Raw genomic sequence first — 56,818 nt, 5'->3', positions numbered from 1 at the left:
TCCGCATTCCCGCTGTTGTCCTCGTCGTTGGTCATGGATGCCTCCGGCCGATAGGGGGGTAGACCGCGGAGCGCAGTGCCTCCACCATCACAGATCACCTGACGTCGGTAGTCGATCCTACTCGGCCGCGAACGCAGCTCGACGACGACGCGAGCGCGAGTCGAATTATGCTTCCGCAATCATGGATTCACAAGAGCGACAATGCAATAACTTCGGGCAATCCTGGGCGTGTCCGCGGCCGACTGCGTAGAGTCGCCCCCGATGATGGCCGAGCGGGACAGGAGCAGCCATGGCTTCGGTAGACGAGGCGACTCGGCTCCCGGGTGTGGATCCGAACACCCCCAGCATCGCGCGCGTTTACGACTACGCCCTCGGTGGCGCGGACTGGTTCGACGTGGACCGCAGGGCCTACGAGCACCTGAAGAAGGTCGTCCCGCACCAGGATGCCGTCGGTACGGCCAACCGGCGCTGGCTCGAGCGCGTGGTGCGGTATGCCACCGAAACGGCGGGCATCGACCAGATCCTCGATCTGGGTAGCGGCCTGCCCACCCACAGGAACACCCACGACGTCGCACAGGAACTCGGTGCCGAGGTCGTCGTTGTCTACGTGGACAACGACCCGATGTGCGTCGCCCGGGGCCGAGAACTACTCGAGGCGAACGAGCACACACACTTCCTGGATCTCGACCTCACCCGGCCTGCCGAGGTGATGGACGATCCCGACCTCAACGGTCATCTGGATCTGAGCAAGCCCGTATTGCTCATGCAGTGCGGAACACTGCATCACATCGATGACGACCGGGATCCCGCGGCGATCATGCACGAATACGTCGAGCGCCTCGCGCCGGGCTCATACGCGATGGTCAGTCACTTCTTCGACCCGGCCGGCGAGAACGAGCACATGCACGCCCTGGCCCGGCAAGCCGAGCAAGCCTTGCTCGACGAGGGCCTCGGCACCGGACGGTGGCGCACCCGCGCGGAGATCGAGGCATTCTTCGACGGCCTGGAGTTGGTCGCGCCGGGAGTGGTGGAATTGCACGACTGGTGGCCGAGCGGCCCCGCTCTGCGCACACCCTGGCCGGACGAGCGTCTCATCGTCGGAGGAGTCGGCCGCAAATCCTGATCCGTACCAAGAAGGGAGCTCGATATGGCGTCGTACGACACGCGGGTCACCGACGAGGGCGTCCGGGCCACATTGTCCGGCATCCTCGCCTGCACCAGTATCGATCTCGCGACCTCCAAGGACGGCATCAACTGGTCCTCGACCGCGTTTTTCGCGGAGCTGGACGAAGATCCCTTCCGCCTCACCCTCGTGCTCGAATCCGGCGGCAAGACGCTCGATAGCCTACGAACAAATCCGAACATCGGCGTCAAGGTCGTCCCAGCGGGATTCCTCAACCCGTTCGCGCAAGGGCTCGGAACAGCGGTGGTGCGCGAAGACCACGGCGAACGGGAAGAGACCTTTCGGACACTTCTTCGCAAAGAGCCACAGATCGAACCGTTCCTGTCCACTCCTATCGAGGCACTGATCGTGCACATCGACTGGTGGCGGGTCACGCACGTGCAAGGCGGGCTACTACCGGGACGAGTGCTGCGCCGGCCGAACACACCGTGAACCGGCGTGCCGGGTCCACCCAATGAATACCGGACGGTATTCATTGCGCGGTGTTGGTCGAAATGACCGGCAGCCGATCACATGAAATCATTTCCAGCCGAACGTATCCGACATTCATTGCTGTGGAAATCGGTGGACTCTAGGCTGGTGAGCCAACCGCACAGAGAGGTCCTCCATGTCTGATCCCACCCCCCGGACCGGTGTCCGCGCACCGGTCGGCGTGGACACGACACGGGCGAGCATCGCCCGCGTCTACGACGCCACCCTCGGTGGCAAAGACAATTACGAGGTCGACCGCTACGTCCGTGACAAGGTTGCCGAGGTCGCACCGCGCCAGAGCGACGTGGCCAGGATGAATCGACGCTGGCTGCACCGAGTAGTGCGATATCTGGCCGGGACCGTCGGCATCGACCAGTTTCTCGACATCGGCGCCGGTCTACCCACCGTGGGCAACACCCACGAGATCGCCCAGCAGCAGCAACCGGATGCGCGCGTGGTGTATGTCGACAACGATCCGGTTTGCAACATCCACGGCCGAGTACTGCTGGAACGCAACGAATACACCCGTTTCGTGCCCGGCGACCTGACCGAGCCGAGCACCCTGTTGTCACATGCCGAGGTCACCCAGCATCTGGACCTCTCCCGCCCGCTGGCGCTGATCCTCTGCGGCATCCTGCACCACGTCGACGACGCACTCGATCCCGCGGGCATCATGCGCAGATACATCGACACGCTGCCCGCCGGCTCATACGTCGCGATCACCCATTTCCACGACCCCTCCGATGGCTCCGAGGCCCACGACATGGCCATCGAGTTGCAACGACGCTTCACCGAGATGGGTTTGGGCTCCGGCTGGTACCGCACCCGCGCGGAGATCGCCTCGTATTTCGGTGATCTGGAACTGATCGAGCCCGGCTTGGTCGAACTCGACGACTGGTGGCCGATGGGGCCCGCACTCCATCCGCGACTGACCGAGGAACGGCTACTGCTGGGCGGCCTCGGCTACAAACCCGTTCCCGGCGTGGTGACCTCCCTGCACCGCAGGACCGGAAGCAAGAACGGCCGACTCGGTTCCCGCAACGGCGGCTCGGCGGAAAGGTGACACGATGAACTACGACGACCTGAACGGACCGCGCCTACGGGAGGACCGGTGGCGCTTTCTGGAAGTGCCGCTCGGCGGAGACCAGACCTGGCGCTACGCCGATCCCGCGGCGCAGACCGACATCGATGATGGCACCGTGTCGGTCCGGATCGACGCCTTCACCCGATCGAACTCGGATGTTCAGATCCTGGACAACCCGAAGCATCTGCTCGTGTCGGTCGAGGAATTCGACCTCACCGGTGGACCGCGAACCTTCGCAGTGGAGATGGCGGCGGAGAACATCGGCGCCACCGGCGAAGACTACCGGGACGGTTTCGCCGCGTTCAACGTCCTCGACATGAACAGCGCCCAGGTTTTCGACCTGATCGCGACCAGCAAGCACGCCTACGCGATCCACGAACGCCTGTTCGTGCCCGGTGTGGTCGACAAGGAACTCGCGTTCACGCATGTCGTGCACGCGCCGCTCGCGGGCGTCGACATCAAGCCCACCCAGTTCCACCGCTACGCGGTCAGCATCGACCGTAGCACCGGCGCTGTCGGCTGGTCCGTCGACGACTTCCCTGTCTACACCACGCACGCACCGAACCTGCCGGAGAAGATTCAGATCGGATTCGGCATCATCACCCTGCATCCGATCGAAGACGGACACAGCACCTCGCTGCGCGGACAGGGCCTGCACGCTCGATGGCGTCAATTCACCGTCGACTAGACGGCACCCGGCCGATCGAGGTCACCGACGCCCCCGGGATCCGATCGGCGCCCACCACCGTGCGACGCTGTCGGCCACGGTCAGTCGACCCACAGCCGTCGTCGACGATCGAGGTTATGACGCCGAAGCACGCCACGGTTCAACTGGTTTCGTCAACGTGGTCGGCGTCCGCGCCCGGACATTCGCGCCTGGATCATCGCTGTTATTCGGAATAGCATGGCGCCCAGCGAAACTTGCTTGGGCGCCATGCCTCCCGTAGACAAGGGCAACCGAAGTCCGCGGGTACGCGCCCCGCCAAGCGACCTCGACCGAAGATATTCGACGTCACCACGCAGGCGCGGACCACATGCCACCGATCTCGCGTTCGGCAAGGCGGCGGCCGCTGGCGGCACAGCTCAGATCATTTCCTTCCGTGGCCATTCGGCACTGCGGGCCTGGGGGAAATCTTCTGACGTATCGTCACTTTCGGCCAGATCCCATTCGAACTCGCTCATGTCGTCACCACGGCGCGGATCCCACACCATCGCCGCGGCCGCCCCGACCAACAACGTAACGACAATGGCCGCTACGACTCCATACAGCACGTTTCCAGCCTCCTGAGAACCGAATCGATGACGCGGCTATGGCGGATACGCAACGCGCACAGCTCTTTTCACGCCGCACGCATAGTAGACCCCGGATGCGGATCAGGACCCTCAGGTCGGCGACTTTCCCGGGCGGCCGGTGCGGATTCGCGCCGAGCGATCATGCCCACCGATTCCGCGGAAACACCACCGCGAATCCCCAGCGTCGCCTACGCTCATCCGGTGTCCCGGTGGCCCCGGGACATGCAGCGCGGCAACGGTACGCCCAAGCCGACCGCGATCGCTGGTGGTAGCGGTGAGGTTCGATCGTTCGATGAACCTCACCGTCACACCTGAATCGCAGCAATTCCTGCGGACATCGGCCCGGAATAACCCGCATCTGGCATCCTCCGGGCTACCGTCTTGAGTCATGGACGACATCGAACTGCAGCCACCGACCGTCGCCTCCGCCAAGCAGACCGGACTGGTCCTGGACATCGCCGCTCTCGACATCCACAACCCCCTCGCCGGTCCCGGCGAGATCACCTACCCGTACATCCGCTGCACCGACCATCGAGTTCTGCGCCTACCCCAACCACTGCACCGGTGGGCGACCGACACCATCGCGCTCAACCACGCCCAACGTGCCACCGGCGCGACGCCACTGTTTCCTGGACAGATCGAATTCGGCATCCTCGACGGCACGATGTACGCCGAACTGCTCTGACCGCCACGCGCCGCGGCGAGGGTCCGACCGCTCCGGCCGGACCCTCGCCGCCACTAGCACACGTCCTGGTCCCAGCTCTCCGAGACGACAGGCACGAGGCGAACCGGCGCGCCGACAGCACGCTCGGCTGCCGACGCCATCATGCCGCCCGAAGGCCGGGCCTTCGCACGGACGGCGTTACGCTGATGTCCGAGTGATCAGCAAACCTGGTGACAGTGCTCGATCGCAAGACGCGCCGATCTCGGGCGGCACGCTCCGAACGGTGGACGCGCCGCTGCCACCGACGACGGTCGGTCGATCTGTTGTGGCTGCTCGTCGGGCCGGTGCCGGAGCGGATGTCGGTGCCGCGCAACACGAAACAGACCCGAGACATCTTTCCCGGAGACCGCGTGTGAGCCGGGACTGTCGCGAGCAGCGATCAACGGCGAGCGCGGTGAACTCGTGACTCGAGGGGACCGGACCTGGCTCGGTAGCGAACGCACCGACGGCACGACACACTGGAGGCCGTGAATCGCATGTCATTCCACCGACGCTCCCGCGCACTGGACGGCCTGCCGTGACCGAACTCGCCCGCGGTGAGAACCGCCCCGCGCCCGGCGATCGGCTCACGGTCACCGTCACATGCTCTGCTCCCGTCGATGTGTCGGCCTTGTTGCTCAGCCCGCACGGGCGTGTGCGGTCCGACGCCGATTTCGTCTTCTTCAACCAGCCGACCGCGCCCGGCGTCATCTATCGGCACGGCCGCGGTGCCGGTGACGTGGTGGATATCCAGACCGGCGCGCTGCCTGCCGACGTCGACCGGGTCGTCGTCACCGCGAGCCTGGACGGCAGCGGGCCGGCCACTTTCGCCGGCGTCGGCTCGCTGCGCGCGAGCATCGCAGCCGAGGCCGGCACGCTGGCTTTCCCGATAACCGGGCTCAGCACCGAGGCCGCCGTGGTGTGCGTGGAGATCTACCGCCGCGGCGGCGGATGGAAGATCCGCGCAGTCGGGCAGGGTTACGACAATGGTCTTGCCGGAATCGCGACCGCGTTCGGCGTGAATATCGATGACGAGCCCGCCGCACCACCACCGCCGCCCGTCGCCCCGATTCCCCCGCCGAGCTACCAAGTGTCCGGTCCGGCGCCCGCGCCACCGGCGTATCCCTCGCCACCGGCCTACCCCTCGTCGCCCGCCGTACCACCCTCACCACCACTGCCCTCACCTGAGCAAGGAGCGCTGCCGATGCACAGCGAACTATTCGCCCCGAGCCACGCCGAAGTCACCGGTGTCGGCATCCAGAAGCAGGGCGGCAAGATGATCAAGGTCGCCGTCAATGGCGAGATCATGGCGCGCGCCGGGTCGATGGTCGCATACCAGGGAGAGTTGCAGTTCCAGGCGCTCGGTTCGGGCGGCATCGGGCGGGCGATCCAGCAGCGACTCACCGGCGAGGGCGTACCGCTGATGAAGGTGTCCGGCCGCGGCGACCTGTTCGTCGCCAACGGCGCCGCCGACGTGCACACGATCGATCTCGATGGCACCGACGGCCTCACCATCAATGGCGCCAACGTCCTCGCCTTCGATTCCACGCTGACGTACAACATCCGCATGGTGCAAGGCGCTGCCGGATTCGCCAGCAACGCCGGGCTGTTCAACTGCGTCTTCACCGGCCGAGGGCGAATCGCGATCACCACCCACGGCACACCGGTCGTGCTCAACGTCGACCAGCCCACCTATGCCGACCCGCAGGCGGCGGTCGCCTGGTCGTCCAGCCTGCAGACCGGGATCAAGCGCAACGATTCCTTCGGCCTCGGCAGGCTCATGGGGCGCAGCACCGGCGAGAGCATGACGCTGTCGTTCTCCGGCCGTGGTTTCGTCATCGTGCAGCCTTCCGAGTTGCCGCCGGGGGGCTTCATCGGCGGCACCGGCGGCGGACAGGAGGCCGGCCAGAGCGGCGGCGTACTCGGCGGGTTGTTCGGATAGCGGAGACGATCCCGGTCACGCCTGGCGCGACACCAGTTCCACGACGGTGATGTCCGACGGTGCGCCCACGCGTACCGGCGGACCCCACGCCCCGGCGCCCCGGGTGACGTACAACTGGGTGTCGCCGTACCGTTCGAGTCCGGCAACCGTCGGATTCGCCAGGCCCACAAAGTAATTCGCCGGCCAGATCTGGCCGCCATGCGTATGCCCGGACAACTGCAGGTCGACGCCGTGCCGGACCGCGGCGTCGATGAGCACGGGCTGGTGCGCCAGGAGAACAGCGGTACGCGAGCGGTCCCGGTCGCCGATCGCCGCGACGAAGTCGGGCCCGCGCCCGGTCCGCTCGCCCTGCACATCGTTCACGCCCGCCAGATCGAATCCGGGCAATTCCGTGCGGGTATTCGCGAGCAGCCGCATTCCGAGCTCTTGAACGTGGTCGATCCACTCGTCGGCGCCGGAGAAATACTCGTGGTTGCCGGTCACGAAGAACGCACCATGGCGGGCGCGCACGCGCGCCAGCGGCTCGACGGCGGAGCGCAGGTGCTCGACGCTGCCATCCACCAGATCACCGACGACGGCGATCAGGTCGGGGCGGGTGTCGTTGATGGTGCGGACCACCCGCTCGGCGAAACCGCGGCCGAGAACGGGACCGAGATGGATGTCGCTGACGACTGCGATGCGGAACCCGTCCGCTCGACGGGGCAGTTTCGCCAGCGGCACCGCGACGCGTTGGACGCTCGGTCCGTCGAGCACGCCGTAGGTCCCGGCGCCGACGGTGGTCGCCGCGGCAGCCACCGCTGCACCGCCGACGACGCGGGAAACGAATATTCTGCGCGGAATTCGGGTAGTCGTGGGCGCACCCGCCGCAGGTTGCGGCGCAATGTCTTTGGCCGGCAGTGAATCGGCGTCGACGCGATTTCCGCGGATGCGACACCCGTGTCCGGCACCGATGTCGTACCGAACCGCAGCAGTACGAGCCGAATCGGCTCGACTACCAGCAATGCCAGTAGCAGATACCCGAGAAACGCGCCCCACAGATAACCCGGCCAGGCGATGAGTCGGACCAACGGGAACGGCGCGGACGCCACTTCGGCAACGCTCGCGCCGACCAGGAGCAGCGGGCCGGCCACCACGACGACGGTGCCGACCCGCCGTGCGCGCGACCCCGTCACGGTGGCATCCCGCACGACCCGCCGCCACACATACCACTGCAGCCCGACGAACAGCACCGACACGAAGATCACGACAGCAACGACAGTCACGGCGAGGACACTCACCACCACGGCTGCACTCGCTGTGAACGTTCCGATTCCTCGGCGCCGATTCGCGACACGCCATCGATCACGCGCGCCGCATCGAGTTCACGCACCCCGGCTCATCTCATCCGCTCGATGAGGCCGCGCAGATAGGCGGCCTGACCCGCGTGCTGCAGATCGTCGGAGAGCACGCTGACCAACCGCACGCCGAGCGTCACCGGCGGATCCCACCGGATGTCCACGATCCGTTCGAGGTCGCTGTCGTCCAGCTTCCGGACGAAGCGCACCGCGTGGTCGTGCACCGCGTCGTAGTAACCCGTGAGCAGCTCGGCCGGTGCACGAACAACAGCGACGTCGACGGGGCGGTCGCCGTAGCCGGTCGCGCTTTCCTCGATCGGCAATCCGAATCGTTCGTACCAACCGTGCGCGGTCCACACCTGCTCGGTACCGGCCACGTCCGCCACATGATCGTCCTGCACCCGCGTCAGATGCCAGACCAGCCATGCGATCGAGTTGGCGCCGGGGTCGACTCGGTAGACGAGGTCGTCCTCGCCGAGCCCGTCCACCGCCTCGTGCACTACCTCCCGGATCCGCCCGAAGGCGTCGGTCAGCACATCGGCACTTCTCATTGTCTCGGCTCCTCCCTCGCGGTCAGATGCTGTCGACGGTACCGACCCGCGCCCCGAGCCGGGCCTGATACCGGACCGGTCGATGTGATCGGCGCGGGCCCACGTCCCATGCTCGACGTGCTGCGGAGCACTGGCGGGCCGGATTCCGAACAGCCGGTACCCCGGACCGCCGAATTCTCGCACGGCCGAACCACATTGAACGTGCCATCCTTTAACGGTACGATAGTTATTGGCTAGATAATTCCGATCCGACCGGCCGATTGTGGTTTCCGACCGGACGATACATACCGAAGCGAGGAAGTACCGATGATCCACGACGTCGACACCGGACGTGCCCGCCGAGCGCTTGCTCGCGTCGCACTGGCCGCCGCGCTCACGCTGACACCAGTCACCATCGCCGCGGCGCCCGCAATGGCAGAGCAGCCGGCCGTCGCTCAGGTGAGCCAGGGCGAAGAGATCCACGGCGGCTGGGGCCACGGTGGCCGGCATCGCCACGGCGGTTGGGGTGGAAACGGTTGGGGCGGTAATGGTTGGGGCGGCAACGGATGGGGCGGGCTCGGCGGCTACGGCCTGTGGGGTAGCCCGTTCGGCTACTGGGGCAGCCCATTCGGCATCTGGCCCGGCTTCTTCCTGCCTGGTACCGGAAGCGCCTTCTGACCACCCACGAGCGCATCAACCCACCCCGGCGGCTCGACGGTGGTGCGCGGTCGCACCGCGCATCACCGTCGAGCGGCACGGCGGAGCCGGGAAATCATCTGCACGACGTATGCGGCGAATAGCGAACGGTAATTCGCCACACAGTCATGGAGCGCGAATCCCGCCGCCATACATGCGGCGCTTCGCTTTGACGCCCCCTTCTGGGCGACAGGCCATCTCGGCTCGGCGACCGCGCAAAGCCCACTATCAGCGCCCCGACCGACAGCCACACGTCACGGGTGTCCGACCACCCAGGACCAGCCGACCGATGCCGGACCGGACCGGTCCGGCACAGCAAGGTCACCTCGAACTGCTCTCCGGTTCACTCGATCGAAATTCGGCATCCAGTTCATACACCGGGACAAGGCGAGTTCGATTCCGTAACCCTGCGAGGGCTATGACGGCCGTGCAGACCGCGGCGAGAGCACAAAGCAGCGCCGGAGTTGTCAGCACTGCGGTGGCAGCCTGTTGCGTTGCCTCGGGGCTCGACCCCTCGGTAGCACCGACGAACGTCCGCAGAACGTCGTCGAGTCCGGTGAGCTCGTCGCGGTGTCTTGTCATATCGCGCAGCTCCGGCGCTTTGCCATGCAGATACAGCAAGGCCGCCAGAACGAATACCGTGGTAGCCACACCACTGACGGCAATGAGGCGCGACAACGCCTCGATACCCATTGCGAGAGATAGCATCGCCGTGGATATGGTGACTGCCGCGGCGACGCCGGCCAGCATCCCCCATCCATCGCTGATGGTGTCGGCATAGCTGGCCGGCTGATACCCGAAGCCATCGAGCCCGGGGAGCGAGCCTTCCATCCACCCGAAGGCATTGACGCGCACGTCGCCGGATGGCCCCGACGCCACCAGCCATGGCTGGAAGAGCAGCACGACAGTGAGCAGGCTCGACGCCGCAACACACCATCGCTTCCAATCGGTCACAGACTCGGGGCGGCGCGGCACTATGCATTCGAATTGTTCGTAAGTTGAATTTATTTCTTCGTAAGTTGAAGTTGCCATTCGGCTCTCCATCTTTTAAATTTACAATCTATGCTTGTTGTGAATTCTATATACCTTTCCCAAATGTCCACTTTCGTCTTGAACGAGGGCATGCACACCGGACTGCCATAGACCACGGCGACTACATACTGCCCACTCATCCATAATGTCATTCCGCCATTTCATTGTGCATGTCCGCCGTGTTTCATACATGTTTCAATTATCGTAATGGCTCGTTTGATATCGGCGCTTTGTTGGATGTGCCGCCATTCAGCGGCACATTGCGCCACTGTGATGGTGGTTCCCCCTGCTCGAAGTACCCCCGCTGAGGTGCCGTCGCGGGCGGTCCGGTGTGTCCGGGGTCCGATCCCAAGCCGACGGTCCGCAAGCCGGGCTCAGCAGCTCGAAGTGCATCACGAGGCGTTGCCTAACCGAATCCGCCACGCCCAGGCGGGCTCCCGCGAAGGTAGCGATTCACTGCCGACCACTGTTGCCGCCGAGTACCGGAACTCGAGCGGTAGATTGCCGATCCGGAGCGGGTTGACGCGGTATCGCTTTCTGCCAGTGTACATTTCGCCTTGCGCGTCGACTGAACCCCGAGGCGATCGTGCGGCTCGTGAAATACACCTGCAGTATCCGGTCGAGCTCATATCACGGGTGTTCGATATTCCGTCCCCAACCTTCCCGTACCGGCGCGACAGGTCGAATACGAGGGAATGTGATGGCAATGGTCGACATCCATGTAGATCTGGCGGTTCCTATGTCGCTGCGGCTGCGTGCGATGGCGGCGCGGCTTGCGGGTCGGTCGCGACGAGCCGACCTGCTATACGGTCGGCGTGATTTCAAGGCGCGTTCCCGCGCCACAGGGGGCGGGTTTCGACGACGCGGCAGATTCCGTGAGCCACACCCGTATTGGATCCGGTCGCGCGCGACTTCACCGCAGCCGATCCGCAGGACTGCGGGTCGCGATCCTGTGGTCCTACGGCGGGCCGGCCATGCGCCGCCGCGCCGAGTAGGCGATCTTCGCGCCCGGCGGGCGATAGGACCCGGCGCGCATGGGACCAACGCACTGGCGTTGGCCTGCGCACCGAGCGACCACACACGGCATTCTCCGCCGAGCACCCGGTCGCAGCGCCGACGACAACGCCGGCTCCGTCGAGTTGTCTCGCGGACCGCTGCTCCCCGGCTCGGAAACTCCGGGAATCATGGAGTGGCGTGTGAGTACCCGCAGGTAGGAGTGCGCACCGCGGTGTTGTCCAGCGGCACCGCCGAGCACCCGCCGCGTGCCGGCGAGCGCGTACCCGACGACATCCACATCCACGAACGCACGTTGCGATTGCTGCCCGCGGGAGCCGCCAGCCGGGCACTCGCGGCCACCTGGCTGCACGGCGCGCTGCGTGCCTGAGCCGGCTTCAACGTTTCATCAACCCACACCGGGCATAGTGACCTGCATCACGGCCGAAACAGCCGTGCGCGTCACGTCCGCAACCAGCGAGGAGTTACCCGCCATGAGTTACGCAAAGCCGGGAACCGAAGGCAGCATCGTCGAATTCGCCGAACGCTACGAGAATTTCATCGGCGGTGAATGGACCGCCCCGGTCGAAGGCCGTTACTTCGACAATCCGTCCCCAGTGGACGGGGCGACATTTTGTTCGGTGGCACGATCTTCGGCCGCTGATGTCGATCTCGCTTTGGACGCGGCGCACCGCGCGGCCGACGGGTGGGGACGCACGTCCACCACCGAGCGCGCCACTATCCTCAACAAGATCGCCGACCGGATCGAAGACAACCTCGAAGCGCTCGCGGTCGCCGAGACCTGGGAGAACGGGAAGCCGGTACGCGAAACACTCGCCGCCGATCTGCCCTTGGCAGTCGACCACTTCCGCTACTTCGCCGGCGCGGTCCGGGCACAGGAGGGCGGCATCAGCGAGATCGATGCCGACACCATCGCTTACCACTTCCACGAGCCCCTCGGCGTGGTCGGCCAGATCATCCCGTGGAACTTCCCGATCCTGATGGCCACCTGGAAGCTCGCACCCGCGCTGGCAGCAGGCAACGCCGTGGTACTCAAACCCGCCGAGCAAACCCCGGCCTCGATCCTGAAGGTGGTCGAACTCGTCGCCGATCTGCTGCCACCCGGAGTGCTCAACATCGTCAACGGCTTCGGCGTGGAGGCAGGCAAACCGTTGGCCTCCAGCCCGCGGGTCGCGAAGGTCGCCTTCACCGGCGAAACCACGACCGGCAGGTTGATCATGCAGTACGCCAGCGAGAACATCATCCCGGTCACCCTGGAGTTGGGCGGCAAGAGCCCCAACATCTTCCTGCCCGACATCATGTCCGCCGACGATGCGTTCCTGGACAAGGCCGTCGAGGGCTTCGTGATGTTCGCGCTCAACCAGGGCGAGGTGTGCACGTGTCCGTCTCGCGCGCTGATCCACTCGGCGATCTACGACGAGTTCATCTCCCGGTGCATCGAACGCACCCAGGCGATCCGCGGCGGAAACCCGCTCGACGAGTCCACCATGATCGGCGCCCAGGCCAGCAACGACCAATACGAGAAGATTCTGTCCTACTTCGATATCGGCCGCCGAGAAGGCGCGGAGGTCCTCACCGGCGGCGGCACCCGCAAGGTCGAGGAGTTCCCGGGCGGCTACTACGTCGAGCCCACGGTCTTCAAAGGCCGCAACGACATGCGAATCTTCCAGGAGGAGATCTTCGGCCCTGTCGTCTCGGTGACCACGTTCGATTCCATCGACGAGGCGCTGGAAATCGCCAACGACACCCTCTACGGCCTCGGCGCGGGCGTGTGGACCAGGGATATGAACACCGCCTACCGGCTCGGCCGGGAGATCAAGGCCGGACGCGTCTGGACGAACTGCTACCACGCCTACCCCGCACACGCCGCCTTCGGCGGCTACAAGAAGTCCGGCATCGGCAGGGAGAACCACAAGATGATGCTCGACCACTATCAGCAGTCCAAGAATCTCCTGGTCAGCTACTCGCCGGACAAGCTCGGATTCTTCTGATGCCGGATCCGGCGCGTCGCGTCGAACTCACCGAGCGGGCGGAGGCGTTGCTGCACACGCTGATCGGGCAGCATGGCGCGGTCATGTTCCATCAGTCCGGCGGCTGCTGCGACGGCAGCTCACCGATGTGTTACCCGCGCGGCGAATTCCGGGTGGGCGCATCAGACGTGTTACTCGGGTGCCTCGGCGCGGATACCCCGTTCTGGATCAGCGCCGACCAGTTCGAGTATTGGCGCCACACGCACCTCACTGTCGACGTGGTGCCGGGACGGGGTAGCGGGTTCTCACTCGAAGCGCCGGAAGGCGTGCGTTTCCTCATCCGCTCGCGCCTGTTCACCGACGAGGAGACTGCCTATCTCGAGGCACAGCCGCCGCCACGAACCGGGGCGGATTCGTCCTTCTGAACGGTGTACCGGCCGACTGCGGGATACGGCAGCCGCCGGTGCACCGACCGGGCGGCTCACCGAACCGCCGCTTCGGTGAGCCGCCCATCCGGGTCCGGGGGACGAAACAATTCCGTTGGGGAATAGCTCGGCCATGGATATGTTCGTTCGAGATGGTTAGACGAACGAACGAACGAGAGGGTGCCCCGGTGACGACCGAGACAAGGGAACTATCCGTCGGCCTCCGATCGGAGCGTGGAGCAATCCTCGGTTCGTTGATGCTGGCGACAGCATTGGTCGCACTGGACTCGACCGTCATCGCCACCGCGGTGCTGACCATCACCGACACTCTCGGCGGCTTCGCGCAGTTTCCCTGGCTGTTCTCCATCTACCTGCTCGCCCAGGCCGTAACGGTGCCGATCTACGGCAAGCTGGCCGACACCGTCGGCCGCAAACCGGTGATCCTGTCCGGGATCGCCATGTTCGCGCTGGGGTCGCTGCTGTGCGGCGTCGCGACGAGCATGCTCGGCCTGATCATCTTCCGCGCTGTGCAGGGTATCGGCGCCGGGGCGATCCAACCGATGACGATGACGATCGCCGGCGACCTCTACACGCTGTCCGAGCGCGCGAAGGTGCAGGGCTACCTGGCCAGCGTGTGGGCCATGTCGAGCGTGGCCGGTCCGCTGCTGGGCGGTATCTTCGCCGAATACGTCAGCTGGCGCTGGATCTTCCTGATCAACCTGCCGTTGTCGGCGCTCGCCGGATGGATGCTGGTGCGCAACTTCGCCGAGAGCGCGCCGCGGCGTAGACAACACGTCGACTACCTCGGCGCGGCACTGCTCACCGTCGGCGCGGGCGCACTGATCCTCGGACTGCTCGAAGGCGGGCAGGCGTGGGCCTGGGCCTCCCCCACCGGCATCGGCGTATTCGTCGGCGGCGCGGCACTGCTCGTGCTGTTCGCAATGGTGGAGCGCCGCGCGGACAACCCGATTCTGCCGCTGTGGGTGTTCACCCGCCGCGTGGTCATCGCCAGCGGCCTGGTGGCGGTGCTGATCGGGGCCATCCTGCTCGGGTTGACTTCTTACGTTCCGACGTACACCCAAGGCGTGCTCGGCACCGGCGCGCTGGTCGCGGGCCTCACGGTGGGCGCGCTCACGCTCGGCTGGCCGCTGGCCGCCTCGCAGGCCGGAAAGGTGTACCTGCGCATCGGTTTTCGCACCACCGCCGTGATCGGTAGCGTGCTGGTCACGCTCGGCGCGGCCAGCACGCTGTTGATCACCATGGACTCGACGCTATGGCAGGTCGCCGCGTCCTGTTTCGTCATCGGCACCGGGATGGGATTGGTCGCCACCCCCACGCTGATCGCGGCGCAGACCAGCGCCGAATGGACCGAGCGCGGCGTGGTCACCTCGGCCAACATGTTCGCGCGCTCGATCGGCAGCGCAGTCGGTGTCGCGGTCTTCGGCGCGATCGTGAACTCGCGAGTCGGTGCCACCGGCCACCCGCTGCCCGCCACGCTGGCCTCGTCGGTGCATCTGGTGTTCATCGCGGTGGCAGCGATGGCCGTGGTGCTGATGGTGGCTTCGGCCACGATGCCGGGGCGGGAGGCGTCGCACGCCTGACCGCGCGGAGCGATCGGGCGCAGTGGAAGCGAGCCGCCCGACTTGATCGGTGACGGACACTGGGTCGCGCCGTGGCTGACCAGATAGCCGGTTTATGGAAGCAGTCGCCGCCGGAGAAGCGCATGCTCGGGTTCTGACCAGACCAGTGCCCTGGAGGAAAACGTGGCTGTCGCCGTCTGCACGATCATCGGGCTGTTCTTCCTCGCGATGGGCGGCTACGCGCTGGTCGCGCCTGCCGCTCTGATCGGGCCGTTCGGCGTTCGGCTCACCGTGGCGAGCGCCCGCTACGAAGTACGCGCTGTCTACGGCGGCTTCGGACTGGCCATGGCAGCCGTGCTGAGCGTCGCCGCGCTGGATCTCGGCTCGCTGCGCGCCGGGATCATGGTCGCGGTCGGCGCGGCGCTGGCGGGTATGGCCCTGGGACGAGTGCTGTCCGCGGCACTGGATGAACGAACAGCCTTCTACCCCACGTGGTTCTACTGCGTGGTGGAGGCGCTCGCGGCCACCGCGCTATTGCTCACGGCCTAACGGCGACACTCATCGCGACCGAGCCGCTCGCTGTCTTCGTCTACGACCACAGCATCCACTTCGAGGCTGGGCCGCGCCGCCGAGGCGTCGACCTGACCACCCTCGTCGAAAAATCAAATATGGACCCGGCGCCGCGCCGCAGGCTCGACCGATCATCCGCGACACTGTTGAGTACTGCAAGCCGGATGGCATCCCGGACAACACCTGCGGACAGCCCTCGGCAGCGACAGCCCGGGCGGACTAGCGCTGCACGGAATCCGCGGCCGCACCGGACTTTCCGAGCCGGTTCAGCGCCAGGTAGCCGACCGACACCAGAGCCGCCCACACCACGCCGACGACGATCGCCGTTCGCCCGCTGTCGGTGCAGAACAGCAGCACGACCACCAGACCGAGGAAGACCAGCGCCAGCACAGTGGTGTACGGCGCGCCGGGCAGCCGGTAGTCGGACGGGGGGAGTTCACCACGAGCGACCTTGGCCCGATAGAGCAGGTGACAGACCAGGATGACGCCCCAGACGAAGATGATGCCGATGGTCGACACCGAAGTGATGTAGGCGAACGCCTTGTCCGGGGAGATGATATTCACGATGACGCCGATCACCATGGCGCCCGCCGACGCGATGATGCCGACATAGGGCACCGCGCTCGCACTCAACTTGTTCAACCGGGCGGGCGCCTCCCCACGCAACGACAGGGTGCGCAGCATTCGACCGGTCGAGTAGATGCCCGAGTTGCAGGACGACAGCGCCGCTGTGAGCAGCACGAAGTTGATGATGCCCGCCGCGCCGGGAATGCCGATCTGCTCGAACACCTCCACGAACGGGCTCTTGCCCGCGTGGAAGGTCCGCCAGCTGGACACCGACATGATCACCACGAGCGCGCCAACGTAGAACAGTCCGATACGCATCGGCAGCGTATTGATCGCTTTGCGGAGCGTTTTGCGCGGCTCACGCGCCTCCCCTGCCGTGACGCCGACCAGTTCGACGCCGACATAGGCGAACAGCACGATCTGCAGCACCAGCAGCGACTGGCCGATGCCGTTCGGGAACACACCGCCATCGGCCCACAAATTGGTGACGGTGGGGTCGGCCGCGTGCCCGAAACCGAACAGCAGCACGCCGATGCCGAGCAGAATCATGCCGACGATCGCGGTGACCTTGATGGTGGAGAACCAGAACTCGCCCTCGCCGAACAGGCGCACCGAGATCAGATTGGCGCAGAACATCACCGCGAGCACCACCAGGGCGGTGATCCACGGCGCTATGTCGAACCAGTACTCCACGTACCTGCCCGCCACGGTGATCTCGGCCATGCAGGTGGCGACCCACACCGCCCAATACGACCAGCCGGTCACGAATCCGGCGAAACGGCCCAGGAATTCGTGCGCGTACTCGGCGAAGCTGCCCGAGATCGGGCGATAGGTCAGCAACTCGCCGAGGGCCCGCATGAGCACGAAGATGGCCGCGCCCGCGACCAAGTAGGCGAGAATCAGAGCGGGGCCGGCCTGCTCGATCGCTCCACCCGCGCCATAGAACAAGCCGGTGCCGATCGCGCCGCCGATGGCGATCATCTGGATGGTGCGAGGGCTCAGCCCGCGTGCGTAGCCTTCCGAGTCGCCTGCGCCCGCCGGGCCCTGCGGCCCCGCGCCCTGTACCTGACGGTCGGCGGCTGTCATAGTGCGGTCCTTCCCTCTTTCGGCAACGACGCGACATCGGGATCGTCGGTCGGTGCGCCGAGTACGGCGTCGGATCACCGCATGTTCGGCACGATCAGCTCGCCACGCTACCGGCCCCTGCCGCCTCGCGCCCGATGTTGCCGCCGATGCCCCGGACCGACTGCCCGGCACCGTCGCCTTCCCGATCGACCGTCCAGCGTGTCATCATCGGTCACAGCACTGACGACGCCGGCGAGGGCGGGCGACGGCAAATGACCGGCACACGGGTGCGGACCGGAGCGAGCGCCTGTTATGACTGAACAACCCACCCGACGGCCACGCCTTCGCCGATATGCGCTGCGCACGGCAACCGCACTGGTCGTGGTCGTCGCCATCATGATCGGGGCGTCGTTCGCGGCAACGGCGGTGCTGCACATCCCGTCGCCACCGACGCTGCTTCGGCTCTCAGTGGACCCGCCATCCACCCAAGGAAGGCTTTTCGCCAGCCGGACGGTGGCAGCCTCCCCTACCCCCCGTCCACTACCCGTCGTGAGCGATTCGCTACCGGTCACGGTTCCGTGGCGAGGTTCGCAGATCACGATCGCCCAGTTCCTCGACACCACGCACACGAACTCGTTCCTGGTTCTGCGCAACGGCGTGCTGACCACCGAGTGGTACGGCGACGGCGTCCAGCCGACCACACCACAGTCTTCCTGGTCGGTCGCGAAATCCGTGGTCTCGCTGCTGACCGGCCAAGCCGTCGCCGCCGGAAAGTTACGCGAGGACGACCGCCTGACGCGCATCCTGCCCGAGCTGGCCACCGGCGGCGGATACGACACCATCACCATCCGGGACCTGCTCGACATGACCTCAGGCGTCGATGTCCCGGAGAACTACCACAAGTACCTGCCGCTGACCGGCACCGCCCGGATGTATCTGACCGAGGATCTGGGCGGATTCGTCCGCGCGCACCGCAGCCTTCGGTTCGCGCCGGGCAGCGCGGGCGACTATCGCAGCGTGGACACCCAACTACTCGGTATGGCGCTGGCGAAGGTCCAAGGCAGATCGGTCAGTGAGCTGTTGCAGCACGATATCTGGGATCCGATGGGCGCGCAGGACGACGCCCAATGGAACCTCGACACCACAGGCGGACAGGAGAAGGCCTTCTGCTGTCTCAACGCCACCGCCCGCGATTTCGCCAAGATCGGCCAGCTGGTGCTGGCGGGTGGACGGGCCGGCGGCACGCAGGTCGTGCCGCCCGAGTGGCTCGAACGCATCCGCGTTCCGGCGCCGCACCCGGTGGGCGCCTGGCGCTACGGCGCGCAGTGGTGGCACCCGAGCGGCGGGGACGGCCAGGACATCTCCGCGGTCGGGGTCTACGGCCAGTACATCTATCTCGACCCGCCGAGCGGTACGGTCATCGTCAAACTCAGCGACCATGGGACCGCTCAGGACCGGCAGGAGACCATCGACGTGTTCCGTGCGATCGCCAGGCGATGACCCGGCGGTCGTACCAGCGGGAAGTCAGTAGTGGGCTCGGCGAGAAATCCGAGGACTGGCAGCTGGGGTCCACCGGTCACGTGCGCCGATCGTTGCGGGGTCCGGGCCGTTCCGTGGGGGTCGGCACGGTGTGCGTCCTCTGCGGTTCGCTTGATACCCGCCCCTTGTCCGGCGTTCGGCACGCCGTCAGCGGCGTCCGCGGCCGAGCCGGAAGACGGGTAGGGTAACTAAGGCAATCCTAATTACTTATACCTGGAGGTCAGCTATGGCACGACCCCGCACTTCCCTCACCGTGCAACGCACCGAATGGCTCACCCCGCACCTGATCCGGGTTCACCTCGGCGGCCCCGGTTTCGCCGCGTTCCGGCCCGGCGAGTTCACCGACTCCTACGTGAAATTCATCTTCCCGCGGGACGGGGTCGAGGTGCTGCGCACGTACACCGTTCGCTCGGTGGATCAGCTCGCCGGAGAGATCGCCGCGGATTTCGTCTTCCACGGTGCCGAGGGAATAGCGGGACCGTGGGCGGCCTCGGTTCAGCCGGGCGAGACCATCGATCTGTACGGTCCCGGCGGTGCCTACTCCCCCCGCTCGGACGCCGACTGGCACTTGCTGGCCGGGGACGAGGCGGCCCTGCCGGCCATCGCGACGGCGCTGGAGACGATGAACGCCGACGCGACCGGAATGGCCTTCGTCGAGGTCGCCGGACCCGACGACGAGCTGCCGCTGAAGAAGCCGGACGGTGTCGAGCTGACCTGGCTGCACCGCGGCGTACGCCCGCCGGGTGAGCTGCTCGCCGAGGCCGTCCGGCAAGCACCGTGGGCGCACGGGCAGGTCCAGGTCTTCATCCACGGCGAGGCGAAGTCGGTCATGCACGACCTGCGCCGCTATGTGCGCCGCGAACGCGGGGTGTCCGCCGAATGGGCCGCGTCGATCTCCGGCTATTGGCGACTCGGTCGCACCGAGGAGGGTTTCCGCGAGTGGAAGGCCGAACTCACTGCGAGCGAATCGGCGGCGGCCAACAGCTGATGCTGCCGATGGGCTTCGATCGGCAGCACGGCAGATGCTGTCCCGCACGATGCCGTCCACCGCGATCGAGATCTCCGCAGGCGCGCACCGAGCGAATCGGCGTGGCCGGGTGGTGGCGTCCCAACTTCTGGATGCATCGACATGGCGTCGGTGCCGCCGCTGAGGATTCGCCCGTAGCCGCGATGTGCCGGCAGCACCGCGCCACCCGAGGGCGATGTAGCCGCTCGGGCGGCGCAGCGGGTCGGGTGGCGCGGTGCACGCTACTGCTGAGTCGAGCGCAATGCCTCCGCTACGAACTGCGTCGTGTACGTCTTCGACAGATCGATGCGATCGCGAACAGGACGAACATTCGTCGAGTACTTACCGAGGATCTTCAGGACATTCTGGGCACCTTCGGGTTTCATCAATCCGTCGCCGTTGAACATCCCGATCGAGTCGCGAATGGACTGGATATACAGATCCTTGCCCGCGCTCGCGTACTGCGCAGGCATCTTCGCCGCGATCTCCTCCGGCGTGTGCGCCTTGATCCACTGCAGCGTCTGCACGAACGCCGCGGCGAGCTTGCGCACGATGTCGGGGTGTGCGTCGATGGTGGCGCAACTCATGTACAGCGACGAGGACGGGTAGAGGCCACCGAGGGCCGCACGCGTGCTCGCCTCGGTGCGCATGTCGACCAGGATCTCGGCCTCGCCGGAGTTCACCATCTGCGCGACGGTCGGGTCGGTGGTCATCCCCGCGTCGATGCCATTGTGATTCATTCCGGCGATAAAAGTCTGTCCCGCACCGGCCTTCACACGGGTGTAGTCCGCCGTCGACATGCCTTCCTGCCCGGTGAGCGCCTGGGTGAGGAAGTCGGTCGACGAGCCGAACGACGTGACACCCAGCTTCTTGCCGCGCAGGTCAGCCACCGATCCGACGGTCGGCGCGTCCTGCTTCGACACCAGTTCGACCTCGCCCGGCACGTCCGCCAGCTGAACAACCGAGCGGATGCACTGTTCCTTGGCCTGCAGGTCGATGGTGTGGTCGTAGAACCCGACTACACCCTGCACATCACCGGTGAGCAGCGCGTTCTCGGCGTTGGCGCCGGACTGCTCGCCGAGCAGTTCGACATCGATGTCGTTGCGTTCGAAGTAACCGAGTTGCTTGGTGAGCATGGCGGGCAGGTAGATCACCTTCTCCAACCCGCCGACCATAATGGTGATCTGCGGACGCCCGTTCGCGGTCGGAATGTGCCGCGAATCCCGACATCCCGTGGCGAGCAGTAGCGCCGCGACGGCCACGACGACCACGGCCACATGCTTGCGATAGCTCATGTCAGACCCCGTGGCTCGCGGTCGCCTGCGACGGACGCCATTTCAACAACCGGTTCTCTGCCATTCCGATCCCCCATTCGGCGACCAGCGCGATGACGGTGATGAGAATCATGCCCGCATAGATGCCCGCGGAATCGAAGGTCCCCTGGGCGTTGCTGATCAGCAGACCCAGCCCTTTGCTGGCGCCGGCGTACTCACCGACCACCGCGCCGATCAGAGCGAAGCCGAACGCGGTATGCAAACTGGACAGAATCCAGGTGGTCGCGCTGGGCAGCACGATCGACGTCAGCACCTGCCGCCTGCTCGCGCCGAGGATGCGCGCGTTGTTGATGACGTTGCCATCCACTTCGCGCGCGCCGGTGAACGCGTTGAAGAACACCGCGAAGAACACCAGCACGACAACGGTCGCGACCTTCGAACTGAGTCCGAGGCCGAACCAGATGATGAACAGCGCGGCGAGCACGATACGCGGTACCGCATTGAGTGCTTTGATGAACGGCGCAAGCACCTCGGCCCAGTACCGGCTGCGCCCGAGCAGCACACCGAGCACGACACCGGCCACGGCACCGATCACGAAGCCGAGCACCGCTTCCTCGACGGTGGTGTAGATCTGCAGCCAGATGGAGCCGAACTGCGTTCCTCGGGCGAACCATTCGACCAGTCGCTCCCAGATCAGCGACGGCTTGGAGTAGAAGAACGGGTCGATCCACAGCGAGGCGGTCAGCTCCCAAGAGCCCAGCCACAGCGCCACCAGAGCCAGGCGCAGTCCCCACGTGCGGATCCGGGCGCGCTTGGCGTTGGCGCGTACCCGGGCGAGGATCTGCTCCTCGGACTCGTTTTCCACCACCGGCACCACGGCGGAACTTCTTTCGACGACGTCATGCGACACGGGAGGCTCCCTTGGCTCGAGCCGCCTCGACCTGGTCGCGCAGCGTTTCCCAAATTTCCTTGTAGATGTCACGGAATTCAGTGGTCAGCCGCACTTCCTCGACGCTGCGCGGCCGCTGCAGCCCCACGGTGAAGTCGCCGCAGACCGTCGCCGGGCTCGCGGTCATGACGACCACCCGGTCGGCCAACACGATGGCCTCCTCCAGGTCATGGGTAACGAAGATGACCGCGGCCCGGCGTCCGTTGCGACGTTCGGTGGGCGCTGCCTGGTTACGCATGCTGCCGTCACCAGGCGCGTCACTCACGTCGGTACCCGCCCACACGCGCAGCAGTTCGTCCTGCATCAGCTGGCGCGTCTGCCCGTCCAGGGCGCTGAACGGCTCGTCCATCAGCAGGATCTCCGGCTCGTTGACCAGCGTCTGCGCCAGCGCGACGCGCTTGCGCATGCCGCCGGACAGCTGATGGGTGTAGTAGCCCTCGAACCCGGCCAGGCCGACCTTGCGGACCCACACCGCCGCCTTCTCCCGCGCCTCGGCTTTCGACGCGCCGCGCAGGCGCGGGCCGAGTGCGACGTTGTCCAGCACGCTCTTCCACGGCAATACCGCGTCCTGCTGGAACATGTAGCCGATACCGTCGGGAATGCCGTGCACCTCCGTGCCGTGCACGAACGTCTGCCCGGCCGAGGCCGGTTCCAGTCCGGATACCAGCGAAAGCGTGGTGGACTTGCCGCATCCGGTCGGGCCGACGACTGCGACGAATTCGCCGGGGGCGACCGTCAAGTTCAGGTTCTTCACGGCAGTGTGAATGCCGCCGCCGGTGCCGGGGAAGCGCTTCGTCGCGCTCCGCAGCTCGATGAGTGGTTCGGTCATTGCTTCCTACTTCTGCGAGATCAGATAGGCCGAACGTACGTGTCCCGAGTCACAGGGCGGAGCTTGTGCGCACAACCGCCACAAACACGGGATTCGCAGGTTTTGCGCATTTCGCGCACACCATGTCGCGGTGCGACGGCGCTGCGCGCAGACCGCCGCTGGACCGCGCCGGGTCCGGCGGCGTCGAGGCGGCCGCCTATGCTGCGGCCATGGCCACTGAGCGCATACGGGCCGTGCGGTTGCGAACCCAGGTTCTGCTGTTGCAGATCGTGGTCGTCGCGCTGACGCTCGGTGTCGCGTTCGCGGTATTCGGCTACATCAGCGACCAGCGGCTGCGCGATGCCTATGGGCAGCGCGCACTGGCCATCGCTCGCACCGTCGCGGCCGATCCGGCGGTGCGCGGTGAGGTGAGCAGGTACGCACCCGGGATCGTCACCGCCGACCCGGAGCTGCACCGGCAGCTCGCCGCAGGTCCGCTGGAACAGATCGCGGTCGATGCGACGCAACGTAACGCGGCGCTGTTCGTGGTGATCACCGACGACGCGGGCATCCGTCTGGCACATCCGGACCAGACCCGCCTCACCGAGCACGTCAGCACCGACCCGTCCGAAGCGCTGGCCGGGCACGAGGTGATCGTGCAGGAACGCGGCACGCTCGGTGACTCGGTGCGCGCGAAAGTACCTGTGCTCGACCTCGGTTCGGACCGGATCGTGGGCGCGGTGAGCGTCGGCATCTCCACCGAAGCGGTGCGCGATCAGCTGCTCGACGATCTGGGAACGGCAGGCGTGTTGGTCGGGGCCGCGCTGCTGGTCGGCATCGCCGGTTCGGTACTGCTCGCGCGGCGGTGGCGCGGTCTGACGCTCGGGCTGGAACCGGACGAACTCGCCGAACTCGTCCGCGGCCAGGCCGCGGTATTGCACGGCATCGGCGGTGGCGTGCTCGCCGTCGACGCGTCCTGGCGCACGACGTTCGTCAACGACGAGGCGCGCAGGCTGCTCGGCATCGGACCGGACATCGGTCGACCGGTGGACGAGATCGGACTGACCCCTCGGGTGCTGGAAGTGTTCCGCGGCCTGGACGAACAACCCGCCTCGGCGACGGTGGGTTCACATATCGTCATCGTCTCGGCGCGGCGGGTCAGCCGCGACGGGCGCGATCTCGGCGCGGTACTCACCGTGCGCGACCGCACCGACGTGGAGTCGCTGACCAGGCAACTCGACGCGGTGCAGTCGATGAGCACGGTGCTGCGCGCACAGCGGCACGAGTTCTCCAACAAGATGCACCTGATCAGCGGCCTGCTGCACCGTGGACGGGCAGAGGAGGCGTCGCGATCGATCGACGAGCTCGTCGGCGCCGGACCGCTCGGCGCCGCGACACCGGGTATCGACGCCATCCATGACGCCTACCTGCAGGCATTCCTGGCGGCCAAGGCCGCACACGCCAGGGAGAGCGGCGTCGACCTGCTGCTCGGCCCGAACACCTGGGTCGAGGGCAGCCTCGCCGATCCGGTCGACGTGACGACGGTCCTGGGCAACCTGCTCGACAACGCCATCGAAGCGGTCCGCGCCTCGGATCGACCGGTGCGGCAGGTCGAAGTCGAGCTGGTACAAGAGAATTCGACCTTGCACAGCACGGTCACCGACAGCGGTGACGGTGTCGCGCCCGAACTGGTGGATTCGCTGTTCACCGAGGGCACCTCTACCCGCGAGGACCACGGGGTTCCCGGCGGGCGCGGGGTCGGCCTCGCGCTGATCCGCCAGATCGCCCGCGCGCACGGCGGCGATGTGCGCCTGTCCAGCCCCGGCGGCGGCGCACCGCCGCTCACCGGCGCCGAATTCATCGCTCGCATGCCCGGAGTGCTCATCGACAATGAGGTGCCATGGCCACAGCAGATCTGAGGATCGTCGTCGTCGACGACGACTTCCGGGTGGCGAACCTGCACGCCGGAATCGTGGACTCCATCGCCGGTTTCACCATCGCGGGCACCGCCAATACCCTCGCCGCCGCACGGCACATCGTCGTGGCGGAGTCGATCGATCTCGCGCTGGTCGACGTCTATCTTCCCGACGGTTCCGGCATCGATTTCGTGCGCGAACTCCACTGCGACACCATGATTCTCACCGCCGCCACGGACAGCGACACGGTACGGGCGGCCATCGCGGCGGGCGCCATGGCCTATCTTGTCAAGCCGTTCCCGCCTACCGAGTTGGCCGCCCGGCTGGCCGCGTACGCGCGCTACCGGCGCATCCTGTCCGCCCCGCAGGTCGACAACGCCCGGGTGGCGGCGGCGCTGCAAGCCCTACGTCCCACCAGCGCGACGAGCGCTCCGGCTGCCACCGCCTCGCCCACCAAAGACCTTGTCCTGCACTCTATTCTCGACGCGGAGACTCCACTGTCGGCCGGCGAAGTGGCCACCGCCATCGGTATCTCCCGCGCGACCGCACAGCGCTACCTGGCTGCTCTCGTAGCCGGCGGCGCGGTACGCATGAGCCTGCGCTACGGCAGCACCGGCCGCCCCGAACAGGAGTACTCGGCCGTGGCCCAGCGCTGAGAAGGTGGCGCCGAGACAGTTCGCAGGGGTCGGCGGTGTTGTGGAGCGCGGTGGCAGGGGCACGCACGACCACGGAGCCATTGCGCGTTGACCAGCGAGTTCACCGTCGATCGCTCGGACGCAGACGGACGCGTCCGCGATGTCTCGGTTCGACCGTGTCCCGTTCGGCTGTGGGCCGGAGCGGCGGTAGCGTCGGAGCATGAGCAGTCTCGAGGTCGCCGTCGTCGGGTATGGCTTGGCCGGCTCGGTGTTCCATGCTCCGTTGATCGCCGCCGAACCACGGATGCGGGTGGCCGCGGTGGTCACGTCGTCGGCAGAACGTGCCGAGTGCGCCCGGCGTGCGCACCCGGACGTCCGTGTGGTGTCGCACGCCGACGAACTGTTCGCCGAACCAGCGCGGATCGACCTGGTCGTGATCGCGACACCCAACCGCGCGCACGCGCCGCTGGCCGCGCGAGCGCTCGACGCCGGACTGCCGGTGGTGGTCGACAAACCGATCGCGGTGTCGGTGCGCGACGCCGAAGCCCTGGTCACGCAGGCCGAGCGGTCCGGTCTCGCGCTCTCGGTATTCCAGAACCGACGCTGGGACGGTGACTTCCGGACCGTACGTGCGCTTGTCGAGACCGGGAAACTGGGCCGGGTACGACGTTTCGAGTCCCGGTTCGAACGCTGGCGGCCGGTACCCAGAGGCGGCTGGCGGGAAGTCGGTTCCCCCGACGACGGCGCGGGCATCCTGCTCGATCTCGGCAGCCATCTGGTCGACCAAGCCCTGACGCTGTTCGGCCCGGTGCACTCGGTGTACTGCGAACTGGATCGTCGGCGTGCGGGAATCCGCACCGATGACGACGCCTTCGTCGCGCTCACCCACACCTCCGGCGTCCGCTCGCATCTGTGGATGAGCGCTGTCGCACCGCAACTCGGCCCGCGATTCCGGGTGCTCGGGTCCGAGTCCGGGTATGTCAGTTATGGGCTCGACCCGCAGGAGGACGCGCTGCGGTCCGGCCGCCGCCCCGGAGACGGCGCGCCGTGGGGCACAGTCGAACCCGAGCGCTGGGGTCTGCTCGGCGCCGAACCCGACGCTGTGCCGACGCCGACCGCATCGGGCGACTACCCCGCGTTCTACGCCGAGATGGCCGCGGCCCTGCTCGACGGCGCCCCCACTCCGGTCGACCCGCGCGACGCCGTCACCACGCTGCGTCTGCTCGGCAAGGCGCGCGAATCGGCAGCCTCGGGTGTCATCGTCGCCGCCTGACAGCGAGTATGTAGGTGAGCACGCCGCCGTTATCGGTTTTCGAAGTCCTGCGCGGTGCATACGAATGTCTGCGGACTGAGAGCAATATCGACGAGAGGCCGACCGTGGGCTGTCGCCGGCGTTCACGCGGTGTTTGCGACGGCACCCGGTGCGCAGCGCCGGGTGCCGTGCTTATTGCTGGCGCAGATTGTCGATGCAGAGGAAAGGGCCAGTGCGGTCGTTCCCTTCGTACCGTGGTCAGATCTGTTCAACCAAGTATCGACCGCGACCCGGGGCCCACGGTCGCCGACCGATAGCAACCGGGAAGTTCCCGGGTTGTCGAGGCGGGCGCAAATGTAGCCAGCTTCGTAGCTGGAGTTTCCGGTATGGCTACTCCGGTCCTTCCACCGACTCGCCGAAAGTCCGTTACCTGCGGAATTTCACGTCCTGGTAGAAGCCGAATCGACCGCAGCAGAGTAGTAGTAGACCTCATGACGCAAGCGTTCCAAGTCCGGCTCTGTGGAAGCCGAGCTCCGCGTGTACCGATCGATCTGATGCATCCTGAACACCGCGGTCCTGATGTTCTCGTAGAGCGAGAGGAACTCCTTCCTCCGGCCGGACAGGCCGGGAATCACGCGAAGAATCGCGGGAACGTAGCGGATCGCCGCGTCGATCCGGGCGCGTTTCTCGCTCACCTCGCGCTGCAACTGCTCGATCGCCTCGCGGCGGGTGCACCCCGTTTCATGACCGATCGCCCGAACCAAGTTGTAGGGGATATGGTCGGCCTCGTCCCGATCCAGTGAAACCAGATCGTTCTCTACCAAGCCCACCCAGGAGATGAGTTCTTCGAGATTGCGGATCACCGGGTGGTTCCGCAGCGTCGGTGGCAGTTCCCAGTCCTGATACACCTCTATCGCAGCGACGAAAATGTCACCCCCACCGGTCGAACTCCGCAGCGGTAGCCAGTCGGCCGTGGCGGGGATGTAGCGGTTGATGCGATGGTGCGCTTCCCGTTCGCAGGCTTCGAACCAGTTCTCGACACTGTCGAGGAACCGCTGCTGCCAGTCGATGGTGCGGCCCTCGCGCACACGCGGCCACACACTCGCCCACGCCGTCGCGATCACGCCGGACCGCCACGGCGCCTGCGGATCCTGACGCAGGACAGCGACCAGCCCACGCCGCAACGCGGTGACAGCGTCCGAATCCATCAACCGCGGATCGTCGAACAGGTCATCCCACACAGCGACCAGCGTGGAGATGCTGGCGAAGGCCTGTTCACGAGCTTCGCTCGCTGGGGCCACGAACTGCATCGGCAACCGGATCCCTCCGGTCCACCGGTGGTTGTGGTCGAACTCGGCCGCGGAAGCGATCAGACCGGTATCGGCCATCCAGCTCCTCAGCCACGACATGGTCTGCTCCGACAAGAACTCGCCGCCGTCCGGGGATGGCTGCGTCGAGGGCCCGGAAACGGGCGGGCGCGACGTTCGCCGGTCCAGGACCGACCGCGTATAACCGGTCATCGCATGCCGGACGCGAGGGTCGACGGGCAGACCGGCAAGCTGATGGTGAGCCTGGACGATGAAGTCCTCGGCGACCGCTCGAGCTTCGTCCACGGCGCCCGAGGAGAGCACGAGTTCACGGGCACGCGCGGCCTGCTCCCGCGTGATTCGTCGACCGAGCAGGCGAGCAAGATCCCGGTCACGGCCGGCCGCGCGGATCACCGGCAGGGTGTAGATGCCCTCGAACAGATCCTGATTGACCGGCTTGCCCATTTCTTCGGCGGTCGAGGTCACATCGAGGATGTCGTCCCACAACTGGTAGGCCAACCCGAAGTATCGACCGAACTCGGCCAACGCCTGCTCCTGCTCACCGGAACAGTCGGCCTGCATCGCGCCCACCCGGCACGCCAACGACAGCACCGCCGCCGTCTTACCGCCGATCGATTCCAAGTAGGCCCGCTCACTGCGAGAGACCACGTACTGGTCGGCGGCCTCGATCACCATTCCCGCGCACATCTGCTCACTCGCAACCGTTGCCGCGGAAATCTCGCGATGCCCGAGTTCGACCAGCATCCGCGTGCCCGAGGTCGTCACGCAATCACCAGCCAATACCGCCAGGTGCGAACCCCACACCGCGTTGGCACTGGGACGGCCACGGCGCTGGTCCGCGTGATCGATGACATCGTCGTGATACAGCGACCCCAAATGCACCAACTCCACCCCAGCAGCAGCGCGCACCGCCCGATCGTCGGCCGGCGTCGCGGGATCGGTGAGCAGGTAGTACGACAGCAACGTCAACGTCGGACGCACCAGGCGCCGAGACGAATCCGGCCCCTCGTCGGTCAATGCGGTCAGCTCTGGCCTACCGCGAAACTGCACAGGCCCGAGCACGTCCCGGACACGGTCGAGATCGGCATCCAGATGCGGGAAGACAGCGGAATCTATCTCACGGGACACGCACACACTCCTGACTAGTGGCGTAGGACATCTACACCGTCGATACAGTGAAATTTGACACCACCAACGCGCGAAATATTCTGGTATCAGCCAGTTTTGACGCCACCATCGCAGTCTTTTCGGCGGCTTCGGTCGGGACATCCCGACCATGAGCAGCTGCCGATTCGGTGTGGGAATCGCCGCGGCCGAACCGCTCGGCACCGATCGCGCGCACGACCAGATCCCATTCGCTCGGCCCGATCCCGGCACTGTCGAGGTCACACAGAACCGCCTGGCCCGTGTTGGTCACCTCCGCTGCGACTGGCTAACGTCGACACCTGGTGTCGGCCACGTCGCGCCGATCGCGTGGCGGAGAGGAGATCCGGATGGGTTCAACGGTTTTCGCGGTGTTCCTACCACTGGCTCTCGCCGTGGTGATGTTCGGGCTCGGATTGACGCTGACGATCGACGATTTCGCCAGGGTGCTGCGGTTTCCGAAGGCCGCGGTGATCGCGCTGGCATGCCAGATGGTCGTGCTGCCCGCGATCTGCCTCGGCCTGACCTACCTGTTCGGCCTCGATGGCGCACTGGCCGTCGGCATGATGTTGTTGGCCGCGTCACCGGGCGGACCGTCCGCCAACCTGTTCAGCCACGTCGCCGGGGGCAATGTGGCGCTGAACATTACCCTCACCGCGATCAATTCGGTGCTCGCGGTGTTCACCATGCCGCTGGTCGTCGCGCTGTCCACCGCGTTGTTCCTGGACGACACGGGATCGCTCGGGCTGCGACCGGACAAGTTCGCCCAGGTCTTCGCCATCGTGCTGGTGCCGGTCGCGATCGGCATGTGGGTACATCGGCGGTTCGCGTCATGGGCGCAGAGCAGGCGTGGCACCGTCAAGATCCTGTCCGTCGTGGTGCTCGCGCTGGTGGTCGCCGCCGCGGTGGGCAAGAACGTCGACACGCTCACCGAGAACATCGGTACGCTGGCCGCGATCTGTCTATTGTTCGCGATCGTGAGCCTGACCATCGGATACTTCGCGCCCCTCGTCTTCCGGGTGCGCGCCGACCAGGCGATCGCCTCGGCGATGGAGATCGGCGTGCACAATGGAGCGATCGCGATCGCGATCGCCGTCGCCGCTTCGGTATTGCGCGACGACACCATGGCGGTGCCGGGGGCGGTGTACGGCGTGCTGATGAACATCCCCGCGGCTATCGCGGCGTTTCTCCTGGCCAGGCGCGCGCGGCAGGATCAGCCCGCAGCGGAGCCGAGCGTGGTGCGCTGACAACGATAGATTGCTCGGACACTCACCCACCGGATCGGTAGCCTTTCGGATGTTCGACGCCATTCGAAGGGAGCCGGCGCGCGATGCAACCGCTCGGTGCGAGTGATCCGACGCGGATCGGGGACTACCGGCTCTTCGGCGTACTCGGTGCGGGTGGCATGGGCCGGGTGTATCTGGGACGCAACGCAGGTGGGCGTACCGTCGCAGTCAAGATGATCCGCCCGGACCTGACCGGCGACGAATTCCGCGAGCGTTTCCGGCGTGAAGTCGCCGCGGCCCGCCGGGTCGGCGGGCGATTCACCGCGCCGGTGCTCGACGCCGACGTGGATGCCGATCCACCGTGGCTCGCGACGGGTTACGTGGCCGGGTTCGCACTGTCGGAAGCGGTCGCGCAGTACGGTCCGTTCACCGAGAACTCGTTGCGCGTGCTGGCACACGGGTTGGTCGAGGCGCTCCTGGCGGTACACGCGGCCAATGTGGTGCACCGCGACCTCAAGCCGTCCAATGTGCTGCTCACCCTCGACGGCCCCAAGGTGATCGACTTCGGTATCGCCCGCGCAGTCGAGGACAGCGCGCTCACCACCACCGGAAAGGTCATCGGTTCACCGGGATTCATGTGTCCGGAGCAGGTGACCGGCGATCCGGTGGGCCCGCCCGCGGATGTCTTCGCGCTGGGTGGCGTGCTGGTATTCGCGGCCACCGGGCACGGACCGTTCGGCGTCGGCGAGGCGATGCAGATGCTGTGGCGGGTGGTGTATGAGCAGCCCCAGCTCGAGGATGTGCCACGGTGGTTGCGCCCGCTGGTCGCGGCCTGCTTGATCAAAGATGTCGCGGCACGCCCGACGCCGGAGCACCTGCTCACCGAGCTGACCGCGCTCGGCCTCCCCGATCGCAGCGGCTGGCTGCCCGGCCCCGCGTTGGAGGAAGTGAGTAGGCGCGCGGTGCAGTTGCTCGACCTGGACTCCGAACCCGTTCACCAGCTGGAATCCTCGGCACCCGACCTTCCCGCGCCCGGTGCGCGGGAGTCGGATTCGGTACGCGCCGCGGACACGACGATCCGCTCGACCTCACCACAGCACTACGCGCGAGGGCACACCGACGCGAATCGATCGGCGCCGACGCAGACCTGGCGGTCGCCCGCTCCACCGAACCAGTCACCGGTGGGCGAGGCGCGATATCCCGAACAGCCCACCCACGCACACGCCTCGACGTATCAACTGATGCGACGGGTCGCCGAACCGGGCACGGGTAGCCCGGGGTCGTCCGGCGCCACGGTCGCTCCACGCCATCACCGCGCCGTGCTGATCGGCGGCGCACTCGTGATCTGCGTCGCGATGGTGCTCGCCACCTTCATGATCGGCACCCGGTTCCGGAAAGACGATATCGGGGGTGGGGCCACCACGGCGAACGACAGCGGCCCACCAACGGTCACGGCAACCCCCGGTGGCACCCGGTCGGCGACCGGCACAGCCGTGCCGAAAGCTTTTGTCGGCGAATGGAAAGGGGTCGCGAAAGATGGCCTGGGCAGCTACGACATCGTACTGATCCTCGATCCCGGCAACGTCGGCGAACGGATCGGCAGCTCGACCAACACCGGCCAAGTGGTCGGCGTGACCTGCGAGCGGTCGGAATCGCTCACTTCCGCGACTGCGGACAGCGTGGTCTTGACCGCCGAACTCACCGTCGACGGTGGCGGCTGCAACGACGAGGGCACGACTTCACGGTTGGCCCTGCGACCCGACGGAACATTGTCCTACCGGACGCGAGGTGTTCTCGGCGATATGACCGGAATCCTCAGCCGAACCACCTGAATCGACGCGCCGTCGCGATGTCGTTCGCGCCTGCCGCGCTGACTACACTGTCGTCGCTGGCGCCGCCGCCGGGAACGCGTGCCCGAGCGCGCTCGTCCGTCGGCGGCTAAGGTGCGGCGGTGGACAGAGCCGAATTCGTCGAGCGAGGTGCCTCCATCGCCGACCGTCTGACGACAACCCAAGCGCAACCGCCGTGGTGGCTCGTTGCCGCGGCCGCGGTGGCCGCACTTGTTCTGGTCGGGTACACCCCGGTGTGGCGGTTGACCCGCAATATCGTGACCATCGCGCACGAAGGCGGGCACGCCGTGGTCGCGCTGCTGACCGGCCGCAGGCTCGACAGCATTCGATTGCATTCGGATACGTCGGGGCTGACGGTATCGAGCGGAAAACCCTACGGCTTCGGGATGATTCTCACCACGATGGCGGGGTATCCGGCGCCGCCGCTGCTCGGTCTCGGGTTCGCCGCCCTGCTCGGCGCGAGCCGGATCACACTGATGCTCTGGACCGCCATCGTGCTGCTGGCCGCGCTGCTGATCAAGATCAGGAACATTTACGGCGCCCTCACTGTGCTCGGGCTCGGTGCGGTGGTCTTTGTGGTGTCCTGGTTCGGAACGGACACGCTACAAGCAGGTTTCGCGTATCTGGGCGCGTGGTTTCTGCTGTTCGCGGGTGCACGTCCGGTAGCCGAACTGCAGCGCGGCCGCTCCCGGCAACAGCGGTCCCGGCACCACGACGTAGCCTCCGATGCCGACCAGCTCGCCAAGCTCACCCATCTGCCCGGCCTGCTGTGGGTGCTGGTGTTCGGGGCAATCGCGGTGGGCTCGTTGCTGATCGGAGCCGGCCTGCTCGTCTCCGACGCCGCCGACATCTGCCTTCCGCACCTGCCGTTCGGCTCCTGTCCCGCACCGCGCTGAGCGGTTGCGGAAGCGCTACCAGACCGGGTAGGTCTCGCGGGACAGCGCGGCACCGAACCACTCCCCCGAAAGGCCACCTCGGAGGCCGCCCGAACTCGCAGGGCACTATGTCCGAGCCAGAGCTGCCATCGTGGCCGTCACCAGATCATCGGGTGCGAGGGTCGCATCGGCGGTCCTGCCGTGCTCGTCGGCGGCCAGCGGCTCCAGCGCCGCCAGCTGCGAATCGAGCAGGCTCGACGGCATGAAATGCCCGCTCCTCCCCGTCATCCGGCGAGCGAGTTCGTCCTTGGGAGCGGCCAAGTGCAAGAAGTACGTGTCGGGAGCGGCCGCGCGCAGCCGTTCCCGGTAGATCCGCTTGAGCGCCGAGCAACTGACGACCCCGCCCTGATCGGCGTGCTGGGCCAGCCAGGCCGCCACGGCGTCCAGCCAGGGCGCCCGGTCTGCGTCGTCCAGCGGCGTCCCCGCCGCCATCTTCGCGATGTTCGCGGCCGGGTGGAAGTCATCGCCTTCGGCGTATTCGACGTCGAGCGCGGCGGCCAGACGCGCACCGACGGTCGACTTACCGGAACCCGACACACCCATCACCACGATTACCGGTGCGCCGGGCCGTTCAGACATGTCGAATTCCTCCGCTACGGTCTCGCGACCGGACCGATCGGTCACCGATCCGGCAGATCGCACCTCGACCTTATCGGCGAAGTCCGAGACGGCCCAGCCGCGGTGTGGCGGGGTGGGCCCCCGGACAGGTCAGAACTCCGGCACGGGGACATACACCGACGCCCGGGTCAGTACGCGATGAACAAGATCTGCTCGCGCGAGTACTCGTGGCCCGGGTGATTCTCGGCCAGGTGGGCCTGCGTTTTCGCCACAAGATCGTCTTCGTCGGATCCGACGAGGACCTCTCCACAGGGGCAGTTCAGATTTCGCTTCATCAGGTCTTCCTTTCTTCTCTTCTCGATCGGCAGTCTAGGCCGTGGGACTCACCCGGTGCGAGAACAAACATGGACGCGGCGCGGGGTCCCGTTCCTGGCGGTGTGGGCGTGCGAACGCGCCAGGACCACCGACGCAGCGCGCGCCCCACGGCACCCACGCGGCTGGGCGTTCCGCACTCGGGCACGATGTCCGGTATGCAACTACGCATCTTCACCGAGCCGCAGCAGGGTGCGAGCTACGACACGCTGCTCACCGTCGCCAGGGCCACCGAGGACTTGGGCTTCGACGCGTTCTTCCGCTCCGACCACTACCTGAGCATGGGCGAGGTCGACGGTCTACCCGGTCCCACCGACGCCTGGATCACCCTCGCCGGGCTGGCCAGGGAGACCGCGCGGATCCGCCTGGGCACCCTGGTCACCGCTGCCACGTTCCGGCTGCCCGGTCCGCTGGCCATCCAGGTCGCACAGGTCGACCAGATGTCCGGCGGCCGCGTGGAACTCGGACTCGGCAGCGGCTGGTTCGCCGACGAACACGCCGCGTACGGCATCCCGTTCCCCGCGGACAAGTTCGCGCGCCTGGAGGAGCAACTCGCGATCATCACCGGGTTATGGGCGACCAAGCCTGGCGACACCTTCGATTACGACGGCGAGCACTATCAGCTCACCGGTTCACCCGCGCTGCCCAAGCCGGTACAGGAAACGGTGCCGGTGCTGATCGGTGGCCAGGGCGCCACCCGAACGCCGCGCCTGGCCGCGCAGTACGCGACCGAATTCAACATGCCATTCGCCTCGATCGAGGACAGCGCGCGACAGTTCGGCCGGGTCCGCGCCGCCGCCGAGGCACGCGGCCGCGGGGCCGATACCCTGGTCTACTCCAACGCGCTCGTGGCGTGCGTCGGCGCGACCGACGCCGAGGTACGGCGCCGTGCGGCGGCGATCGGCCGTGACGTGCACGAACTGAAGGCCAACGGTCTTGCCGGTTCACCGGCCGAGGTCGTGGACAAGATCGGCAGGTACGCCGAGATCGGCGCCCGGCGCATCTACCTCCAGGTCCTGGATCTGGCCGACCTCGATCATCTGGAACTGATCTCCGCGCAGGTGCGGTCGCAGGTTTGAGTTTCCGCGCCGCACGGTCGTCGGGGCTTCTTGCGCTGTGTCGGTGGTGCGGCACCGAATCGTGCCGCCGCGCCACCCGCTAGTCGGCGGGCAGCTCGGTCTTGGTGAGTCGTTCGGCCTCATCCCACAGTCGCCGGGCATCGGTCGTGTTACGTGCTCGGCGCGGAATCGAGGCGACACCGGTCGGTCCTACGAGACCGAACCGTCCACTGGGACCGAAATATTCGCCATTGCGCGCGGCTGGGTCCACGGCGGCGAACAGGATCGGTTCGAGCATCCAGAGCTGGCCGCCTACCGGCTGAACTTCACCCAGAACCTGACCGAACTCCTCACGGTTCGAGTAAACGGGATCCTGGTCACCGACGCCGAGCCTTCGGATCGACGAACGCCGAACGCCACAGCCGGTCCGGCATAGCGTCCGCCTTCGAGGGCGCCCCGAGTCCGGGCCCGACGCCGCCAGCACGGAAGCGGCCGCCACCGCCCACGTCGACGGCATCCCGACCCGACCCGAAGATTTCGTCGGTTGGCGTTCGGCCAGACGCCGACTCGCGGCTCGGTGATCGGGCCGGCGCTGTCGGCACCCGTCCCCATGTCGCGGTCGTCGCGAACAGCGTCAGTGTCTGCGTGGTCAGCGCGAATCCCCTGGTCCGAGGACGTGGGGGGCGACAGCTCGGGTGAAGGCACCGGTGCGCAGCAGGGATTCGGCAGCGGCGATATCGGGGGCGAGATGACGGTCGGGGCCTGGACCCTCGACCTGAGTACGCAGCAGTGTCACGGCCGCGCCGGTGCCCGGAGCAGGACGCAGCGGAGCGCGCAGATCGAGTGCGCGCGCCGCGGTGAGATATTCGATCGCGAGCACCGTCGTCAGTCCGTCCACCGCTCTGCGCAGCTTGCGGGCCGCCGACCATCCCATCGATACGTGATCCTCCTGCATCGCGCTGCTCGGGATCGAGTCGACGGACGCGGGCACGGCGAGGCGTTTGAGCTCGGAAACCACCGCCGCCTGGGTGTACTGGGCGATCATGTACCCGGAGTCGACTCCGGGATCGGCGGCGAGGAAGGCCGGGAGCCCGTGCGAGCGCGCGGCGTCCAGCATGCGGTCGGTGCGGCGCTCGGCCATGCTCGCCATATCGGCGATCGGGATCGCGAGGAAGTCCAGCACGTAGGCCAGGGGTGCGCCATGGAAGTTACCGTTGGACTCCAGCCGTCCGTCGGTCAGCACAACCGGATTGTCGATGGCCGAGGCGAGCTCACGATCGGCGACCGTGTCGGCATGGGTCACCGTGTCCCGCGCGGCGCCGTGCACCTGCGGGGCGCAACGCAGCGAGTAGGCATCCTGCACCCGATGACAGTCGGGGCCGCGATGGCTCGCGACGATCTCCGACCCGCGCAGTGCGGCGCGCATTCGCGTTGCCGAGTGGGCCTGGCCGGGATGTGGTCGGAGCGCCTGCAAGTCCGCGGCGAACACCCGATCGGTGCCGAGCAGAGCCTCGACGCTCATCGCGGCGGTGACATCGGCGATGTCGAGCAGGGCATGCAGATCGGTCAGGGCCAGCACCAGCATGCCGAGCATGCCGTCGGTGCCGTTGGTCAGCGCCAAGCCTTCTTTCTCGGCCAGGGTAACCGCCTTGATTCCGTTGGCACGCAACGCGTTCCCAGCATCCAGGAGCGCACCGGAGTCGTCGGTCACCGCCCCCTCGCCCACCAGCGCCAGCGCCACCGCGGCCAGCGGCGCGAGATCACCGGAGCATCCGAGCGAACCGTACTCGTGCACCACCGGCGTGAGTCCGGCGTTGATCAGCGCGGCCAGCGTCTCCGCCGTCGCGGGCCGCACACCGGAGTGGCCGGCAGCGAGCGTGCGCAGGCGCAACACCATCAGCGCGCGCACCACCTCGCGCTCGACGGCGGCGCCGGCCCCCGCCGCGTGCGATCGAATCAACGACCGCTGCAACACACCGCGTCGCTCGCGCGGAATGTGCCGAGTCGCCAGCGCGCCGAATCCGGTCGACACGCCATAAGTCGGAACATCGCTCGCCGCGAGCAGGTCGACATGCTCGCGCGCGAGGGTCAGGCGACGCAACGCCGCTCGACTCAGCCGTACCTTCGCGCCGTGTCGCGCGACCGCGACGAGCTCATCCCGGGTGAGCGGGCCGTCCAGGTCCAGGATCGATAGTTGGGCAGTGTCCAGCATGGATCCATTCCACCGCCGCGGCGGCCGGTGCAGAATGAGGCCACGTCCGATTTCGTCTGAGATCCCAGACTCACCGAGGAGGCGGCGTGGGTACGAGCAGCGATGTCCCGGCGTTGCGCCGTGGGCTGGCCGTACTCCAACTGCTCGCGAGTCGAGCCGGGCCGATTTCCGCCACGACCATTGCGCGCGAACTCGGCCTCCCGCGCTCGAGCACCTATCACCTGCTCGCCGAGCTGGAAGCAGCCCGATTCGTCACCCGTATTTCCGCCGAGCGGCGCTATGGCCTCGGCATCGCGGCCTTCGAACTCGGCACGGCCGCACTGCGCCACGATCCGCTCCAGCGCCTTGCCCGTCCGCTGCTGCGCGAGCTGGTGGAACAGGTCGGGCACAATGCCCATCTCGGCATCCTCGCCGGCAACGAGCTGCTGTATCTGATCAAAGAGCAGCCCAGGCGGCCGGAGACCCTGGTCACCGGCGTGGGCGTCCGACTGCCCGCCCATCTGACCGCCTCCGGCCGGGCGATTCTGGCGCATCTGCCTGCCGCACAGGTGCGCGCCCTGTACCCGTCCGCCGCCGCGTTCGTCCGTCGGACCGACCGCGGCCCGACCACCCTCGCAGCACTGCGCAGCACGCTCGCCACCGAACGCCGCCGCGGCTGGGCCTGCGAGGACGGCCACGTCACGCCGGGCTTCGCCTCTGTCGCCTATCCCGTCTTCGAGCACAATCATCGCCCGATCGCCGCAATCAGCGTCGCCCTGCGCCACCACTGCGCAACCATTCCGTGCACCGTCGACTGGACTCCACTCGCCGCTCAGGTCCGCACGGCGGCAACGACTCTCACCCATCGCATCGGCGGGGTGCCGGGCTGGACCTGACCATGGCGGAGGCGTCTGCGCGCGCCGGCTCCGAAGACGGCGGGGGCGCCCGACCGGTCGCTGCCGCCGGAATCCGCCTCGGGCCGAGGTCGCACGCATGACACTCTCGTGCGCTGCACCGCCGGACGCGCGGTCTGTGACGAGCAACACCACATGATTTGTTGTGCACAATATAGTTGTGCCCTACATTAATGGTCATGACCGACAACCTCACGCTCGACGAGCAACTATGCTTCCCGCTCTACGCGGCGTCCCGGGCGATGACCGCGGTCTACCGTCCGAAGCTGGAGCGACTCGGACTCACCTACCCGCAATACCTGGTGATGTTGGCATTGTGGGAGCGCGACGGGCGCAGCGTCGGCGACGTCTGCCACGCGCTCGCGTTGGATTCCGGCACCCTCTCCCCGCTACTCAAGCGACTGGCGGCGGCGGATTTGGTCGAGCGGCATCGGTCGGCGACCGACGAACGGCGCGTCGATATCCGGCTCACCGAACGCGGGCGCGCGCTGCGCGCCGAGGCGGGAAACATCCCGGCCGAGATGGCCGCCGCCAGCGGCCTGTCCGTGGACGAGGTCATCACCCTGCGCGAAACCCTACAGAGACTGACGCATTCGCTGATGTCCGCACTGAATGAAAACGAAGGAGACTAGACATGCAGATCCTCTACACCGCCGAGGCGTTGTCGACCGGCGACGGGCGCAACGGACACGCCCGCACCACCGACGGCAAGGTCGACGTGGACTTGGCCGCTCCGAAGGAGATGGGCGGCAGCGGCGCCGGCACCAACCCCGAACAACTGTTTGCTGCGGGCTACGCGGCCTGCTTCCACTCGGCGCTGCGACTGGTCGGCAAGCAAGCCGAGGCGAACATCGATGACTCCGCGGTCGGCGCGAAAGTCGGCCTCGGCACCAACGGCGCGGGCGGATTCGGACTGACGGTCACTCTCGAAGTCTCACTCCCCCATCTGCCCGAGGAGGAGGCGCAGGCGCTCGCTGACAAGGCACATCAGGTCTGCCCGTACTCCAACGCAGTGCGCGGCAACATCGACGTCGAGGTCCGTATCGCCGAAGACTGATCCATCAGGAGCCGTGCGGGAAGCGAGCGACCGCGTGGGCGGTCGGGTAGGCGCCGAGGCGACATCGCCACTTGCGCCGAATGGGCTTTCGATCGCTTTCGGCGCACCGTCCCGACACCACTGTCGCCTCGACTTCTCGCCTGCCTCGTGGTCGAACAGGCTGCGCTGAAAGGCCTCTGGGTCACTGAGCGGATCGAGGAGACCGGGGCCGAGCATCGCCGACGTGTGATCGGCGAGTTGCTCGACCTCGCGACCCACCGGCTGCCATCGAGGCGGTCGTCCTGGTGGAGTCCGCGGCCGCCACCGAGACGCCGAGGTACAGCGCCGAGATCGCGTGGTCGAGCTCAGTCTGCCTGATCGACGTCGAGCACGGCCATCGCGGCGTTGTGTCCTGGAATGCCGCTGACGCCACCACCCCGGATCGCCCCCGCACCGCACAGGAATACGTTGCGATGGCCGGTCGCGACGCCCCACCGGGCGGCTGGGTCCGTGGGGTCGGCGTCTTCGGAGAGGTAGGGGTAGGCCAGATCTCGATGGAAAATGTGGCCACCTGGCAATCCGACCTCGCGCTCGAGATCCGGCGGGGTCTTGGCCTCGAGACACGGAGCGCCGTTCTCGTCGGCGGCAAGACAATCTGCGATCGGTTCGGCGAGCACCGAATCCAGTTGCGCTATAGTCGCTTCCACCACTGCGGCCTTCGCGGACGTTGGGTCGGCGGCGAACAGCTTCGCCGGTGTATGGAGACCGAACAGCGTGAGGGTGTGCGCGCCCTGAGCGATCAGCTCCGGCGACAGGATCGACCGATCGGTCAACGTATGACAGTAGATCTCCGCGGGGGGCGACGACGGGATTCGGCCGATCGCCGCCTCGCCGTACGCCTGATCGAGTTGCGCGTACGACTCGCCGATGTGGAAGGTTCCGGCGAACGCCTCGCGCGGACCGGTCTCGGCGTCGCGCAACCGCGGCAACCGGCGCAGCAGCATATTCATCTTCAGCTGCGCCCCTTCGGGTTTCGGCGGGCGAGGCGCGCCGAACAGCCCCGCGAGCGTGTACGGTGCGGCATTCACGAGCACGTGCCGCGCACCGACCGTCCCGTCCGGATAGCTGACTTCGGCTGTGCTGCCGTCGCTGTCGAGGCCGGTCACCTCGCATTCGGTGACGATCTCGGCGCCCGCCGAACGCGCGGCCGCGGCCAACGCGTCGGTGAGTGTGCCCATACCGCCGACCGGCACGTCCCAGTCGCCGGTCCCGCCACCGATGACGTGGTACAGGAAGCAACGGTTCTGCCGCAGCGACGAATCGTGCGCGTGGGCGAACGTGCCGATCAACGCGTCGGTGAGCACCACACCACGCACGGTGTCATCACGGAACGCCGACTCGATCGCCTCCCCCAACGGGCGCTCGAACAGCGCCTCCCAGGTGGCCGCGTCGTCCACGACAGCGCGCAGCGCCGCCTTGGACGGTAGCGGCCGCGTCAGCGTCGGGAACACGCGGCGCGCCAGCCGGCCGGTCGCGCCATAGAACTGTTGCCACGCACGGAAATCCCGGTCCGATCCGGTGAGCCGCGTGAAACTCGCCTTGGTCCGCTCCGGCGACGAGGAGATGAGCAGTCCACCGGTCCCCACCGGCGTGTACGACGAGATCTGCCTGCGCCTGGTCGCGAATCGCAGGCCTAGATCGTCCACGATCTGTCGCGGCAACAAACTCACCAAATACGAGTATCGCGACAACCGCGCGTCGACGCCCGCGAACACCCGTTCCGACACCGCGGCGCCACCCGTGTGCGGCTGCCGCTCGAGCAGCAGCACCGATCTCCCGGCACGCGCCAGATACGCGGCAGCCACCAGCCCGTTGTGACCGCCACCGACTATCACGACCTCGTAGAACGACCGCGTCGGCTTCATCCGTCCTCGATAGCACGGATTCTGCTCGGCCGACAGCACCCGCACCGAACAGAATCCGCCCGCGGGGCGACCGGATCCGATCTCCCACGAACGAGATGGCGGGGCCGTTCACCACCGGACGATCTCATCTCCGGCCCGTCAGGGCGCGAACAGGGTCGACCCCCAGTAGTCGTCGGGACCCAACCCTGGTGGAACTGCGAAGACCGCTGATCCGACGTGTTTGATGTACTCGTTCAACGCGTCGTTGCGCGCGAGATTTTCCTGCATCGGCACGAACTGCGTGCGCGGATTACGGCAGTAGGCGATGAAGAACAGGCCCGCGTCGAGATGCCCGAAGCCATCGGAGCCGTCGGTGAAGTTATAGCCTCGTCGCAAGATCTGGATACCGCCGAGTTCTTCGGCCGAGGCGAGGCGCACATGCGCGTCGGTGTCGACCAACGGTCCGGCCGGCCCCTTCGATTGCAGATCCAACTCGTCGAACTCGTCGTTGCCGCCGAGGGGGGCTCCGGAACCCTTCGTCCGTCCGATGACCCGCTCTTGCTCGTGCAGGCTGGTGCGGTCCCAGGGCTCGATCAGCATCCGGATGCGGCGAGTCACCAGATACGACCCACCCGCCATCCACGATCGATCGTCCTGCGGGTCGACCCAGACGAACCGGGTGACCGCGTCGTGGTCCTCGGCCTTGATGTTGCGCGTTCCATCCTTGAATCCCAACAGGTTTCGCGGCGTCGCCTGGGTGGTCGAGGTCGAGGACGTGCGGCCGAAACCCAGCTGCGACCAACGCACCGAGACAACACCGAATCCCGCCCGCGCCAAGTTGCGAATCGCGTGGACGGCGACTTGCGGATCGTCAGCGCACGCCTGAATCGCGATGTCACCCCGCGAGCGGGCCGGATCCAGCGCGTCACCGGTGAACTTCGGCAAGTCGACCAACGCATCGGGTTTGCGGGCGGCAAGTCCGAACCGGTCGGCGCCGGCCGCGGTAGTGAACAGCGACGGCCCGAAGCCGATGGTGAGGGTCAAGCGCGACGGCGTCAGGTCGAGCGCTTCACCGGTGTCGGTGGGCGGATTGTAGGCACCGGCGCCGATGGCGCCGTCGCGTACGGCCTCCTGGCCCGCGGTCATCCGTTCCGCCATGACAGTCCAGGTTCGCAGCAGCGCATCGAGTTCGTCGCGCGACTCGGTGTGCACATCGAACACCGCGAAATGCAGCCGATCCTGAGCCGGCGTCACAATGCCGGCCTGATGAGCACCGCGGAACGGCACCACACCAGGTACCGGCGCGGCGGCATCCTGGCTCGACATTCGGCCCGCGACGACCCCGGCCCCCGCTGCCAGCACTCCCAGACCTGCCGAACCGATCAGGCCACGGCGAGACACCCCACCGTGGCCAGCGCGGCCTGCTTCGTGATCAGGCTCCCGCGACAACGCCCTGCACCTGACTGACGACTGCGGACAACGCGTCGATCCGCCGCGCCAACGCGGCACGCTGCGGTTCGGTCACCGCCTCGTACCCGACGTGCCCGTCACCGGCACGGTATTGCGCTAACTCGCTGTCCAACTCGGCGAACCTGCGGTCGATCTGGGTGCCGAGGTCGCGGTTTCGCTCATCGAGGATCGGCCGCACGCTGGCGATCGCGGCCTGCGAACCGTCGACGTTGGCCTGGAAGTCCCACAGATCGGTATGGGAGAAGGTGTCTTCTTCACCGGTGATCTTGGTTCGCGCGATCTCGTCCAACAGCGTCTGAGCGCCACCGGAGACCTGAACCGGATCGACCTGGAAATCCGCGGCGCTCACCCCGGTCACCAACTCCCGCACATCGGCGACGAGCTGGTCGGCGATCTGATTGGTGTCCGGCTGCAAGCCCTGCGCCCACAGGTCTTTCTCGAGCCGATGGAACCCCGTCCACTTGTCCCCGGCGGCCACATCGGCTTCACGCAGGTCCAGCCGCGGGTCGAGATCGTCGGGGAAGCTCTCGGCGACCGGCTCGATGCGCTCGTAGTAGGTACGCGCTATCGGGTACTGCTTCTTCGCCGACGCGATATCGCCGGACTTGATCGCGGCGACGAACGCACCCGTAGTTTCCTGAAGAGCGGTCACCTGCGATACCAGGTATCGCTTGTACCCGGTCGCCGCGTCTGCCATTTTTCCGGTGTCGTCACGCGCCTGCGCCTGCCCGGTGACGATGAAGTCACCGCGGATTCCGTCACCCACCATCCCCGGCTTGCACGCCGTCTGATAGGTACCCGGATCCGATACCGACACGATCAACTGTCGCGACAGCCCGGGACCGATGTTCTCGACCTCACCGATGACACGGTCGCCGGCGCCATAGACGTAGAACTCGGTGACCTTGGTGCCATTGTTGGTGATCCGGAACGTGGTGTTTCCCGCACTCGCCGAATTGCGCGACACCTCACACGAGTTGTCCGCGGCCGTCACCACGATGTCGCCGCCCTGCGAGGTCTCGGACTTGCTGGCGCACGCAGCCAGCAGCACCGGCAGCACGACGACAGCGGTGATCGACACGACGGTAGATCGCATGGGTGGAACCTTTCACGAATGCGGCTGAGCCGCTGGGGGTTTGGCAGGCGCATCGCCCGAAGGGCCGCGCCGACCCGAGACCGGCGCCGGGCGGAGAAATACGATCAAAACGACGATCAGGTACCCCGTCCACGCCAGCGCCTGCAGGCGAGTCGGATCGGCGCGGAAGTTGAAAATCCCCTGGGCGACGGTGCCGTACCAACTCGACATGGTGAACCACGACGAGATGTCGAAGGCGGTGTCGGTCAGACCGGGCAACCAATCAGCGGTCTGCAACGCCCGGATTCCATACGCCAGGATTCCGGCGGCGACCACGATCAGCAGCACTCCGGTGTATCGGAAGAAGAGCGCGAAGTTGATGCGGACCGCGCCGAAATAGATCAGCACGGTCAGCAGGGCCGCCATCGCGATGCCCAGCAGCAAACCGAGCAACGGCCACAGGCTACCCGCGGTGTTCTCCGCGTAACCGACCATCAACAACGCCGTCTCCACGCCCTCGCGGCCGACCGCCAGAAAGGCAAGCGCCAACACCGCAGCCGGGCCGACGGCCACTGCCCTGGACATGCCGGCTCTCAGATCACCGGAGATCGATCGCGCTGCGGTGCGCATCCACAAAACCATCCAGGTCACGATCACGACGGCGGTCAGAGACGCGATCCCCGAAATCAGCTCCGCGGCCACACCGGTGACGGTCGACGTTCCGTAATGCACCCCGGCGAAAATCGCACCCACCATCGCAATCGCCGCGAGAACTCCCCCGGCCACCCAGCGCAACGCATCGCGGTGACCGGCCTTGACCAGGAAAGCGACCAGGATCATGACCACGATGCCGGTTTCGAGGCCCTCACGCACACCGATCAATCCACTGCCGATCAACTGAGCCGCGATCGAGGGTGCGCCGGATGCACCTGCCAGATCAGCCATCACTCACTCCCGCCTACATCCCAACGCGGCCCCGCGTCGTATTCAGCAAGGCAAGGCTATCTTTACACACGACACGAACCCCAGCGACCGCAACCTGGGGGCACACCCCGATGTGACCGGATCCGACGTTGGCCAGGTGGCCCGCTCAGGCAAGCAGGCCGCGGGAGACCGGCACTACCGGACTGCCATCTCGCCCAGTTCGGACCAGCCGGTGTCGTCGATGGTCTGGTTGATGATGCGCGGAGTCGAGGCGAGCGCCTGCGGCAGGTCCTGCATTGCCTGTGTGAAGTGCGCACTGCCGACGTGTGCGGCGCCGGCCTCCTCGTCGCGGAAGGCCTCTACGAGAACGAATTCGGTCGGATCGTCGACACTGCGGGACCAGTCGAACCAGAGGTTGCCTTCCTCGGCGCGGGTTGCGGCGGTGAAGGGGCCGACGAACTCGAGCCACCGATCGGTCCATTCGGGCTTGGTCTGGAACTTGACGACGATGAAGATCATTTCGTTCCTCCTTGGTGCGGGCCGCCTCGAACCACTCCTGGAACGAGGGCGGGCGCGTGCGTTGCGAACCCCCCATTGTCCCCCGTTCGACCGGTGGATCGCCGCCACCTCGACCGGCGACACCGACACTTCTGGCAGGATCGACCAACGACGTGCCCCGCGGGTCGTCACCGTGCGTCCCGGCAAACGATGAAACGCCCCGCCGATGCGGGCGCAGCCGCCGACGATGCCGACCGCGCGGTAAGGCACCGGACGTGTCGCCGACCGGTCGGGCGAAAGACATGATCAAATCAGGTGAATGAGTGGATCTCGCCGCGCGGATCCGAGTCGCTCATCCCCGGTGGTGCCGCCATGCCGGAGGCCACGGTGGACGAGCACATCCGACAGCGGTATGGCGACGACGAGCTGAAGGTTCGGGTATGCAGACGAGGAAGCGTCTCAGAGTGCCTGAGGTGACGAGAATCGACGTGCACGAGCACCGCTTGCGATTTCGACTATCCGACTCCGCAGGTCATGAAGAGTTGATGCGCCTGGTGAGCATCTTCCACCGGCGCGGAATCGAGGTCATGTCGTTGCATTTCGACCGAGCGAGCGGTGGCGGCGGCACTGTCGACGCCACCGTCATGAGTACCAGGCACGGCGCCGAGATAGTGGTGCGGACATGCGCCGACACCGTACATTTCCTCGAAGCACGCGTCACCGAGCCCGCGGAGTGGGCAGCGGAAACCGACCCGACCACCAGCGGCGGCGGCGGCGGCAATCGTGCTCGCAGTCACTCGAGGAGCGCGGGACCGCCCCGTCCGACACCGAACATCTAGCGCGATCCACGCCAGGCAACTCGCCCCCAGCCGGTGGTCAACTCCTCGGCGGTCGGCAGACTCCGCTCCATCCCCGCGGGAGTCGAACTCGGCCGGCCCGCAGCGCCGTGACCAACTCGGCGTAACCTTCCCGGACCTCGCCGAGGTGGAACCACGCCTCGTGCCGTAGTTCCGCGTCGTCGCTATGGCGCACCGTCCACAAGACCTCGGCGTAGGTCTTGGCGACATGACTGATCACCTCGCCGAAGGAGTGCGTGTGCTTGCACGCGCCCACAGCGCGCGGCGGAGGGAACACCGCCCACGCATCGATCTCGCCGACGATGCGTGCGATGTCGGCGTGGATAGCGGGTTCGTCGAAATCACAGGGACGCTGCGGTCGACCGAGGTGCACCGGAATAAGCGCCGCGTGTAGATCTCCCAATGCTCGGGCCCACCCGATCAGCGGGGAACCGCCGCTCAGGCCACCGGAGATGGCAGCCAGCAGCTGTTCGGGTTCGAGCAACGGCGCTGGACCCATGCACCGGTTCCCATCGCGCCGAGCCCACGTCGATTCGAGCGACGTGGGCGAATACCCCGCCGGGGCAACTCCGAGATCACTCGCAGCCCAGGCAACCCCGTTGGCGTCCTCGGCCGAGTCCAGGTCCATCGTCGCAGCGCCGACGGTGGCTTCGGGAGGCCAGGCGTCCATAACGACATGATGCGCCTGGCGGGCATGCCGGCGCCACGACCGGCTTGCTCCCAGCTGGTAAGCGCGGCCTCTTATCGCACGTAGCATGGCTGATCGTGGAACTGCGCCAGCTCCGCTACTTCGTCGCGGTCGCCGAAGAACTGCACTTCGGACGGGCTGCCGAGCGCCTGCTGATCGCGGGGCCGTCGCTGTCACAGCAGATCAAGGCGTTGGAACGCGACCTGGGTGTGCAACTGTTCACCCGCGACCGCCGGTCGGTCACCCTGACCGCGACGGGCACGGCCCTGCTGCCCGACGCCCGGGCGCTGCTGGAGCGGGCCGAGAACCTGCGCCGCCGCGCGACCCGTCTGTCCGGTTCGGAACCGGTCCATATCGGCTACGTCACTTGGTTGCCGTTGGACCTGACGGCACGGACATCCGGTGTCGCCCCGCTGCACATCGATACCTGGGTCGTGCCCTCGCACGCACAGGCCGCCAGAGTGGCCGACGGCAGCCTCGACCTCGCCGTGTGCTGGGTACAATCGGCCGATCTGGCCAGGCTCGGCCTCGAGGCTCGGCTGCTCGGAGCCGATCGCTTGCACGCTGTGTCCTCTGGTGCGAGCACCGGCCCGGTGCGGCCACGCGAGGTCACCGTGCTCGTCGATGACGACGCCACCACCTGGTCGTCCTGGAACGATTTCGCCGAGCAGTTGGCACACGACACCGGCGCGCGAATTCAGCGCATCGATGACGGCGGCATCACCGGTCCCGCCTTCTTCGACCACGTCCGCGCGAGCGACCGCCCCGTGGTGAACTCTCCCAGGGGACTGTCCCTACCGCTGCCCCCGGACCTCGTCCAGCGACCGATAACCGCACCCGCGGTGTACTGGACCTGGTCACTTGTCCTGCGTCACAACGAAGTCCGCCCGGTCGTACTCGCCGCCGCGGAGGCGATCAGCCGTGGTGTAGGGCACCTCGGTATCCACGACGCCGACGCCTGGCTACCCGCCGACGACCCGCACCGCTAGCCGCACACCGGGAAGTACACTCATCGCCCAGCGCTCTGGCCGCCGTCGACATGCAGGATCTCGCCGGTGACGAACGGGGCATTCTCCAGGTAGAGGATCGCCTGGACCACATCATCGATCTCACCCATCCGGCCGAGCGGGTGGGTCGCGCTGAGGGTCTCATAGGACGCGGCCGGATGCATCGATGTACGGATGACGCCGAGCGCGACGGTGTTGACCCGGATGCCGCGAGTCGCGTACTCGATCGCTAACTCCTTGGTGACTGCGTTCAGCCCGCCTTTGGTCAGCGACGCGAGCGCGGAGATCAACTGCGAGCTCGCGTAATCGACCAAGCTGGTAGAGACGTTGACCACATGGCCGCCCCCATCTGTGTCCAGCATCGCGGTGACGGCACTACGAGAGATCTCGAAGAAGCCGCGCAGATTCACCCCCACCACGGCGTCGAAGTCTTCGTCGGTGTAGTCGGTGAACGGCTTGGAGATGAAGATTCCGGCATTGTTGACCAGCGTGTCGATCCGGCCGAACCGCGCCATGGCCGCGTCGACGACACGAGCGCCGACGCCTCGCTCGGCAACGTCCCCGCGCACGGTCAATACCCCGGAATCGTCGGATTCGTCGAGGGAGCGGGCGGTCGCGACCACCGCGTAGCCGAGGTTCCGGTATGCCGTGACCAGAGCCGCGCCGATACCTCGGGAAGCACCGGTGATGACAGCGACCTTCTGCACAGTGTTCACAATCGGGTACTCCTTTCCCGCCAATGGCGCGTTCTCCGCACCATGCAGTGCATGGATCTCCCGCCGGGATGCGGTAGCAGAAGTCTTTCGGCATTTCCCATCTGGCCGGTCGAGGCGCGCCGTAACCGACTTCCCCGCGCGGTCGGAGCTGTGGAGCTGACTCAGCCCGTCGTGGCGGGGTCACTCGGGTGCGGGGACAGCGGCGTCACCCTGTCGTGTCGCCATACCCGCAGCGGCATCGATGCGAGTACCTGCTCCAACTGCTCGGCGTTGTCCGCGCTGAAAAGCCCCCACGTGCGCCATTCACCAGGTGCGAGCGGAGGACGCCACAGCCGCAGCAAGGAACCCTGCGCCGCCAATTCCCGTGCCCGCACCGCTTCGCTGGCACGGATCTCCGCGACAGCCTCCTCGGATGTGTCTTCTGGAACGACGGTCACCATGTCCACCAGAAACTCCATCGGCGGCTCTCCTCCTTCGATCATCCGATTCCGGAACACTGACGCCGGCCCCGCCGACGGACGATCACGCCCGTGGGCACGGACCGTCGACAGACAAGGTGTTCGGATCAATCGACACAGATCCGCCGATATTCCACGGGTGCGACCGGGCGGACCTTCCTTTGTAAGGTGCCATCATCGCCGACCTCGTGTTTCTGCCCGACCACCGATCCGGAGACGAACAGGGATGCGGCCGAACGCGAATGTCGGATCGCAGCGGCGCCGAGCGGGATCGATCACGTAGTCTGCGCGGGCTCGGAGGCAAACCTCCCCGGGCAGGTGTGTGGGAGGCTGAGCCTCCCACACAGGAGCAAGCCGGTCGTAGCCGCGAGGTCGGCACCGGGCACAGGATGTCCTGATGGAAGCCCGACCTGAGAGCAGTCCCCTCCGTCCCGCGATCCGCTCGCCGTGGGCACATGTCGCCCAGGCCGCAGCGGCACTCGCGGCGGGCATGGGCGTCGGTCGCTTCGTCTACACCCCGATCCTGCCTCTCATGACCGCGCAGGCCGGGCTCACCGCGGAAGCCGGCGCCAACCTGGCGACGGCCAACTACATCGGATATCTCGTCGGCGCGCTGATCGGTATCCTGGCCCCCGGACTCGTCCGCTTCCCGGCCATGAGCCGGACCGCGCTCGTCCTGCTCGTCGGCACGCTCGCGGGGATGCCCCTGACCCACAGCATCGCGGTCTGGCTCATCCTGCGGCTGCTCGCCGGAGTCGCGAGCGCCATCGTGTTCGTCGTCGCCGTCAGTTCGCTGCTCAGCCATCTGCGCGACCATCCGATCCACCTGCCGGGCTGGGGCTTCAGCGGCGTCGGTACCGGAATCGCGCTGTCCGGCGTGCTGGTCCTGATCCTGCGCTCGGTAGCCGACTGGCAGGCGGCATGGTGGGCCGCCGTCGCCCTGGCCACACTGTTCGCCGCGGGCGCGTGGACGTTGCGTCCGGAGCTGCCGCCCGCCCCAGCCTCCACCGCCACCAGTGTGCGAGCCGCCGGAACGCACCGCTGGTTTGCCGCCCTGTTCGCGAGCTACACCCTGGAGGGCATCGGCTACATCATCGCCGGGACCTTCTTGGTCGCGGCGATCGAGCAGACCGCCCCCGGGTGGATCGGCAGCGGCGCGTGGGTACTGGTCGGCTTGGCGGCCGCGCCGTCCGCCGTGCTGTGGGCATGGCTCGGCCGGCGCTGGTCGCGCCCGGATCTGCTGCTGGTCGCGCTGATCGTCCAGGCGGTCGGTATCGCACTGCCCGCCCTGGTCGGCGGCATCGCGGCAGCGCTCATCGCGGCCTTCCTCTTCGGCGCCACCTTCCTCGGGATCAGCACGATCGCGCTCGCCACGGGCACGCACCTGCGCTTCCCGCGTTCGGTGGCGTTACTGACCGGCGGCTACTCCGCGGGACAAATCCTCGGACCGCTGCTCGTCACCCCGTTGCTGCACCACGGCTACCACCAGGCCCTCCTCCTCGCGGCGGTAGTCGTCGCCCTGGCCGCGACCGGCGCGGGCGCCCTGCGTATCGGGTTCCCGCACCACACCCCGGACGAACACGGCCACCGCACAGCAGCCATGCCACATCCCCCCTCGCGGCACACCGGCTCGATCGATCCCGATCACCTCATCCGGTCGATCCACGCGCAGCGCTGACCGAAGTCCGTTCCACCCACCACAGCAGTCGACGCGCAGCCAGCCGATCAACAGCCGAGGCAGCGACCAGCCCGGCCACCGGAGCGCTTTCGACTGCCACAGGAGCTTGACGGGTTCCCAGGGCTGGAACACAGACCGACCGGTAGGCATGTTTCTATGTTGTCCAGCTAATAGGCAATCGTGCGATCGGCCGTGTTGTGTTCGAGAAAGCGATCGTGAAAGCGTTGGCGGATCTCCGCGACCGGTTGGTCCCCCTCGCGAAGAGCGCTGCGGAAGTGCGGGCAGCGCCACCGCGCCGTGCCGCGGAACACCTTCGTTACGCGAATTCCGCGATACATACCGCCGACGAGTCGAACGCGATGAAGGTCGCCGCCGCGTCCGGCGGCGAAGAGCGACATCCCCACCTGGCGCAACCCGTCGCCGCGCTTCCCAAAAGGACAAAGAGGACAGATCCGGCAGACGAGTTCTTGAAAGATATCTACGGGGATCGATACCACACCAACGGCTCCATCATTGCGCGGACGTACGCCCGTTCGTTGGCGCGAGTACCCGAGGAGTTCCACCGGACCGTTGCGGCCTATATGAAAGAATCACCCCATGGCGGCATATGGCTCGGTGACGGCCGTTTGCTGGAACTCGGCCATCCTGGATGGTCTGCGGCGACGCGCGGGGGGACGCCGGAGGGCTGGCCGGAGGGCACGACCTGGAACGATGTCGGCGGCGCATACGACGTGAGACATCGGGCACTACTCGCGGGTTCACCCCACGAGAGTGACATCGCGTTGCACGAATTCGGTCACGCGGTTGACCATGCGTTCGGCATGCCGAGCCAAGCGCCGGCATTCGCGAAAGTCCACGCCAACGTCGTTCCCCTCATACCCCACGAAAGCTCGGAGACCGCTGCCTACTTCGCGCAGCCCGCAGGAGTCGGAGAAGAGGAACTGTTCGCCCACGGCTTCGGCTGGTTCCACGACACCCAGCAACCCGAGGGCTTCGTCTGGTTCGACAGCACCCAGCAGCCCAGATTCTTCGACTCGGTCGCCGCCGGCCACCACCTGACAGACTATTACCAGGCCTTGACATCGAGGATAGGGATCCCGACATGAGCGACAGACATCCCCTGGCCCGGCGCCTCGATGACGGGCGCATCCTCCTGCGCTACTCCACACAAGAGCCCGACGGCGCCAAACTCGACGGCTCGCTCGCTATAGGTCCCGAAGACCCGGCATACGCCCGCTGGAACGCAGAGATCACACACTGGGAACACAGCACCAAACGCCCCGACGACTCGATCGACTACCAACCCATCGACTACGACAACCTTCCCATGTTCCCGGAGCGCCGCCACGAGGGCCGCTGACCCACAACCTCGATCTCAGGATGAGCCAGTTCACCATATGTCGTAACGGCCACATCGCTCGACGGACGACACTACCGAGAGATCGGCCAGAACACTATGGTCCTCCCCACCGCTGAGCCCGGAGGCAAAGCCCGGTGCACACGACGTCGAAAATCGACAACGTGCCGCGTTTCCGCAGGTGCGAATGTTCGGAAACCCGTTCGTTTTCCGGTAGGGTCCCACCCCGTTGTCGAACACGTCTCCGAACGTTCGGAGAAGTTGAAATGGCATTGGTGGACTCGTCCGCGTCACCACCAGCAAGCAGGAGACCCGCCGCCAGCACGACGACCTCGATCCGATCTGCGTGAAGGTGTTCGAAGAGAAGATCAGCGGCAAGCTCGAGGTCGTCGACCGGCCCGGCCTGCAGACCGCACTGGACTACATGCGCCCCGCCGACCTGCTCACAGTCCAGGAAGCCGACGAGACCGTTGCCAGAACCATGGATGCCGATGCGGCAAACGTACCGGCTCTGCGGGCCGCGTTCTCCGACCTGTCGGGCGGTATCTCCACCACCGCAACGTCTTCCCCCTACATAGTCGGCCGCGATCCGATCGACGCGTCGGAACCAGCACGATCGCGCTCGCCACGGGTTTGTCCCGCGGAGTAGCTGGCAAGTGCCAGCGGCTACCGAACCGGCGACGTCCTCGACCTCCTCACAACCGACCAGGCCACGGGCCAGTCGCAGCACGGGTCGAGCCGCAGCGCCGGCCCGCACTCGATCATCCTCACAGTCTCAGCACGTCGACGACGAGCAGATCGCCACCCCGCGGCGCACGGCGTAGTGCGGTGCATTGCGCGGCTCGCCGACTTACCGACTCGATGCCGCACGTTGTTTGAACTGCAGCTCTTCGTCTTTCGTGAGGAGCTGTGGCAGATTCGCGAGCGTGTGCCCCGGACGAAGCGGCGATATCCTCCCTGCCATGAGTAGTCGGCCTCCGAGGACTGCGGTCAACAGCGCAACGCTGTTGGCAGAGGTGATGTGGGACAGATGGCTGGGATAGCCAGCGCCCAGCAGCTTCTCGAGCCGATCGGAAATACGCACGCAAAGCTGCTGCTCGTGCGGACTTGGCTCCAGTGCCTCATTCGACGGACACCGCCCACGGCCGTACATGATTTCACCATCGCCGGAACTGTCCTTCCCGAGTTGGATGTGCGCGCATCTGGCGATCTTCTCGGCCGGCACTGCGTAACCCGCTCGACGGTAAGTCAGTCGCCAACCCCCTTCGCCGCTTTCAACGCCAAATGGATTCGGTTCCCGATCGGTGTAGTTGATAGCGCTTCCCACCGAGTCCGCGACCGCAGCGGTGACAGAGAATTCAGCATTGGCTGCGATCATGATATCGAACCAACGATCCACCGGGACATGGGCGTCCGCCAAGGCCGCCATAGCGGCCTCCAGAGTAGTTGCCCCCAGGGCGCCGAACCCAATGTAGTTGCTTGGCAGTTGCTTGAACAAGTCCGGCTGCAGACCACTGTTTGTCCGGTCGGGTACCATGCCCACGTTACTCCAGAAGGCAGCCGATCGGTTTCGGAACGGAACGGATATCTTCTCGCTATAAGGCTCCTTGGACAAGGATTCCGCATCGTAGCGACCCGACTCGCTTTCTTGTCGGTAGATTGCTTGCGATATGGCGCCGAACTCTTCGGTAAGAACCTTGTTGTGATGATGGAGCGTCGCCAGATGATCCTCCGGGAACGTCTGGAGCGCTTCCGAGAAACTGTCGATCAACACCGCCTCCAGCGCGGCCGCGATACGCGCCGAATCGCCACTCAGCCAGTAGTTTCGCGGCCCTTCCCAGCTGTAGATCTGGTCCAGCGATGTGCCGATACCGTGACACGCGACCCTGTTGTCGACGAAATCCGCCACATCATGATTCGGGTCAAGAAATTCCAGAGCCATGGCGAGTACTGCGTATCCGATTCTGTCGGAAATGACTCTCTGTATGCATCGACGCAGGTCCTGAGCTACCCGTTGCCCGACGTAGATCGGCTCCAGTTGACGGTCAGCATAGACAAGCTTGTTGCCATGAAAGGTGCAAAGAAATTGACGCAGTTCGGCAAGATGGTCTCCCACCTCGAGGGGATCTTTCTTGATCAGGTTCGACACTGCGAGATCGTGTCGATCTCGCTGCACGTGCAACGACTGCTTGATTTGTGAGACATCGGACATTGGATACTCCTGAAGTGTAAGTGCCTGTGAACAAACTGATCGCTGATGCTTGTCAGGGGGCCGGTACTATCCTTTGCTTGATGGCCAGCGTGTCGGTCCGAGTGGTGGCGGAGGCGTCCTGGTAGCAAGGGGTTTCCGAATCACCGCTTGTACCGAGAGATACCGTATGTCGTTGTACTCCCGTGCCGCGATGGTTGGCTACGATTCCGCTGACACCCGGTTGGCGTATGCGGCCTCCAGTTGGTCACGCCGCGAAACACGCTGTGCGCGAGCGGCACTACACCTGCGACGCCGCCGGTGATCAGTGACGGGTGCTGAAGCAGGCGCCGCCTTGGCCGGTGTGGCTCGACCGTGCGGGCGGCAGCATCTGCCGAACTCGGAAACTGCTCACCGAATCCCACGTGTCGGATTCGGTGTCGGACTGCTCGACACGGCCGGACACGGCGTCTGTCACCTTCTCGGTGTCTGCGATGGTGTAGACCAGCTCGGCGCCACTGAGCCATCCTCTCTCCTCGGACATTGCCCTGATCGCCGACCTTCTCGATGACGGTGTCAGCTTCTCCCCTGATTCCGAGCAGCAGCCGACGGGTTCAGGCCCCACATTCAAGCAGGCTACGACGCGGGCCGCATTTCCGCAGGTGCGAATGTTCGGAAACCCGTTCGTTTTCCGGTAGGGTCCCACCAGTTGTCGAACACGTTTTCCGAACGTTCGGAGGGGTTGAAATGGCATTGGTGGGACTCGTCCGCGTCACCACCAGCAAGCAGGAGACCCGCCGCCAGCACGACGACCTCGATCCGATCTGCGTGAAGGTGTTCGAAGAGAAGATCAGCGGCAAGCTCGAGGTCGTCGACCGGCCCGGCCTGCAGACCGCACTGGACTACATGCGCCCCGCCGACCTGCTCACAGTCCAGGAAGCCGACCGGCTCGGCCGCAACCTCCTCGAAGGCCTGATCGTGCTCAACGATCTATTCCAACAAGGCATCTCGGTGAAGATTCTGCACGGCATCGCCGCCGGCGAGCACACCGAGCGCAGCCTGATCCTCGACCTGGCACTCGCCCTGGCCGAGGACCATCGCCGCGACATCATCCGCAAAACCCGTGACGGGCTGGCATCCGCCGCGCGACACGGCCGCACCGGAGGCCGCCCCCGCGTCGTCGACGACGACAAACGCCGCGCGATCCTGACCCGCCGAACAGCAGGCCAATCACTGCGTGAAATCGCCCGCGGCGTCGGAGTCAGCCTCGCCGTCGTCCACGGCGAAATAAAAGCCGCCGAAGCCGGTGCCGACGAACCCGGAACGGACACTGTGCGCGGCACGGGCGCGGCACGGTGAGAGTTCCAGTCGGCGAACTGGACGCAGCGTGGCGGTCTGTGCGCGATGTACTCGGCACGACAGCCAGGGACTACAGCGCCGCGGTCGCCGCGGTGCCCGAGCACGCCGCCCGCGGCGTCACCGAGACCGTTACCATAGCCATGGATGCCGATGCGGCAAACGTACCGGCTCTGCGGGCCGCGTTCTCCGACCTGTCCGGCGGTATCTCTACCACCGCAACGTCTTCCCCCTACGTAGCCGGCCGCGATCTGATCGACGCGGTGGACTACAGCGCGCTGCGGCGGCCGGGAGGAACCAGGTCCTTGGGGAACTATCCGAGATTCGAAGAGATCCAACGGCTGCAAAGATTCAACGGCCCTCACACCATCGCCACAGCGCACGAGGTCGACGCGGCGGTCACCGAGCGCAGGCCAGCGCTGTTCCGCGGGTTCGAGGAGGAGCGCTACCTCGAGGCATTCGTCGCCGGCCCGGTGCGACCCGGCGGCGGTCCCAGCGGATCCGGGACTTACGCCACACCACTGGAGAATGTCGCACTCCACTACACCGATCCCACCCACAAACAGGACCTCGCCACCCGGCAGGCCCGGCTGCTGCGGATGGCACTACGTCCCGAGGCCAAGGTAATCACTCTGCGCGCACTCGAGTCCGAACGTAACCGCACCCTGGCACAAGTCGCCCGTGAACTACGGGCCGTGCGCGATATAGCGAACCCCACCACCGAGGAAATCGCTCGCCGCAACGCGCTGATGGACAAGGAACTGACATTAGCCGACGTCGGCCAATACGGTGCCCTGCGCGGCTGGGACGCCATCGACGGATCCGACACCTTCTCGAATAAGGAGTGGAACATACTCAACCTGACCGCCCTATTGATCCAACGCTGAGCACCCACCACCGATTACGCCCGTACCTCGGGCCGACTCGCCGGACAACACGCCAGCACTCTGCGCCTGGGTCACACTCAGGATTCCCGGACAGACCATCGGTGGCGGATGAGATCGTGCGGACATGGTCGAGGCAATGAATGCAGCGGTGTTTGTCGTCGAGATGCCGTGATCGGCGCCCCTCGGGGCGGACTGCCACCCCCGGACCCACCTAGACGAGTGATTCCTAACGTTAGTGGTCGTAGGCGGTGAGTGATCGGCTGGTGGGGGCGTTGGTGGCGAGGTTGTGCCAGATTGCGGCGGCCA

Annotated in this window: 56 protein-coding genes (1 of these 56 cut by a window edge); 32 read left to right on the top strand and 24 right to left on the bottom strand. The window is 66.5% G+C overall.

The window, feature by feature from the left end:
• Positions 1-35, bottom strand: the start of a protein-coding gene (locus tag AB0B25_RS19315; RefSeq protein ID WP_357181075.1) for a helix-turn-helix transcriptional regulator. The gene continues 871 nt to the left of window position 1, outside the view; 35 of the gene's 906 nt are visible here — the first part of the coding sequence; the start codon lies at positions 33-35; the stop codon falls past the left edge of the window.
• Positions 36-289: 254 nt separating this feature from the next.
• On the opposite strand from AB0B25_RS19315, the gene AB0B25_RS19310 reads away from it, so the two are divergent.
• The 4 genes from AB0B25_RS19310 (at position 290) to AB0B25_RS19295 (ending at position 3,426) form a co-directional block, all read left to right on the top strand.
• On the top strand, positions 290-1,123 hold the full coding sequence (locus AB0B25_RS19310) for an SAM-dependent methyltransferase (protein WP_357181072.1): 834 nt from the start codon (positions 290-292) through the stop codon (positions 1,121-1,123).
• Between the two features lie 24 nt (positions 1,124-1,147).
• A complete protein-coding gene (locus tag AB0B25_RS19305; RefSeq protein ID WP_357181070.1) occupies positions 1,148-1,615 on the top strand; it encodes a hypothetical protein in 468 nt (155 codons plus the stop codon).
• A 175-nt stretch (positions 1,616-1,790) separates the two neighbouring features.
• Positions 1,791-2,717, top strand: coding sequence for an SAM-dependent methyltransferase (locus tag AB0B25_RS19300; RefSeq protein WP_357181068.1), 927 nt, complete (start codon positions 1,791-1,793; stop codon positions 2,715-2,717).
• Between the two features lie 4 nt (positions 2,718-2,721).
• A complete protein-coding gene (locus AB0B25_RS19295) occupies positions 2,722-3,426 on the top strand; it encodes a DUF6081 family protein (protein ID WP_357181065.1) in 705 nt (234 codons plus the stop codon).
• A 395-nt stretch (positions 3,427-3,821) separates the two neighbouring features.
• Here AB0B25_RS19295 and AB0B25_RS19290 read toward each other — a convergent pair whose 3' ends face one another.
• On the bottom strand, positions 3,822-4,010 hold the full coding sequence (locus tag AB0B25_RS19290) for a hypothetical protein (protein WP_357181062.1): 189 nt from the start codon (positions 4,008-4,010) through the stop codon (positions 3,822-3,824).
• 409 nt (positions 4,011-4,419) lie between these two features.
• On the opposite strand from AB0B25_RS19290, the gene AB0B25_RS19285 reads away from it, so the two are divergent.
• Positions 4,420-4,716, top strand: coding sequence for a hypothetical protein (locus tag AB0B25_RS19285; RefSeq protein WP_357074521.1), 297 nt, complete (start codon positions 4,420-4,422; stop codon positions 4,714-4,716).
• Positions 4,717-5,272: 556 nt separating this feature from the next.
• Positions 5,273-6,676 (top strand): AIM24 family protein, encoded by a 1,404-nt coding sequence (locus tag AB0B25_RS19280; protein WP_357181059.1) that lies wholly within the window; start codon positions 5,273-5,275, stop codon positions 6,674-6,676.
• 15 nt (positions 6,677-6,691) lie between these two features.
• Here AB0B25_RS19280 and AB0B25_RS19275 read toward each other — a convergent pair whose 3' ends face one another.
• Positions 6,692-7,471, bottom strand: a complete 780-nt coding sequence (locus tag AB0B25_RS19275; RefSeq protein WP_357181056.1) for a metallophosphoesterase — start codon at positions 7,469-7,471, stop codon at positions 6,692-6,694.
• Positions 7,472-8,051: 580 nt separating this feature from the next.
• Complete coding sequence (locus AB0B25_RS19270) at positions 8,052-8,561, bottom strand: DUF664 domain-containing protein (protein ID WP_357181053.1); 510 nt, start codon at positions 8,559-8,561, stop codon at positions 8,052-8,054.
• Positions 8,562-8,867: 306 nt separating this feature from the next.
• Between AB0B25_RS19270 and AB0B25_RS19265 the strand changes: the two genes are divergently transcribed.
• Positions 8,868-9,218, top strand: coding sequence for a hypothetical protein (locus AB0B25_RS19265; RefSeq protein WP_357181050.1), 351 nt, complete (start codon positions 8,868-8,870; stop codon positions 9,216-9,218).
• Between the two features lie 339 nt (positions 9,219-9,557).
• Here AB0B25_RS19265 and AB0B25_RS19260 read toward each other — a convergent pair whose 3' ends face one another.
• Complete coding sequence (locus AB0B25_RS19260) at positions 9,558-10,280, bottom strand: hypothetical protein (RefSeq protein WP_357181047.1); 723 nt, start codon at positions 10,278-10,280, stop codon at positions 9,558-9,560.
• Between the two features lie 1,177 nt (positions 10,281-11,457).
• Between AB0B25_RS19260 and AB0B25_RS19255 the strand changes: the two genes are divergently transcribed.
• The 5 genes from AB0B25_RS19255 to AB0B25_RS19235 all read left to right on the top strand — a co-directional run bounded on the left by AB0B25_RS19255 (position 11,458) and on the right by AB0B25_RS19235 (position 15,806).
• Complete coding sequence (locus AB0B25_RS19255) at positions 11,458-11,652, top strand: hypothetical protein (protein WP_357181043.1); 195 nt, start codon at positions 11,458-11,460, stop codon at positions 11,650-11,652.
• 103 nt (positions 11,653-11,755) lie between these two features.
• Positions 11,756-13,273 (top strand): aldehyde dehydrogenase, encoded by a 1,518-nt coding sequence (adh, locus tag AB0B25_RS19250; RefSeq protein WP_357181040.1) that lies wholly within the window; start codon positions 11,756-11,758, stop codon positions 13,271-13,273.
• Complete coding sequence (locus tag AB0B25_RS19245) at positions 13,273-13,677, top strand: DUF779 domain-containing protein (RefSeq protein WP_357181037.1); 405 nt, start codon at positions 13,273-13,275, stop codon at positions 13,675-13,677. Before adh ends, AB0B25_RS19245 begins: the two co-directional genes overlap by 1 nt.
• Positions 13,678-13,865: 188 nt before the next feature.
• The gene (locus AB0B25_RS19240) at positions 13,866-15,278 is read left to right on the top strand and encodes an MDR family MFS transporter (protein ID WP_357181034.1); all 1,413 of its coding nucleotides are present in this window, start codon (positions 13,866-13,868) and stop codon (positions 15,276-15,278) included.
• Positions 15,279-15,440: 162 nt separating this feature from the next.
• Positions 15,441-15,806 (top strand): DUF4345 family protein, encoded by a 366-nt coding sequence (locus AB0B25_RS19235; protein ID WP_357181032.1) that lies wholly within the window; start codon positions 15,441-15,443, stop codon positions 15,804-15,806.
• A gap of 240 nt (positions 15,807-16,046) precedes the next feature.
• Here the strand turns inward: AB0B25_RS19235 and AB0B25_RS19230 are convergent, their stop codons facing one another.
• A complete protein-coding gene (locus AB0B25_RS19230) occupies positions 16,047-17,480 on the bottom strand; it encodes an amino acid permease (protein WP_357181030.1) in 1,434 nt (477 codons plus the stop codon).
• Between the two features lie 291 nt (positions 17,481-17,771).
• On the opposite strand from AB0B25_RS19230, the gene AB0B25_RS19225 reads away from it, so the two are divergent.
• On the top strand, positions 17,772-18,959 hold the full coding sequence (locus tag AB0B25_RS19225) for a serine hydrolase (RefSeq protein ID WP_357181028.1): 1,188 nt from the start codon (positions 17,772-17,774) through the stop codon (positions 18,957-18,959).
• Positions 18,960-19,224: 265 nt separating this feature from the next.
• Positions 19,225-19,986 carry a siderophore-interacting protein gene (locus tag AB0B25_RS19220; RefSeq protein WP_357181025.1) on the top strand — a complete coding sequence of 254 codons (762 nt, stop codon included), beginning with the start codon at positions 19,225-19,227 and terminating at the stop codon, positions 19,984-19,986.
• A 260-nt stretch (positions 19,987-20,246) separates the two neighbouring features.
• Here AB0B25_RS19220 and AB0B25_RS19215 read toward each other — a convergent pair whose 3' ends face one another.
• From AB0B25_RS19215 to AB0B25_RS19205, 3 genes are read right to left on the bottom strand one after another with little or no spacing between them, the layout of a single operon-like run.
• The gene (locus AB0B25_RS19215) at positions 20,247-21,299 is read right to left on the bottom strand and encodes an ABC transporter substrate-binding protein (protein ID WP_357181022.1); all 1,053 of its coding nucleotides are present in this window, start codon (positions 21,297-21,299) and stop codon (positions 20,247-20,249) included.
• A 1-nt stretch (position 21,300) separates the two neighbouring features.
• The gene (locus AB0B25_RS19210; RefSeq protein WP_357181019.1) at positions 21,301-22,188 is read right to left on the bottom strand and encodes an ABC transporter permease; all 888 of its coding nucleotides are present in this window, start codon (positions 22,186-22,188) and stop codon (positions 21,301-21,303) included.
• Complete coding sequence (locus AB0B25_RS19205; RefSeq protein WP_357181016.1) at positions 22,178-23,056, bottom strand: ABC transporter ATP-binding protein; 879 nt, start codon at positions 23,054-23,056, stop codon at positions 22,178-22,180. Before AB0B25_RS19205 ends, AB0B25_RS19210 begins: the two co-directional genes overlap by 11 nt.
• A gap of 209 nt (positions 23,057-23,265) precedes the next feature.
• Between AB0B25_RS19205 and AB0B25_RS19200 the strand changes: the two genes are divergently transcribed.
• The 3 genes from AB0B25_RS19200 to AB0B25_RS19190 all read left to right on the top strand — a co-directional run bounded on the left by AB0B25_RS19200 (position 23,266) and on the right by AB0B25_RS19190 (position 26,859).
• Positions 23,266-24,954 (top strand): sensor histidine kinase, encoded by a 1,689-nt coding sequence (locus AB0B25_RS19200; RefSeq protein ID WP_357181013.1) that lies wholly within the window; start codon positions 23,266-23,268, stop codon positions 24,952-24,954.
• Complete coding sequence (locus tag AB0B25_RS19195) at positions 24,936-25,607, top strand: response regulator (protein WP_357181010.1); 672 nt, start codon at positions 24,936-24,938, stop codon at positions 25,605-25,607. The genes AB0B25_RS19200 and AB0B25_RS19195 overlap by 19 nt, the downstream gene beginning before the upstream one ends.
• Positions 25,608-25,806: 199 nt before the next feature.
• Positions 25,807-26,859: a Gfo/Idh/MocA family oxidoreductase gene (locus AB0B25_RS19190; protein ID WP_357181008.1), complete on the top strand. Its 1,053-nt coding sequence runs from the start codon at positions 25,807-25,809 to the stop codon at positions 26,857-26,859.
• A gap of 419 nt (positions 26,860-27,278) precedes the next feature.
• Here the strand turns inward: AB0B25_RS19190 and AB0B25_RS19185 are convergent, their stop codons facing one another.
• Positions 27,279-29,294 (bottom strand): polyprenyl synthetase family protein, encoded by a 2,016-nt coding sequence (locus tag AB0B25_RS19185; protein WP_357181005.1) that lies wholly within the window; start codon positions 29,292-29,294, stop codon positions 27,279-27,281.
• A 365-nt stretch (positions 29,295-29,659) separates the two neighbouring features.
• Between AB0B25_RS19185 and AB0B25_RS19180 the strand changes: the two genes are divergently transcribed.
• The 3 genes from AB0B25_RS19180 to AB0B25_RS19170 all read left to right on the top strand — a co-directional run bounded on the left by AB0B25_RS19180 (position 29,660) and on the right by AB0B25_RS19170 (position 33,281).
• On the top strand, positions 29,660-30,556 hold the full coding sequence (locus AB0B25_RS19180) for a bile acid:sodium symporter family protein (protein ID WP_357181002.1): 897 nt from the start codon (positions 29,660-29,662) through the stop codon (positions 30,554-30,556).
• Between the two features lie 83 nt (positions 30,557-30,639).
• Positions 30,640-32,367 (top strand): serine/threonine-protein kinase, encoded by a 1,728-nt coding sequence (locus AB0B25_RS19175; protein ID WP_357180999.1) that lies wholly within the window; start codon positions 30,640-30,642, stop codon positions 32,365-32,367.
• 119 nt (positions 32,368-32,486) lie between these two features.
• Positions 32,487-33,281 carry a M50 family metallopeptidase gene (locus tag AB0B25_RS19170; protein ID WP_357180996.1) on the top strand — a complete coding sequence of 265 codons (795 nt, stop codon included), beginning with the start codon at positions 32,487-32,489 and terminating at the stop codon, positions 33,279-33,281.
• 105 nt (positions 33,282-33,386) lie between these two features.
• Here the strand turns inward: AB0B25_RS19170 and AB0B25_RS19165 are convergent, their stop codons facing one another.
• Both AB0B25_RS19165 and AB0B25_RS19160 read right to left on the bottom strand, forming a co-directional pair.
• Complete coding sequence (locus tag AB0B25_RS19165) at positions 33,387-33,899, bottom strand: gluconokinase (RefSeq protein ID WP_357180993.1); 513 nt, start codon at positions 33,897-33,899, stop codon at positions 33,387-33,389.
• A 167-nt stretch (positions 33,900-34,066) separates the two neighbouring features.
• Positions 34,067-34,213, bottom strand: a complete 147-nt coding sequence (locus AB0B25_RS19160; protein ID WP_357180990.1) for a DUF1059 domain-containing protein — start codon at positions 34,211-34,213, stop codon at positions 34,067-34,069.
• 195 nt (positions 34,214-34,408) lie between these two features.
• Between AB0B25_RS19160 and AB0B25_RS19155 the strand changes: the two genes are divergently transcribed.
• Positions 34,409-35,329, top strand: a complete 921-nt coding sequence (locus AB0B25_RS19155) for an LLM class F420-dependent oxidoreductase (protein ID WP_357180987.1) — start codon at positions 34,409-34,411, stop codon at positions 35,327-35,329.
• 79 nt (positions 35,330-35,408) lie between these two features.
• Here the strand turns inward: AB0B25_RS19155 and AB0B25_RS19150 are convergent, their stop codons facing one another.
• Positions 35,409-35,606 carry a hypothetical protein gene (locus AB0B25_RS19150; RefSeq protein WP_357180984.1) on the bottom strand — a complete coding sequence of 66 codons (198 nt, stop codon included), beginning with the start codon at positions 35,604-35,606 and terminating at the stop codon, positions 35,409-35,411.
• A 351-nt stretch (positions 35,607-35,957) separates the two neighbouring features.
• Complete coding sequence (hutH, locus tag AB0B25_RS19145) at positions 35,958-37,520, bottom strand: histidine ammonia-lyase (protein WP_357180982.1); 1,563 nt, start codon at positions 37,518-37,520, stop codon at positions 35,958-35,960.
• Positions 37,521-37,606: 86 nt separating this feature from the next.
• Here hutH and AB0B25_RS19140 point away from each other — a divergent pair, with 86 nt between their 5' ends.
• The 3 genes from AB0B25_RS19140 to AB0B25_RS19130 all read left to right on the top strand — a co-directional run bounded on the left by AB0B25_RS19140 (position 37,607) and on the right by AB0B25_RS19130 (position 39,470).
• Positions 37,607-38,395: an IclR family transcriptional regulator gene (locus tag AB0B25_RS19140; protein WP_357180979.1), complete on the top strand. Its 789-nt coding sequence runs from the start codon at positions 37,607-37,609 to the stop codon at positions 38,393-38,395.
• Between the two features lie 197 nt (positions 38,396-38,592).
• Positions 38,593-39,045, top strand: a complete 453-nt coding sequence (locus AB0B25_RS19135; protein ID WP_357180976.1) for a MarR family transcriptional regulator — start codon at positions 38,593-38,595, stop codon at positions 39,043-39,045.
• A gap of 2 nt (positions 39,046-39,047) precedes the next feature.
• The gene (locus AB0B25_RS19130) at positions 39,048-39,470 is read left to right on the top strand and encodes an organic hydroperoxide resistance protein (protein WP_357180974.1); all 423 of its coding nucleotides are present in this window, start codon (positions 39,048-39,050) and stop codon (positions 39,468-39,470) included.
• A gap of 344 nt (positions 39,471-39,814) precedes the next feature.
• On the opposite strand, the gene AB0B25_RS19125 is transcribed toward AB0B25_RS19130, so the two are convergent.
• The 5 genes from AB0B25_RS19125 to AB0B25_RS19105 all read right to left on the bottom strand — a co-directional run bounded on the left by AB0B25_RS19125 (position 39,815) and on the right by AB0B25_RS19105 (position 45,341).
• Entirely contained in the window at positions 39,815-41,374 is a 1,560-nt protein-coding gene (locus AB0B25_RS19125; protein WP_357180971.1) for an NAD(P)/FAD-dependent oxidoreductase, read from the bottom strand.
• Between the two features lie 138 nt (positions 41,375-41,512).
• Positions 41,513-42,802, bottom strand: coding sequence for an iron uptake transporter deferrochelatase/peroxidase subunit (gene efeB, locus AB0B25_RS19120; protein WP_357180968.1), 1,290 nt, complete (start codon positions 42,800-42,802; stop codon positions 41,513-41,515).
• Positions 42,786-43,919 carry an iron uptake system protein EfeO gene (efeO, locus tag AB0B25_RS19115; protein WP_357180965.1) on the bottom strand — a complete coding sequence of 378 codons (1,134 nt, stop codon included), beginning with the start codon at positions 43,917-43,919 and terminating at the stop codon, positions 42,786-42,788. Before efeO ends, efeB begins: the two co-directional genes overlap by 17 nt.
• 12 nt (positions 43,920-43,931) lie before the next feature.
• On the bottom strand, positions 43,932-44,843 hold the full coding sequence (gene efeU, locus AB0B25_RS19110) for an iron uptake transporter permease EfeU (protein WP_357180962.1): 912 nt from the start codon (positions 44,841-44,843) through the stop codon (positions 43,932-43,934).
• A 174-nt stretch (positions 44,844-45,017) separates the two neighbouring features.
• The gene (locus AB0B25_RS19105) at positions 45,018-45,341 is read right to left on the bottom strand and encodes a putative quinol monooxygenase (protein WP_357180959.1); all 324 of its coding nucleotides are present in this window, start codon (positions 45,339-45,341) and stop codon (positions 45,018-45,020) included.
• A 452-nt stretch (positions 45,342-45,793) separates the two neighbouring features.
• Here AB0B25_RS19105 and AB0B25_RS19100 point away from each other — a divergent pair, with 452 nt between their 5' ends.
• Positions 45,794-46,159 carry a hypothetical protein gene (locus tag AB0B25_RS19100; protein WP_357180956.1) on the top strand — a complete coding sequence of 122 codons (366 nt, stop codon included), beginning with the start codon at positions 45,794-45,796 and terminating at the stop codon, positions 46,157-46,159.
• Between the two features lie 37 nt (positions 46,160-46,196).
• Here the strand turns inward: AB0B25_RS19100 and AB0B25_RS19095 are convergent, their stop codons facing one another.
• A complete protein-coding gene (locus AB0B25_RS19095) occupies positions 46,197-46,847 on the bottom strand; it encodes a hypothetical protein (protein ID WP_357180953.1) in 651 nt (216 codons plus the stop codon).
• Positions 46,848-46,942: 95 nt separating this feature from the next.
• Between AB0B25_RS19095 and AB0B25_RS19090 the strand changes: the two genes are divergently transcribed.
• Positions 46,943-47,854 (top strand): LysR family transcriptional regulator, encoded by a 912-nt coding sequence (locus AB0B25_RS19090; RefSeq protein ID WP_357180951.1) that lies wholly within the window; start codon positions 46,943-46,945, stop codon positions 47,852-47,854.
• A gap of 20 nt (positions 47,855-47,874) precedes the next feature.
• On the opposite strand, the gene AB0B25_RS19085 is transcribed toward AB0B25_RS19090, so the two are convergent.
• On the bottom strand, positions 47,875-48,588 hold the full coding sequence (locus AB0B25_RS19085) for an SDR family oxidoreductase (RefSeq protein WP_357180948.1): 714 nt from the start codon (positions 48,586-48,588) through the stop codon (positions 47,875-47,877).
• Between the two features lie 161 nt (positions 48,589-48,749).
• Entirely contained in the window at positions 48,750-49,046 is a 297-nt protein-coding gene (locus tag AB0B25_RS19080; protein ID WP_357180945.1) for a muconolactone Delta-isomerase family protein, read from the bottom strand.
• Between the two features lie 397 nt (positions 49,047-49,443).
• Between AB0B25_RS19080 and AB0B25_RS19075 the strand changes: the two genes are divergently transcribed.
• The 4 genes from AB0B25_RS19075 (at position 49,444) to AB0B25_RS19060 (ending at position 52,730) form a co-directional block, all read left to right on the top strand.
• The gene (locus AB0B25_RS19075) at positions 49,444-50,724 is read left to right on the top strand and encodes a YbfB/YjiJ family MFS transporter (protein ID WP_357180943.1); all 1,281 of its coding nucleotides are present in this window, start codon (positions 49,444-49,446) and stop codon (positions 50,722-50,724) included.
• Positions 50,725-50,921: 197 nt separating this feature from the next.
• On the top strand, positions 50,922-51,830 hold the full coding sequence (locus AB0B25_RS19070) for a hypothetical protein (protein WP_357180941.1): 909 nt from the start codon (positions 50,922-50,924) through the stop codon (positions 51,828-51,830).
• Positions 51,827-52,084 (top strand): hypothetical protein, encoded by a 258-nt coding sequence (locus tag AB0B25_RS19065; protein WP_357180938.1) that lies wholly within the window; start codon positions 51,827-51,829, stop codon positions 52,082-52,084. Before AB0B25_RS19070 ends, AB0B25_RS19065 begins: the two co-directional genes overlap by 4 nt.
• A gap of 268 nt (positions 52,085-52,352) precedes the next feature.
• Positions 52,353-52,730 carry a recombinase family protein gene (locus tag AB0B25_RS19060; protein WP_357181226.1) on the top strand — a complete coding sequence of 126 codons (378 nt, stop codon included), beginning with the start codon at positions 52,353-52,355 and terminating at the stop codon, positions 52,728-52,730.
• A 201-nt stretch (positions 52,731-52,931) separates the two neighbouring features.
• Here the strand turns inward: AB0B25_RS19060 and AB0B25_RS19055 are convergent, their stop codons facing one another.
• On the bottom strand, positions 52,932-54,293 hold the full coding sequence (locus tag AB0B25_RS19055; protein ID WP_357180936.1) for a hypothetical protein: 1,362 nt from the start codon (positions 54,291-54,293) through the stop codon (positions 52,932-52,934).
• Positions 54,294-54,594: 301 nt separating this feature from the next.
• On the bottom strand, positions 54,595-54,813 hold the full coding sequence (locus AB0B25_RS19050) for a hypothetical protein (protein ID WP_357180934.1): 219 nt from the start codon (positions 54,811-54,813) through the stop codon (positions 54,595-54,597).
• A 203-nt stretch (positions 54,814-55,016) separates the two neighbouring features.
• Between AB0B25_RS19050 and AB0B25_RS19045 the strand changes: the two genes are divergently transcribed.
• On the top strand, positions 55,017-55,628 hold the full coding sequence (locus tag AB0B25_RS19045; RefSeq protein WP_357180931.1) for a recombinase family protein: 612 nt from the start codon (positions 55,017-55,019) through the stop codon (positions 55,626-55,628).
• Positions 55,625-56,512: a hypothetical protein gene (locus tag AB0B25_RS19040; RefSeq protein ID WP_357180928.1), complete on the top strand. Its 888-nt coding sequence runs from the start codon at positions 55,625-55,627 to the stop codon at positions 56,510-56,512. The genes AB0B25_RS19045 and AB0B25_RS19040 overlap by 4 nt, the downstream gene beginning before the upstream one ends.
• The last annotated feature ends 306 nt before the right edge of the window (positions 56,513-56,818 follow it).

The organism is Nocardia sp. NPDC049190, from assembly GCF_040648115.1.
Taxonomy (GTDB): domain Bacteria; phylum Actinomycetota; class Actinomycetes; order Mycobacteriales; family Mycobacteriaceae; genus Nocardia.
Note: the sequence above shows the minus strand (reverse complement) of the source record. Positions and strands in the feature narration are given on the sequence as shown.

Excerpts from the sequence above, each read along its gene's own strand:
- AB0B25_RS19310 (WP_357181072.1), top strand. The coding sequence starts at position 290 with ATGGCTTCGGTAGACGAGGCGACTCGGCTCCCGGGTGTGGATCCGAAC.
- AB0B25_RS19305 (WP_357181070.1), top strand. The coding sequence starts at position 1,148 with ATGGCGTCGTACGACACGCGGGTCACCGACGAGGGCGTCCGGGCCACA.
- AB0B25_RS19300 (WP_357181068.1), top strand. The coding sequence starts at position 1,791 with ATGTCTGATCCCACCCCCCGGACCGGTGTCCGCGCACCGGTCGGCGTG.
- AB0B25_RS19295 (WP_357181065.1), top strand. The coding sequence starts at position 2,722 with ATGAACTACGACGACCTGAACGGACCGCGCCTACGGGAGGACCGGTGG.
- AB0B25_RS19285 (WP_357074521.1), top strand. The coding sequence starts at position 4,420 with ATGGACGACATCGAACTGCAGCCACCGACCGTCGCCTCCGCCAAGCAG.
- AB0B25_RS19270 (WP_357181053.1), bottom strand. The coding sequence starts at position 8,561 with ATGAGAAGTGCCGATGTGCTGACCGACGCCTTCGGGCGGATCCGGGAG.
- AB0B25_RS19265 (WP_357181050.1), top strand. The coding sequence starts at position 8,868 with ATGATCCACGACGTCGACACCGGACGTGCCCGCCGAGCGCTTGCTCGC.
- AB0B25_RS19260 (WP_357181047.1), bottom strand. The coding sequence starts at position 10,280 with ATGGAGAGCCGAATGGCAACTTCAACTTACGAAGAAATAAATTCAACT.
- adh (WP_357181040.1), top strand. The coding sequence starts at position 11,756 with ATGAGTTACGCAAAGCCGGGAACCGAAGGCAGCATCGTCGAATTCGCC.
- AB0B25_RS19245 (WP_357181037.1), top strand. The coding sequence starts at position 13,273 with ATGCCGGATCCGGCGCGTCGCGTCGAACTCACCGAGCGGGCGGAGGCG.
- AB0B25_RS19230 (WP_357181030.1), bottom strand. The coding sequence starts at position 17,480 with ATGACAGCCGCCGACCGTCAGGTACAGGGCGCGGGGCCGCAGGGCCCG.
- AB0B25_RS19225 (WP_357181028.1), top strand. The coding sequence starts at position 17,772 with ATGACTGAACAACCCACCCGACGGCCACGCCTTCGCCGATATGCGCTG.
- AB0B25_RS19220 (WP_357181025.1), top strand. The coding sequence starts at position 19,225 with ATGGCACGACCCCGCACTTCCCTCACCGTGCAACGCACCGAATGGCTC.
- AB0B25_RS19215 (WP_357181022.1), bottom strand. The coding sequence starts at position 21,299 with ATGAGCTATCGCAAGCATGTGGCCGTGGTCGTCGTGGCCGTCGCGGCG.
- AB0B25_RS19205 (WP_357181016.1), bottom strand. The coding sequence starts at position 23,056 with ATGACCGAACCACTCATCGAGCTGCGGAGCGCGACGAAGCGCTTCCCC.
- AB0B25_RS19200 (WP_357181013.1), top strand. The coding sequence starts at position 23,266 with ATGGCCACTGAGCGCATACGGGCCGTGCGGTTGCGAACCCAGGTTCTG.
- AB0B25_RS19195 (WP_357181010.1), top strand. The coding sequence starts at position 24,936 with ATGGCCACAGCAGATCTGAGGATCGTCGTCGTCGACGACGACTTCCGG.
- AB0B25_RS19190 (WP_357181008.1), top strand. The coding sequence starts at position 25,807 with ATGAGCAGTCTCGAGGTCGCCGTCGTCGGGTATGGCTTGGCCGGCTCG.
- AB0B25_RS19180 (WP_357181002.1), top strand. The coding sequence starts at position 29,660 with ATGGGTTCAACGGTTTTCGCGGTGTTCCTACCACTGGCTCTCGCCGTG.
- AB0B25_RS19175 (WP_357180999.1), top strand. The coding sequence starts at position 30,640 with ATGCAACCGCTCGGTGCGAGTGATCCGACGCGGATCGGGGACTACCGG.
- AB0B25_RS19165 (WP_357180993.1), bottom strand. The coding sequence starts at position 33,899 with ATGTCTGAACGGCCCGGCGCACCGGTAATCGTGGTGATGGGTGTGTCG.
- AB0B25_RS19160 (WP_357180990.1), bottom strand. The coding sequence starts at position 34,213 with ATGAAGCGAAATCTGAACTGCCCCTGTGGAGAGGTCCTCGTCGGATCC.
- AB0B25_RS19155 (WP_357180987.1), top strand. The coding sequence starts at position 34,409 with ATGCAACTACGCATCTTCACCGAGCCGCAGCAGGGTGCGAGCTACGAC.
- AB0B25_RS19150 (WP_357180984.1), bottom strand. The coding sequence starts at position 35,606 with ATGCTCGAACCGATCCTGTTCGCCGCCGTGGACCCAGCCGCGCGCAAT.
- hutH (WP_357180982.1), bottom strand. The coding sequence starts at position 37,520 with ATGCTGGACACTGCCCAACTATCGATCCTGGACCTGGACGGCCCGCTC.
- AB0B25_RS19135 (WP_357180976.1), top strand. The coding sequence starts at position 38,593 with ATGACCGACAACCTCACGCTCGACGAGCAACTATGCTTCCCGCTCTAC.
- AB0B25_RS19130 (WP_357180974.1), top strand. The coding sequence starts at position 39,048 with ATGCAGATCCTCTACACCGCCGAGGCGTTGTCGACCGGCGACGGGCGC.
- AB0B25_RS19125 (WP_357180971.1), bottom strand. The coding sequence starts at position 41,374 with ATGAAGCCGACGCGGTCGTTCTACGAGGTCGTGATAGTCGGTGGCGGT.
- efeO (WP_357180965.1), bottom strand. The coding sequence starts at position 43,919 with ATGCGATCTACCGTCGTGTCGATCACCGCTGTCGTCGTGCTGCCGGTG.
- efeU (WP_357180962.1), bottom strand. The coding sequence starts at position 44,843 with ATGGCTGATCTGGCAGGTGCATCCGGCGCACCCTCGATCGCGGCTCAG.
- AB0B25_RS19105 (WP_357180959.1), bottom strand. The coding sequence starts at position 45,341 with ATGATCTTCATCGTCGTCAAGTTCCAGACCAAGCCCGAATGGACCGAT.
- AB0B25_RS19095 (WP_357180953.1), bottom strand. The coding sequence starts at position 46,847 with ATGGACGCCTGGCCTCCCGAAGCCACCGTCGGCGCTGCGACGATGGAC.
- AB0B25_RS19080 (WP_357180945.1), bottom strand. The coding sequence starts at position 49,046 with ATGGAGTTTCTGGTGGACATGGTGACCGTCGTTCCAGAAGACACATCC.
- AB0B25_RS19075 (WP_357180943.1), top strand. The coding sequence starts at position 49,444 with ATGGAAGCCCGACCTGAGAGCAGTCCCCTCCGTCCCGCGATCCGCTCG.
- AB0B25_RS19065 (WP_357180938.1), top strand. The coding sequence starts at position 51,827 with ATGAGCGACAGACATCCCCTGGCCCGGCGCCTCGATGACGGGCGCATC.
- AB0B25_RS19055 (WP_357180936.1), bottom strand. The coding sequence starts at position 54,293 with ATGTCCGATGTCTCACAAATCAAGCAGTCGTTGCACGTGCAGCGAGAT.
- AB0B25_RS19050 (WP_357180934.1), bottom strand. The coding sequence starts at position 54,813 with ATGTCCGAGGAGAGAGGATGGCTCAGTGGCGCCGAGCTGGTCTACACC.
- AB0B25_RS19045 (WP_357180931.1), top strand. The coding sequence starts at position 55,017 with ATGGCATTGGTGGGACTCGTCCGCGTCACCACCAGCAAGCAGGAGACC.